This window comes from Collinsella acetigenes (assembly GCF_012844445.1).
In the GTDB taxonomy this organism is placed as follows: Bacteria; Actinomycetota; Coriobacteriia; order Coriobacteriales; family Coriobacteriaceae; genus Collinsella; species Collinsella acetigenes.
On record NZ_JABBCP010000005.1, the window covers coordinates 57,672 to 115,342 of the forward strand.

Genomic DNA, 57,671 nt, shown 5'->3' on the forward strand with positions numbered 1-57,671 from the left:
CTGTGACTTTTGCACATAGAGCTAAATTCGAGCAAAGTACTCGGATTAACGCTTGACTAAAAACGGTATCATCTTATCGTTATTCCGAGAGAATTCCTAGGGTTTAAACCCTGTCGCGATTGAGAGGATGCGCACAATGCCCGATACCGCACTTCTTCATGTGGAGAACCTTACCGCCTCCGTTGAGGAAAAAACCATTCTTCATCAGGTGAACCTTGATGTCCCGGCAGGTGAGACGCACGTGCTCATGGGCCCCAACGGCGCCGGCAAGTCCACTCTTGGCCACCTCGTCATGGGCGACCCCGTCTACACCGTCAACGATGGCCGCATCTTCTTTGACGGCGAGGACGTCACCGACCTCACCACCGACAAGCGCTCGCGCGCCGGCCTATTCCTTTCCTTCCAGGCACCGGTCGAAATTCCCGGCGTGCCCCTCTCCAGCTTCCTGCGCGCCAGCATCGCCGGCCGCCCCGGCCTGGAGATGAAGGGCAAGGAGTTTCGCCGTCGCGTGAAAGAACTTGCCGCCGAGCTCGATATGGACACCGCCTATCTCAACCGTGAGCTGGGCGTAGGTTTTTCGGGCGGCGAAAAGAAAAAGGTCGAGATGCTGCAGCTGCTGCTCTTGCAGCCCAAACTCGCCATCCTCGACGAGACCGACTCCGGCTTGGACGTCGACGCTCTCTCCGTGGTCTCCCGCGGCATGGACGCCTATCGCAAGTCCTGCAACGGATCCATGCTCATCATCACGCACAACACGCGCATCCTCGAGCACCTCTCCGTCGACCGCGTCCATGTGATGGTCAAGGGCCATGTCGTACGCACCGACGACGCCTCGCTCATCCCCTGGATTGACGAGAACGGCTTCGAGTCCTTTGAACGCGAGGCCGCAAACGCCGCCGCAAACGCCCAGTAAGGAGCATCAGGCATGGCAAAGAACCGCACCGAGGTAGCGGATATCGACCGCAGCCTCTATGACTTTACCTACGGCGAGGAGGGCTTCGAGCGCCTTGCCGCCGGCATCACCCCCGACATCGTGCGCGAGATCTCGTCCAAAAAGAACGAGCCCGAATGGATGCTCGAGCTGCGCCTCAAGTCCCTCGACATCTTCAATCGCTTTCCCAACCCCACCTGGGGACCGGGCATCGACGGTCTTGATATGGACAACATCGTCACCTATGTGAAGCCCAACACCGATCAAAAGCACGATTGGGACTCCGTGCCCGACGACATCAAGAACACCTTCGAGCGCCTGGGCATTCCCGAGGCGGAGCGCAGCTATCTGGCAGGCGTCGGCGCACAATATGACTCGGAGCTCGTGTACCACAACATGCAGGACACCGCGAGCAAAATGGGCATCGTGTACTCCGGCATCGAAGAGGCGCTGCACGACCCCCAGTGGGAGCCCATCATCCGCGAGAACTTTATGACGGTCATCCCTCCCACCGATCACAAATTCGCAGCTCTGCACGGCGCTGTCTGGTCGGGCGGCTCGTTTGTCTATGTGCCCGCCGGTACCAAGCTGGACTTCCCGCTGCAAAGCTACTTCCGCCTAAACGCTAAGGGAGCCGGCCAGTTCGAGCATACGCTCATCATCGTCGAGGACGATGCCGATCTTCACTTTATCGAAGGCTGCTCGGCGCCCAAGTACAACGTGGCAAACCTTCACGCCGGTGCGGTAGAGCTCATCGTGGGCAAGCGCGCGCACCTGCGCTACTCGACTATCGAAAACTGGTCGAAGAACATGTACAACCTCAACACCAAGCGCGCGCGTGTGGATGAGGACGGCGAGATCGAGTGGATCTCGGGCTCGTTTGGCAGTCATGTGGGCTACCTGTACCCCATGAGCGTGCTCAACGGCGCCCGCGCGCGTTCGAGCTTCACCGGCATCACGTTTGCCGGCGCGGGTCAAAATCTCGATACTGGCTGCAAGGTAGTTCTCAACGCGCCCGACACGACAGCTTCCGTCGAGACCAAGGGCATCTCCAAGTCGGGCGGCGTGCAGACCTTCCGCAGCTCCATCGTAGCGACCCCGCGCGCCGAGGGCGCCAAGGCTACCGTGAGCTGCCAGTCGCTCATGCTCGACGCCGAGAGCCGCTCGGACACCATCCCTGCAATGGACATCCGCGCCAAAAACGTCGATGTGGGACATGAGGCGACCATCGGACGTATTGGCGACGACAAGATCTTCTACCTCATGAGCCGTGGCATTTCCGAGGAAGAAGCACGCACGATGATCGTCAACGGCTTTGCCAACCCCGTGAGCAAGGAATTGCCGCTCGAATACGCGGTAGAGATGAACAACCTGATCAAGCTCGAGATGGAAGGAGCGATCGGATAGATGAAGATCGAGAATCTCAACGCAATGCCCGCTCCGACCTGGAGCTGGCTCAAGATGAACTCAACCTCCCTGGAGATCGACCCCGAGTTTGCCCCTGCGGGCGCTGCAGCCGTCGAAGTCGAGGGGGCAGACGCCTGCAGGGGCAACGACGGCGATCTCGAAGCTGCCCTGAAACTCGCCGATAGTCGTTTTCCCGCACGCCGCGTGGCGGCGCCGGGCGATGCCTCCGACCGCGAGCGCGTCGATGCAGGCAACCTTGACCAACTTGACGTCCCTGCGCTTTCTGCGTATCAGACGCAAGCCGTGCATCTTGAGGAGAAATGCGGTCCCGCCGAGTCATTCTCGCACGGCTGTGGCAGCGAGACGGCAAACTACCTAAGGTCCGTCGCCCAGACGCCCGTAGTGCTCAAGCTCGCACCGTATCAAAAAGAGTGCGTCACGGTTCGCATCAACGGTGCAGACGGCGCCATCTCCGCCGCAGATATTCAGGTCATCGCCGGCGAGCACGCCGAGCTCGACCTCATCGTCGCACTCGACTCCCCTGTCATCGGTACTGGCATTGTGGGCTCGCTGCTCTCTGTCGTCGCCGCCGAACAGGCACGCGTGAACGTCACCTGCGTGCAGACGCTCGACGACTCTTGGACAGCGCTTGACGCTTCGGGCTTCTTCCTCGACGAGGGCGCCCGCGTACACGTGCAGCATACGGTGCTCGGAGCTGGCAAGAGCGTTACCGGGCTTGCCAGCGAGCTGTGGGGAGACACCTCGAAGATCTCTGTCGATACCGATTACCTGGCTGCTCGCGATCAGTTGCGCGACTTCAACTACTCGATTCGTCAGCTGGGCCGCAAGACCGAGTCGAACATGGACGCCAACGGCGTCCTCACCGGCGCCTCCAAGAAGGTTCTGCGCGGAACGATCGACCTTGTCCACGGCTGTCGCGGATCGGAAGGCACCGAGCGCGAGAGCGTTCTTTTGGCCAATAAGGGTGTCGACAACAAGACCGTCCCCGTCATCCTGTGCGACGAGGACGACGTCGCCGGCAACCACGGTGCCACCATCGGACACGTGCGCGACGAGCAACTGTTCTACATGGCCTGCCGCGGTATCTCGGCAGAAGAAGCGGAGCAGCTATTCATTACCGCCAAGCTCGAAAATGCCGTCATCACCGCTCCGGACGAGCGCATTCGCGCCGGCATCGTACGCCTGGGCAACAAGCTCGTTAGCAACTTTGAAGAGGAGATCGCCTAGCATGGCCGTCGATATCCACGCCAACCCGTATAAACAAGATTTTCCACTTCTGGCAAACCATCCCGAGATCGCGTTTTTAGACAGCGCCGCCACCGCGCAGCGCCCCGCCTGTGTGCTTGACGCGTCCCGACATTTCTATGAGACGATGAACGCCAACCCGCTGCGCGGACTCTACTCGCTTTCCGTCGAGGCAACCGAGGCGATTGCGAAGGTGCGGGCACAAATCGCCGCCTTGATTGGCGCCGTCGACGATGCGGGCAATCCTCTTGCAAACGACGTTGTGTTCACGCGCAATACGAGCGAATCGCTTAACCTTGTTGCCAAGAGCTTTGCGCCCACGGTCCTTAAAGCTGGCGATGAGGTTGTCATCAGCATCATGGAGCATCACTCCAACCTCATTCCCTGGCAGCAAGCTTGCCGCAAAGTCGGTGCCACGCTGGTCTACCTGCGTCCCGATGACCAAGGGGTCATCACCGATGACGAAATCGCCGCAAAGATCGGGCCCGCTACCAAGATTGTCGCCATCGGCGAGGTCTCAAACGTCTTGGGCGTGCGCAACCCGGTAGAGAAAATCGCCGCTGCAGCACATGCCAATGGCGCCTACGTAGTGGTAGACGGTGCGCAATCGACGCCGCATATGGCAGTCGACGTGCGCGAGCTCGGCGCCGATTTCTTTGCCTTTAGCGCCCATAAGGCGCTTGGCCCCATGGGCATCGGCGTCCTTTGGGGTAAGCACGAGCTGCTCGATCAGATGCCGCCCATGCTTACCGGTGGCGAGATGATCGATTCCGTCACCGAGCAAGACGCCGTCTGGGCCCCTGTTCCCGAGAAGTTCGAAGCCGGCACACAAGACGCTGCAAGCATCTATGCGACCGGCGTGGCGCTTGATTACCTTGCAAACACCGTTGGCTATGAAGCCGTGCAGGGTCGCGAGCAGGCACTCGTCGCCTATCTCATGCAGCAGCTTGCCAAACTCGACTATGTTGACATCATCGGCCCGGATGATCCCGCGCTTCACCATGGCGTCGTAAGTTTCAACGTGCGAGGCATTCATCCACATGACGTAGCAAGCATCATGGACATGTCAGGCGTGTGTATCCGCGCAGGGCATCACTGCGCCCAGCCGCTCCTCACGTGGCTTGGCGTCGAGAATCTTGCCTGCTGCCGCGCAAGCGTCGCATTCTACAATGACGCTGCGGATATCGACGCTTTTGTCGCCGGTATCAAGCAAGTTTGGTCCACCTTCAACGGCTAGGCCTCAAACGAACACGACGCGACGCACACGACTCAAGGAGCATGTACCTCATGGGCAACCTCTATACTTCGACCACCTTCATGGAACACAACTCGCATCCCGACTATAAGTACGAGATGGACTCCCCCACTCTTACTCACGACGGCATCAACCCCAGCTGCGGCGACGAACTCACGCTGCAGCTGCGCGTGGAGAACGACGTGATCAAGGAGGCGTCTTTTGTGGGCCACGGCTGCGCTATCAGCCAAGCCTCGGCCGACATCATGGCCGACCTCATCACCGGCGAAACGGTTGAGGAGGCAAAGCGCCTAGCCGGCCTGTTCCTCTCCATGATCCGCGGCGATGAGCTCACCGAAGAAGACTATGAAGACCTTGATGAAGCTGCTCAGCTCAAGGACATCTCCCACATGCCCGCGCGCGTGAAATGCGCGGAGCTCGCCTGGCGCACACTCGACGGCATGCTTGATAAACAATAGGTTCATGCCCCGCGCGTCCGCCGTACGAGCGCTACAATAGTGCTCGTATTAACCAGAGAAGACGTAGGATGCCCCGGTCGCCTTCGCGCGGTCGGGGCATCTCTTTGAGCAATATAGGGAACGCTCATGACACCAATGACTTATCTCGCTATCGGTTTTGCCGCCGTGATGTTCGGCATCGACAAATCGCTTGCCTCTGGCGCAGGATTACTCTCGGTCGCAACCCTCACCGCGGTGATGCCCGCCCATCAGGCATCCGGTCTTACGTTGCTGATGGCCATCTGCGCCGATTGGAGCGCCATTTGGGCATATCGCGGCAATGTGTCGGTTAAATCCCTCGTGCGCTTGATTCCCTTTGTAATCGTAGGTATATGTGGCGGCATTGCGTTTCTATATGTTGCCGATAACGCCGCCATGCGCCGCACGATCGGCATCATCCTCGCCGTATTTGTGGGCATGTACTTTTTGAATCTTATCCGAAAGCGCCTTAGCAGCAATCCTGAAGCATCGTCAGAAAAGACGCCTCGGGAGGACACCGGCGTCTCCGATGCAGAGCGCGGCGGAAAGGCAGCGGCGTTCTCATGGCTTAAACGCATTGTTTGCGGCATCCTTGCCGGCTTCACCACCATGGTCGCCAACGCGGCAGGCCCTGTTACCGCCATCTTCTTTTTGTCCGAAAACCTGCCTGTTATTCGCTTTCTGGGCACCACTGCCTGGTTCTACCTCATTGTGAATCTGATCAAGCTGCCCATCTCCATTCATCTAGGCATGATCACGTGGGCGGGCTTTCTTTCCATGGCGTGGACCATCCCATTGATCATCATCACCGTGATGATCGGCCGCGCTATCGCAAGCCATGTGAGCCAGGAAGTCTTTACCAAGCTCATCTACGTGCTCTCCGTCTTTGCAGTCATCAAGCTGCTCATCTAATACGAAACACAGGCTGAGGTGGCCGGTACGGCTCGCCTCCCAAATGCAGAGCAAAGCGTCAGCGGCCCTTGGAGCGGATACTCCCAGGGCCGCTGCATAAAAACGGGTAATATGCACTGTTTTTTGCATAAATAATTACACCCATAAAACAAGAGTACATAAACCGCAGAGGCCACACTCCAAAATGGCAAAAAAGTTAAAAATTGCGCGATGTAATTGTTCGTCCTCAGTCGCCAGAACAGGAAAAAGAGGCCAGTGGGGCCTTCTGAACGCCGTTCAGAAGGCGCTAGCAAACGGTATAGCGCTTACCAGGCTTTATACATGTCAAACTAGAAGGCTTCAATCGCGCAAATGCTAACTTTTTTGCCAAATAGAAAGCCGGCAACTGAGCCAAACGGCCATTTGCCGCGGCGACATCATGTAACGATAGCGAACCATATGTACAAACGCCCGAAGTTAGAGCACAAAATCGACTACGAAAATAGAAACCGAACAGCCCAAAAGCGGGCAACGATTTCCTTCCCTATAATATCGGTAGCCAATTCAAAACGACTCCCCCATCCAGGAGGCTGCACATGCCAGACAGCGCCACGGTCGCAGAGACTCGCGACACCAAGCTCGAGATCATCATGGGGCGCCCCGCACTCGACAAGCTCGCTGCATCCACTGTCCTCGTGTTGGGCTGCGGCGGTGTGGGCTCTAACTGCATCGAAGCGCTCGCTCGCGGCGGCGTAGGACACTTCATCATCCTCGATAAAGACATCGTCGCCCCCAGTAACATCAATCGCCAGGCAATCGCATTCCATAGCACCATAGGGCGCCAAAAGGTCGACGTGATGGAGGCGATGATTCACGACATCAACCCTGCGGCCACAGTTATCAAACGCACCGATTACATTCTTTCCGAAAACACCGAGGAGTTTTTTAACAGTGTGCTTGAACAGGCAGGCGGCAAGATCGACTATGTGGTCGACGCCATCGACACCATCTCGGCCAAGCTCTCAATCGCACTCTACGCCCAGGAACACGATTTGCGCCTGCTAAGCTCCATGGGAGGAGGAAACAAGCTTCATCCCGAATGCCTGCACTTCTCCGATATCTTCAAGACCGTTCGCGACCCCATGAGCCGCATCATGCGTAAAGAATGCAAGAAGCGCGGAATCAAATCGCTCTGGGTGCTATCAAGCTGCGAGGAATCGGTACGCACGCGTCCACGCGACACAGCGGACATCCATGAACGCTCCGAGCTTGGCACCGCAAGCTTCATGCCTCCCATCATGGGGCAGATGATTGCCGGTGAAGTTATTCGCCGCATCTCGGGCGTCGGCTGCGAGCGAGTGCGCCCCGATGGCGCCGTCATCGGATAACGGCAATGCAACTTTTTGACATGCACTGCCATCTAGAACTGATGGCAAACGGAGAAGGCGTGGCCCAGCAGGCAAAATCCTGTGAGCTCACGCTTCTGGACACCGGAGTACTCCCGTCTGAATTTACGGCGGAACAACACCGTCATGCGTCCAACGACTCCGTACATGTCGCTTGCGGACTTCATCCCTGGTGGATCACCAATACGCTACAAGATACCGAATTCGAGCAGCTTATCAAACAGGCTCGTAACTACCCCCTGATCGGCGAGGTGGGCCTTGACTTCTCAAATGCCCACGCACAATACGCTGCACGTCAGATTCGGGTATTCGAACGTCTCGTATCAGCCTGTTCTGCCAACAAGGTCGAAGGTCGTCTTCTTTCAATCCATGCCGTACGGTCGGCGTCAAACGTACTCGACATTTTGGAAGCCAACGATACCTGTCAGAAAGCCAATGTCATCTTCCATTGGTTTTCCGGCACGAGCGAAGACCTCACACGAGCACGCAGGCTCGGGTGCTATTTCTCAATCAATGAGCACATGCTTCAAAGCCGTCGAGGGCGCGCCTATGCCACACAGATAGAAGAGGAACGCCTCCTACTTGAAACAGACTTCCCCCTCAAACCAGGTAGCATGTGCACGGCACGACAGATATGCACTTCTCTCAACACGACCCTCGAAAAGCTTGCGCAGCTACGCAAAACAGACGCCGAGGCACTGGGCGGGCCCATCGCCCAAACGAGTAAGAGGCTCCTTGCCAGCGCAACCGCCTAGCAACAAAACGGCCGCACGCTAACACGCTAGACGCTCGCCTATGTTCAATACATCGGAAATCTGATCGATAATGACATCGGCCTCGGCTTGACTAAAACCAAAACGGTCCTCGCGCTTGGCGATTACCGTCAGCCCGGCTCGACAACCCGCCTCGATACCATAGAGCGAATCTTCCACGCAGCAGCACTCCTGCGCATCCAGCCCTAAGGCCCCAAGTGCATGCAGATAAATCTCGGGATTGGGCTTACTCTCACAAAACTGTTCGCCCGAGACGATCGTCTCGAATGAACGGCGCAGGCCACACTCATCAAGCGCCTGATTGATGCTCTCCAACGGCGACGACGACGCAAGCGCGCAGCGAACTCCATGGGCCTCAAGAGCATCAAGGGCCTGCGGCACACCAGGATTTAAAAGCTCCCGATAGTCCATACTGCGCGTCGCGGCCCAATCGTAATAGACTTTTCGCACGCGCCCGGCATCAATCTGGCCATGTCCTGCGCGCTGCCACCACGCTTGAATGGTCGCGAAGAAGTTCTGCGACGAATTGCCCACCATGTGTCGGCGCTCTTCCTCCGTCACGCCCAGGTCAAACGCGTCGCTAAAGACAGCGAGCTCGTGATAGTAATACCACTCGGAGTCAAACAGCACGCCATCCATATCGAAGATAACGGCGCGAAAGGGCACGTTGAAGACCATGCCTTATCCCTTTCCATAAAAATGGGGCCCAGGAAACGCGCCCTGAGCCCCAAATCGCAACATGCGTCTAGGCGCGATGCTCGTGATAGAACGCGATAAGCGCCTGCGTGCTCGCATCCTGCTCGGCAAGAGCCTCGTCGTCATGGAAAGCGACGGTGATCTCGCGAGCGAGCTGCTTACCAAGCTCGACACCCCACTGGTCAAAGGAGTCAACGCCCCATACCGTGCCCTCGACGAACACGATGTACTCATAGAGCGCCACGAAGGCACCCAGCGAATGCGGCGTTAGGGCCGTGCCCAAAATAGACGTGGACGGTTTGTTGCCGGCAAAGCAGCGGGCGGGGACGATCGGTTCGGGCGTACCCTCGGCACGCACTTCGTCGGCCGTCTTGCCAAAAGCCAGGGCTTTGGTCTGAGCGAGGAAGTTACCCAGCAGCAGCTCGTGAGTATCCTGGTCGCCGTCCTTCAAAGGGTTCTCGGTATTCACGAAGGCGATGAAATCGGCAGGGATCATGCGCGTGCCCTGGTGAATCAGCTGATAGAAGGAGTGCTGGCCGTTCGTACCCGGCTCGCCCCAGAAAATCTCGCCGGTATCGCAAGAAACGGGGCTTCCATCCCAACGCACGCTCTTGCCGTTGGACTCCATGGTGAGCTGCTGAAGATAGGCCGGGAAACGGTGCATATACTGGTTATAGGGCAGCACGGCATGCGTCTCGGTGCGCCAGAAATTGGAGTACCAGACGTTGATCATACCCATGAGGACGGGGACGTTGTTCTCGAGCGGGGTCTCCTTAAAGTAGACGTCCACGTCATGGAATCCGCGGAGGAACTCCTCGAAGACTTCGCGTCCAAAAGCAACGATAAGCGACAAGCCCACCGCAGAGTCGACAGAGTAGCGGCCGCCGACCCAATTCCAAAAGCCAAAAGCGTTTTCGGGGTCGATGCCAAACTCTTCAACACGGTCGAGTGCGGTAGAAACGGCGACAAAGTGCTTCTTGATGGCATCGGCGCAGCTGGCATCCGAGCCGTCGATAGCGCCCTTGCGCTCAAGCCCCTCAAGCATCCAAGCCTTTGCCTCACGAGCGTTAGTAAGCGTTTCGAGGGTCGTAAAGGTCTTGGAGACAACGATCATAAGCGTAGTCTCGGGATCGAGGGGACGCAGCTTCTCGGCGATATCATTGGGGTCGATATTCGACACGTACGTGCAGTCGATACCGGCATTTGCAAAGGGCTTGAGGCCCTCGTAGACCATAACCGGGCCAAGGTCGGAGCCGCCAATACCAATGGAAACCACGTGCTCGATCTTCTTGCCCGTCACGCCGGTCCAAACGCCGCTGCGCACTTTGTCGGCAAAGGCATACATGCGATTGAGAACGTCGTGAACGTCGCCCACGACATCTTGCCCATCGACCATAAGCGAGCCGCGGTCGGACTTGGGAGCGCGCAGGGCGGAATGAAGCACCGCACGATCCTCGGTCGTGTTCACATGCTCGCCAGCAAGCATCGCATCGCGACGCTCCTCGACGTGCACGGCACGAGCCAAATCGAGCAAAAGCTTAAGCGTCTTCTCGGTGATGAGATTTTTGGAAAAATCGAAGTGCAGCTCGCCCATATCGTGCGAGAACTTGGAAACACGATCGGGATCGTCGGCAAATGCCTTCTTCAACGTGAAATTCGCAGCAATCTCTTTTTGGTGGTCGACAAGCGCCGCCCACTCCGGGGTCTGCGTTGCATCAACAGGAGCAGAAACAACAGGCATAAAATCCTCCTTTTGCGAGCCGGGCTGCGCCCTTGCCACAAAACCGACGTCGCGGCGCTCGCACGTAATAAGACGATGCCCTCATTTTAATGCAACGCACACCCAAGTGTTGCAACGCGTGCCAGAGACTTTGATAACGCTATGCTGCAACGTCTGCAGTTCGTGAACGACCGGCGAGCGCAACGAGAAGGCTATGGGCTTCCCCTCTGGTAAGATGCTCGATTACCTGCGAGTTTCCCGTCTCAAGGGCTTCTTTCACCAAACCGGTGCCTTCGACGGCATCCTCCAGGTCTTTTCCCGTTGCCCCAAGCTCCGCAAGCGAGCGAGGCAGCTGCAACGCACCAAGATAATTGCCCAGGCACTCGATAGCCGCACGCGCATCTTCAAGCTCGTTTCCGCACGAGGAAAGCCCCCACACACGCCGTCCCAACCGAGCAAGGCGTGCAGCGTCACGCTCCATAACCAAGTTCAAAACCGGCGGCAGCACAACAGAGAGGCACGATCCCAGCGGCTTTTTTAAGCGCGCAGAGAGCACGAGCGCAATCTCTCGACTCACGGGATGCGGAACGCGACCCGGCATGCACATATTGTTATGCGCCATGCAGGAAGCCCACATCAGATCGGCACGCGCCTGTACGTCGGCAGGATCCGACAAGACAAGCGGCGTCTCCTCGACGATCGCGCCCATCAGCCCTTCGATCAATCGATCGCTCACACCCGTTGCCTGGGAATCTTCAAGGTACAACCCAAATAGATAGGCTAGCGTCTCACAGATGCCGCAAGAGACCTGATACGCAGGAAGCGTTTCGGTCAGAGCAGGATTGAGCACCGAAAACGAAGGAATCAAAACGTTGGAGGTCGCCTCTGCAACTCCCCTGCCCTCTTCAAGCTGCAGCATAGCCGTAGCAGACGCCTCCGATCCCGAAGCTGCCGTCGTGAGCACGCAGCCAATGGGAAGCGCATCGTCGAGCACGGCCTCGCCGCAAAAGAAATCGAGCACATCGCCGCGATAGCGCACGCCTGCAGCAATCGCCTTGGCAACATCGATTACGCTGCCGCCACCAATCGCCAAAATAAAGTCGACCCGTTCATCGCGCGCCAAATCGATACCCTCTCGCACCAGCTCAAGCTGAGACGCCGGTTGCACCCCCGAAAGCACCGCATACTCCAAAAGCGCCCTATCGAGCGAGGTCCGAACACGGGCGAAAAGACCCGAGCGACGCGCAGACCCTTCGCCTAAAACGATAAGCGCCTTCGTGCCCGAAAAACGACTCACCAAACGGCCGACCTCAAGCTCGGCATCTTCGCCAAACTCAAAATGCGTGGGTAGGCAATAACTGAAACGATCCATGAGCATAAACCCTTCTTCGCCGCAGCCACTAACAATCATTACCTGCTGAGTATGCAGGCAAGAAGGGCTGATGCAGGGATAATCAAAGAGGGTTAACGCAGGAGCACACAAGCATTAATCGACAAGAAACGCTCTCGAAACGATGAATTTCTCCCTACCTCGGACGGGCTATTCTCCAAGCTGCTCGGAGGCTTCGAACCACGACGTCTCTAGGTCATCGAGCTCATCTTGCTTCTCGTCGATCTTTTTTTGCTGGGCCTCGAGCGCCGCGTAATCGGTGGGGTCGACATCGGCCATACCTGCCTGCAGTTTTTCGAGCTCGGCGCGGCGCGCCTCCATCTTGCGCTCAAGCGAGGATACCTCACGACGCAAGCGCTGACGCTCTGCGTTGGAAAGACCCGAGGCCGCCTGAGACGGAGAGGCGGAACACTCCTGCGTGCGCGATGCAGGGGTTTCAGACGCAGCAGCACTCGCCTCGTTTACAAGTTTGAGATACTGATCGACACCGCCGGGAACATGGCGCAGGTGCCCGTCGATTAACGCAAACTGGGAATCGGTCACGCGCTCCATCAAGAAGCGATCATGCGTCACGAGGATAAGCGTGCCGGGCCAACCGTCCAGCAGATCCTCCACGATCGCAAGCATATCGGTGTCGAGGTCGTTGCCCGGCTCGTCCAACATGAGCACGTTGGGCTCGTCAAGAATCGTGAGGAGCAGGGAGAGGCGACGACGCTGGCCACCCGAGAGGTCCTTGATACGACTCCAGAGCTGCTTGGTTGTGAACCCTAGGCGCTCGCAGAGCTTCTCGGGGCTCGTCTCCTTGCCATCAACGATATAGACGCGCTTGTACGTGGAAAGAACCTCGCGAATGGTCTCGTCCATATGAGGGTCGAGTTCCTCAAGCTGCTGGGAAAGCACACCGAAGCGCACGGTCTGACCGATTTTCACACGCCCCAAAAGCGGAGCGATCTTGCCCTGAATCACGTTGAGAAGCGTCGACTTTCCCGCACCGTTCTCGCCCAAAAGACCAAAGCGGTCGCCGGCGCCGATAAGCCAGGTCACATCATTGAGAACAGGACGCGAAGCGGCACCACCCTCCGAATCGGCCGTATCGTAGCCTGCCGTCACATCGAGCACGTCGATGACTTGCTTGCCTAGACGCGACACCGCCAGGCGTTTAAGCTCCAGCTCATCGCGCACGGGAGGAACATCGGCGATAAGTTCGCGAGCCGCATCGACGCGAAATTTTGGCTTGGTGCTGCGCGCCTGGGCCCCGCGCGATAGCCACGCGAGCTCCTTGCGGGCCATGTTGCGACGACGCTCCTCGGTCACGCGCGCCATGCGGTCGCGCTCGACGCGCTGCAGAATATAGGCGGAATAGCCGCCCTCGAAGGGATCGACGCAACCGTCATGGACCTCCCACATCGAGGTGCAGACCTCGTCCAGGAACCAACGATCGTGCGTGACCACCAAAAGAGCGCCGACACCCGCTTGCCAGCGGCTTTTAAGATGCTCGGCGAGCCAATTGATAGTTCGCATATCCAAGTGGTTTGTGGGCTCATCGAGCATCAGCACGTCATAGTCGCCAATAAGCAGGCGAGCAAGGTCCACGCGACGCCTCTGACCGCCCGAAAGCTCCCCCACGGCTCCTTCCCAAGGGACATCTGCAATCAGGCCATCCAAAATGCTGCGTACCACAGGCGATGCCGCCCACTCGTATTCGGGCAAATCGCCCACCACAGCGTGATGCACGGTATCGGTATCGCAAAGTGCATCGCGCTGGCCGAGCACGCCCACACGGAGGTCGCGACGATGCGTGACCCTGCCCTCATCGGGCTCGGTAATTCCGGCAAGCACCGAAAGGAGCGTAGACTTGCCGTCACCGTTCTTGCCAACGATGCCGATTCGGTCGCCTTCCGCCACGCCCAGCGTCACATCTTTAAGAATGACCTTGGTGGGATATTCGAGTGAAACCGCGTCACAGCCAAGAAGAGCCGCCATAGAAATACCGCCTAACGTACATGTTCAGTCAAGTACCCATGCTAGCACGCGACTCCGTCCACGCATAAGAAAAGGGCACCGCGACCGAAAGGGCGATCGCAGTGCCCCTGTGCAAAGCGCCGCACCGGTGGCGCACACGATAGAAACGCGCGCCGTCTCCGGCGGGCCAGCGGAACATATTCCGACTAGGAGAACATGCCCGTGAGGTAATCGTTAAGACGAGCGTCGTTTGGGCGCTGGAAAATCTGCTCGGTCTCGCCGTACTCGACCATATCGCCCATGTAAAAGAAGGCGGTGCGATTCGACACGCGGCTCGCCTGCTCCATGTTGTGCGTAACGATGACGATGGCACGGCCCTTCACCACATTGCGCATAAGGTCCTCGATGGCCAAGGTCGAGATGGGATCGAGCGCCGAGCACGGCTCGTCAAACAAGATCACATCGGGATGCATGGCAAGGGTGCGCGCGATGCACAGGCGCTGCTGCTGGCCACCGGATAAGGCAAAGGCGCTTTTGTCGAGCTTGTCTTTAACCTCATCCCACAAGGCCGCCCCGCGCAGACTCTCCTCGACCATCTGATCAAGGACGTCCTTGCCCCGCACGCCGTGACGACGAGGGGCAAACGTGATGTTGTCGTAGATGGACATATGAAACGGATTGGGCTGCTGGAACACCATGCCAATGGATTTGCGCAGCTCATAGAGGTTCTCGCTTGGAGTATTGATGTTGTGTCCGCGATACTCGATCTCGCCATCGACGCGACAGCCTCGAATCTCGCGATTCATAAGGTTAAGACTGCGCAGGAAGGTTGATTTGCCGCAGCCGGAAGGCCCGATGAGGGCCGTGATCTCGTCTTTATGGAACGCTAGCGAGGTGTCGTGCAATGCATGGTGATTGCCGTAATAGACGTTTACGTCCTTGGTCTCGAGCACCACCTCGTCGGAGATGGCGAAGCCCGACACGCGGTTGCGCTTCTCACTCGAGCTCACGCTCGTCATAAAATCGGCGCTTGTGGAGTCGGTCTCCACCGCAGAAGTCTCTACGCTCATTCGGCCGTCATCCTCCTTGCAAGGGCCTTGCCGACGATGCGTGCGGCAACGTTGAATAAAAGCACGCAGATCATCAATAGAGCAGCGGTGCCCCAAACGATAGTTTGAGCCTCGGGGCTTCCCTCGCCGTAAATCTTGTAGATGTGCACCGCAAGCGACTCGGCCGGCCTAAAGACATTCCAAGCGCAGGTAGGGCTTGCGAAGTTAAGCGTGAAGAAATTAAGACGCACCGGCGAGCTCATACCAGAGGTGAACAGCAAAGCAGCGGCCTCGCCAAACACGCGACCAGCCGAAAGCACCACGCCCGTAACGATGGCCGGCATAGCCACGGGAATCAAGACGTGCACCGTGGTCTCCCAACGCGTGAGGCCCATGGCAAGACATGCATCGCGCTGAGAAGCGGGAACGTCTTCTAGCGCCTGTTGGATCACGCGCACGAGGATAGGGATGTTGAACATGGTGAGTGCGACGGCGCCGGATAGAATCGAGTATTTCCAGCCAAAGTTCACGCTAAAGACCAGAAAGCCAAACATGCCCACGACGATTGACGGCAGTGACGAAAGGGTCTCGATAGCCGTCGATGCAATGCTTGTGATGGGGCCGTCGGGCGCATATTCGACCAAAAACACAGCACCGCCCAAGCTGATGGGAAGCGAGATGACAAGCGTCAGAATCAGCAGGTAAAACGAGTCAAATAGCTGATACGCCACACCGCCTTGAGTACCATTGGCACGCGAGGCCTCGGTAAGAAAACCGGGCTTGAAAAGCGTTTCGATACCCTGGCTCAAAATGAAGAGCACCATCGACACGACGATGACCATCACAAGGCCCACGATGAGCGTGAGCACGCCGGTCGCGACCTTGTCGTTACGCTGTGAGCGCTCAAGATAGGCGTCTTGTGCCTGAGTTGCCGACTTAGCCACGAGCCTTCGCCCCCTTACGACCGATGAGATGGATAATCAAGATGAAGACGAGCGACATGCCCATGAGCAACAGACCGAGCGCCCACAGGATATCGTCCTGTGCGGAACCTTCTGCATAGACCGCCATGCTGGTGGTGAGCGTGGTGGTGATGGTAGACGCGGCATCGAGCAGACCGGCGGGCATCTTCTCGATACCACCGATCACCATGCGTACGGCAAGCGTCTCGCCAAAGGCGCGCGTCATGCCCAAGATTACAGCGGTCATAAGCGAGGGAAGAGCGCTTTTGAGCACAACGCGCCAAATAGTCTGCCAACGCGTGTAACCAAGTGCCAAAGATCCCTGGCGATAGCCGTCCGGCACGGCACGCAACGCATCAATGGAGAGCGTGGTCACCGTCGGCAGAATCATAACTGCCAAAACGATAGAACCGGGAAGGATACCCAAACCGGTCGAGACCCCAAAGATCGCTTTGCATGCCCCCACGACAACATGAAAGCCAATAAGACCGAACACGACCGACGGGATACCCGTCAAAAGCTCAATCAAAGGTTGAAAAACCTTTGAGCCAAAACGCGGACGAATCTCGACAGCAAAAATCGCCGAGCCCAGCGAGATGGGCAGCGCGATGATCGTGGAGAGGATCGTCACAGAAAACGACGTGACGATCAGGGGAAGAGCTCCGGTATAGGGCATACCGTTTTGATCCGTGTTCGAGAGATCCCATTTGGTTCCCCCAAAGAACCCGGCAATGTTGACGCCATCCTTGAAAAAGGCGGAAAGACCCTTCTGGGCGACCATGATGATCAGGGCCAACACAACAAGTGTCACGAGCACGACGCACGCGCCCGTGACACCCAAACCCACTTTTTCAAGGTTGCGTTTTGGCATCTGCTTTGCCATTACGCACCTTTCGTTGTAGCAACAGTCAGCAGGGAATAGATCGGAAGGCAGCGCCGTTATTTCTCGGTCACCTTGCCGGAAGCGTCCTTGACAACCTTCATCTCGGAAACGGGAATGAAGCCCTGCTGCTCAACGAGCTCCTTCTGGACATCATCGGAAAGCATGAAGTCCAGGAAGGCAGTGGTAGCCTCATCGGCGTCCTTGGCGCAGTACATATGCTCGGTTGCCCAGATGGGGAACTTGTTATCGTAGACGTTCTCGCTCTTGGGCTCGACGCCCTCGACCTTGACAGCGTTGAACTTGGAGTCGTCGTAGTGAGAGAAGTCGAGGTAGGAAATGGCATTATCGGTGCTGGAAAGCTGAGTCTGGACATCACCGGACTTGTCGAGCTCGGCATCGCCCTTGAACTCGTTGGCCTCAGAACGAAAGACAGCAGCCTCAAAGGTGGCACGAGTACCAGAACCGGCCTTACGGTTGAGCACGACGATAGTAGCGTCGTCACCACCGACCTCTTTCCAGTTGGTAATGGTGCCGGAGAAGATGCCCTTCAGCTGCTCGAGGGAAAGGTCGTCAACCTTCACGTTCTTAGAAACCACAGGGCCCATGCCCACAACGGCGACCTCGTGATCGACAAGGTTCTTGACATCGTCCTTCTCGAGCTTGGTCTCGGCGAAGACATCGGAGTTACCAATAGTCACGGTGCCGGCGGCAACAGCGGTCAGGCCCTTGCCCGAGCCGTTACCAGAACCGGAGATGATGACATCGGGGTACTTGTCCATGAACTTCTCGGCAGCGGCCTCAACGAGCGCCTGGAACGAAGAAGCGCCGTCGTACGTCACCTCACCCGCGATATCCTTGGCAGCAGCAGAGCCAGCAGCGGAGCCCTTGGCAGCGGAAGCGGCAGAGTTGCCGCAACCAGCAAGGCCAAGACCGGCCATGGCGGCAATACCGCCAGCAAGACCCAGAAACTGACGACGAGAGCAAGAATAGTCGAACATGGTTCTCCTTTCGCGAACATACCCGTTCGCACATCAACGCAGATGGCGTTTAGATCATCGTCGTGCCCTTTACTCGACGAGTAGATCTGGTTGCACCGCGCGGCTCCCCGCATGGGAACAGATGCCGAGGCCCTTGCGAGAAACCGTCCGGTGCAACCCCACCTGCTAAATCCTTGATGAGAACTTTAGGCGCACGCCAACGCGTTTTTTTGCTCAACGCCACCTCATTACGCGCACGTGACTAAACATTACGCAGCTCTCGTACGTCATTTACGCGCTCTTTACAAAAGGATCGTTTGGTTAATTTCGTGCGAAGAACACCCTGATCTTCCCCGCCGGAAATTCAGGGCAAAAAAATGCCCCGGCAGCAAAGCCACCGGGGCACCAGAAAGGAAAATCCGCGTTCTGTTTACAGATCGAGCTCCATCAGACGGAAAATCGCCAGGATGTAGATCTTAAGCGCCTGCTTGAGCTGCGCCTCGCTTGCGCCCTCATTGGGCCCATGCATGAGACCGGCCCACTCGGGCAAGACCAGGCCATGGGTCTCGGCGCCAAAGGAAACGGCGCTTTTGAACTTACGCGCATAGGTGCCGCCACCCATGGAAAACGGAGTGGCGTTTTCACCCGTCACATCGTTATACGTATCGATAAGCGTCTTGACCGCCGGGCTATCCGCGGGGATATAGAAAGCCTCGACCGCATGGTCGACATTCAGCGTCGCGCCAAAGCGCTCTGCCACCGCGCGGCAGGTATCCTCAAGCTCGGTCAGGTTCACGCAGTTGGGCAGGCGAACGTCGATGGTCTGCAGGATGCGACCCTCCTTGACCTCGATGGTGCCGCCGTTGAGCGTAAGAGGTCCAAAAGCATCGTTCGAGGCGGCAATACCCAAAGCGGAGCCCGTGGTATCGGCATGAATGATCGAGAGCAGCTCGAGCGCCTGCGCCTCGTCACCCTTGCAGATGCCCGTTTCCTTGAGATAGCCAAGTACGAGCGCGATGGCATTGAGCGTACCCTCGGGCATGGAGGCATGCCCACCGATGCCCTGAGCCGTAATGCGGGCGCGACCGTCGCCCACGGGCTCAATCGTCAGACGATCGGCATTGGCCACGGGGGCAGGAAGCTCAGAGGCATCGACGGCAACCTCGCAGATGGACTGAGACGGCACGGCGTTGGTGGCCTCGGCACCGCTCCAGGACAAAATCTTGCCATCGGCAATCACACCGCTGGTAAAGGTAGCGCCAAACTGGCCCTTCTCCGCATTGCAAACCGGGAACTCCGCATCCGGGGTAAACAGGAACGCCGGGTCCTCATGAGTCGACAGGTAATGAGGCACATCCTTCATGCCCGTCTCCTCATCGCAGCCCAAAAGCGCACGGAACGTGTACCTGGGAGTCACGCCCTCGCGAAGAAGAAATGCGCCAGCGTACAGGCCAAGAACGGCAGGGCCTTTGTCGTCGATAACGCCGCGGCCCAAAAGCCAACCGTCGCGGCGCACCATGGTAAACGGATCGGTGTTCCAGCCGGGGCCGGCAGGGACCACATCGACGTGCGCGATCGTGGCGATCTGGCGCTCCGACTCGCCGGGAATATCCGCCATGCCCATATAGCCCTCGTCATCGGAGGTCTGATAACCAAGCTTCGCGGCGATGCCCAGTGCACAGTCGAGAGCGGCGCGCGAGTCCTTACCAAACGGAGCGCCCGGCTCGTTTGCACCTTCAATCGCCACAGAAGGCACTGCCACCAGGGCGGCAATATCGTCGAGGACGTTGCCCCATACCTCGTCGACGTACTCGTCAACGCGCTTCTCGAGTTCTTTATCCATCATGCAGCTCCAATCCAAGCCGTGTACAACCATACGTATCAAAATAGGCGAACCACTTTAAAGCTCAACACCCAAAGCCCAAGCGAGCTGCGCAACATCATGCGCCACGAAATCTGCTCCGGCTCGCTCATGCTCTCCCTCGTCGGCAGCGCCGGTATAGATACCAATGCAGGGAATCCCCTGCTCATGCGCACCATGAACATCATGGAATCGGTCGCCCACCATCACAGAATCATCGATAGCGGCACCAAGCTGTGCCATAGCATCACGAATGGATTCCGCCTTGGTATCACGACCCGGCTCCAGCCTACCCACAATGGCATCAAAGGGAGGAAGGTCAAGGAAATCGATCATTTGGTGCGCCGTTGTCTCGAGACGCGACGTCGCGACGGCAACCTGTCTCCCCTGCCCCCGGAGGGCAACAATCAGCTCGCGCATGCCGGGAAAGACCGGGTAATAATCGGGCGACATATCCTTATCGAAAATCCGACGGTACACCGCGGTGATACGCATGCCTTCTTCAAGAGGCTGATGACAAAGATCGGCAAAGCCATTGAAGAGCGGTGGACCGATCAGGGAATGCAAATCGCCCTCGGCCTCTCGAGAATAGCCGCACTCGACTAGGGCCTCGCGCGCACAACGCATAATATACGTGCCGGTATCGGCAATTGTGCCGTCAAAATCCAGCAGGACCGCCGTACGGTCGGCAAAAGGAGCCGCCGTGTATTGACCCATCACCGAAACCACCAATCGATCGAATCCAAACGGTGCCCATCATAGCATGCGCCGTAAACCGTGCACAGGCGTACATCGGCACGCGGACGGTATGGGCGATAACAAAACGACCCCCGGCAGAAATACACCGGGGGTCGTTATCACGTTCTATGAAAAGAAGCGCTACTCCGCGTCAGCTTCAGCCTCGGCCTCAGCCTCGTCATCCTTCTTCTCGTTGGGAAGCGGGGTGACGTCGATCTCGAAGCCCAGGGTCTCAGCAGCAGACTTCATGGAGAGGGAGATACGACGACGGTCGAGGTCGATCTCCATAACCTTGACCTGCACCTTGTCGCCCACATGGGTGACCTGAGAAGGCTGGTCGACATGCTTGTTGGCCATCTCGGAGATGTGCACCAGGCCCTCGATGCCCTCGCCGAGGTCGACGAAAGCGCCGAACGGCACGAGCTTGGTGACGGAGCCCTCGACGATAGCGCCCACGGGGTACTTCTTGACGAGTGCACGCCAAGGATCCTCGGTGGTCTGCTTGAGACCGAGGGAGATGCGCTCGCGGTTCAGGTCGACGTCGAGCACCTCGACCTCAACCTCCTGGCCGACCTTGACGACCTCGGAGGGATGGTTAACGTGGTTCCAAGAGAGCTCGGAGATGTGAATCAGGCCGTCGATGCCGCCGAGGTCCACAAATGCACCGAAGTCCACGATGGAGGAAACAGTGCCCTTGAGACGCATGCCGCTCTTGAGCTTGGAGAGGATCTCGGAACGCTCGGCCTTGCGGGACTCCTCGAGCACCACGCGGCGGGAGAGAACGACGTTGTTGCGGTTGCGATCCATCTCGATAACACGAGCCTCGATGGAGGTGTGCAGGTAAGAGGTAAGATCCTTCACGCGGCGCAGATCCACGAGGGAAGCGGGCAGGAAGCCACGCAGGCCGATGTCGAGGATAAGACCGCCCTTGACGACCTCGATGACCTCGCCCTCGACGTTCTCGCCGGAGTTGAACTTCTCCTCGATGCGGTTCCAAGCGCGCTCGTACTCAGCACGACGCTTGGAGAGGACCATGCGGCCCTCCTTGTCCTCTTTCTGGACAACCTGGGCCTCAACGGTATCGCCAAGAGCGACGATATCTGCAGGGTTGATATCCTTGCGGATGGAAAGCTCGCGAACGGGAATAACGCCCTCGGACTTGGAGTGAAGGTCTACCAGGACCTCATCGCGACCGATGGAAGCGACCGTACCGGTGACAAGGTCGCCCTCGTCAAAGGTGGGAAGGTCGTTCAGGCTCTTCTCCATCTCGTCGTCCGCACCCTCATCCAGCGAAAAAACGGACGTGTTCTGAATCTCACTCAAAGGTGGACCCCTTTCGAACTTACGGGGCCCCGATTGCAAGCCTGCAGATGTGCGGTAGGAACGGACAAAGAAGCCATCCGGCGCGCGCACCGTTTGGATATATCTCGGGGGCCAACAGATACTGACGTGACGCTTATGCAATCACGATGGTATAGGTTACGGTGAATCGGCTTCGATTTCAAGCGCGAACTGCCATTTTTTGGGCGTGTGGAGACTTTTCCGCAATACCTCTAATATGGGCGGTAGCAAGTTGTCGATGAGCGGTCAGCGGTCTATTTTCTCCACCCAGCGTCCCTAGCACTCGACTTGAGTCTTGCCGATCATGATGTTGAGGATCTCCACGTCGGCGTCCTTCATGCCCACACGGCCCACGTAGCCCATACTGGCGATCGTCTGCTCAACCGTATCCTGAATCAGGCCCTCTCCCGCACGGAACCCACGACCCTGCATGGCCATATCGTGGCCGAGGATCGCCGCATCCACTGCAGCCGAAATCTTGGCAGCGCAGCTCGCCTTGGCGCCGTCGCACACGATGCCGCCAACATTGCCCAGCGTATTGGAAACGGTGGCACCGATCTGCTCGCGCGTACCGCCGCACAGCCAGGTGATGGCAGCGCCCGCACCGCAGGCGGCACAGATGGCACCGCAAAAAGCGGAAAGCGCGCCAATATAACTTTTAACGTGCACGGCAATGAGGTCGGACAGCATGACGGCACGCACCAGACGTTCATGGTCGCAGCGCAAGAACTCGGCATATTCCATAACGGGGAGCGCGCAGGTGATGCCCTGATTGCCCGATCTGCATACGATAACCACCGGCAGCGCGCAGCCATTCATGCGAGCGTCTGAGCCGGCAGCAGCACGTGCGCGGGCACGGCAGGCGACATCGGCCGCACGAGCTCCCAATAGGGTGCGACCGACCTCGGCTCCCCAGGAGTGAGCCAGGCCCTCGGCACTGATGGCACCATTGAGTTCGATCTGGCGCTCAACCGCTTCGCGTGCAGCGTCGATATCGCCGTTCTCAATGAAGTCGATGATGGACTCGACGGTCATGGGCGCCTCGGCGCTATCGGCGGCGCGCTTCGCCACCACGCGCTCGGCGCAAGCCGCGCACTCCCCCGCCGACTTGCCGCACACTGGGATGCCGTCCAACGTATGGCATGTCACATTGGTGTGATGGTCGATAATCTCGACGACGGCAACATGGCTCCCGTACGTTGCAGTCACCTTGATATACAAATTGGGAACGCCCTCGACCAGCGAAACATTGCAGTACGAGGGGTCGACCAGCAGTTCATTCGCACGGGCACGTGCAGCGTCATCCACGCTTTCCAGCACCTCGAGGGCGCTCTTTGCGTCACCACCCACAGCGCCCAAGACGGCTGCCGCCTCGATACCGCGCATCCCGCCTGAGTTGGGTACCGTCACGCTCTTCACGTTTTTAATGATATTGCCAGAGCAAGCAACGTCCATGTGCTCGGGCTCGCCACATAAGGTCTGGCTCGCCAGCGCTGCGGCGTATGCGACGGCAATCGGCTCGGTACAGCCAAGCGCGCAGACAAGTTCACGATTAAGGGTCTCGCAATATGCGGCATCACGGATAGGATCGGTGGGCATGGCAATCTCCTTAATTCGCACCCCGCAACAAGGTGGCGAATAAACGAATATCTCTTTTAACCATTAGCATTTGATAGCAACAAGGACAAAATCGCAAGTCGCCTTCCGACAGGCGGCAAAGCACCGCCATGAAAAACGCCGTGGATGCAATTCCACGGCGCCCATGCCACACGCTAACAGCTCTGAGGAGCCAAAGCTGATTAGCCAAAGAAACGCTTGATCTCGATCTCGCCGTTCTCAACACAGTCGGAACCATGGATCACGTTAGCGTCGACGTCGACGGCAAAGTCGCCGCGGATGGTGCCAGGAGCAGCGTCGAGTGGATTAGTAGCGCCCATAAGGGTGCGCATCTTAGCCACAGCAGAAGGGCCAGAAACAATCATCTTAACAACAGGACCGCTGGTCATAAAGTCGCAAAGGCCACCAAAGAACGGCTTGTCTGCCAAATGGGCGTAGTGCTCCTCGACCGTCGGACGGTCAAGGGTGGTCATCTCCATGCGTTCGATGACAAGACCACTGCGCTCGATACGCGTGACGATCTCGCCAATCTTGCGATCGCGCACGGCATCGGGCTTGATCATGATAAACGTCTTCTCGATAGCCATAGTTGTAGCCTTTCAAGTAGGTTCGTACGTGCCCACGTCCGTTGGGGCACCCGCTCGGGATTGCATCGCTGCAGAGTTCCATTCGAAACAGCAAGTAGCAACTTACTGGGATCTCCGTATATGTAACCCCCTGCCTTCGAAGCGCGATTAGCCTACCATCAGCACAACGTTCGCAAGCAATGAAGCGAGTGAAGAGTCGTTTAACGCCCGCGAGTGGGCTATTTCACGCCGTTGCGCACCACTCCCACAAGAGTTCTCCGCAACTTAGAGCCATGAGCTCAACTTGACGAAGCGCAGCCGGAAACGAATCCACCGAGACATCAGGGCAACTCGTCCGTATATCAAAAGAGAAAGAGGCGCCTGCGCGATTGCGCAAACGCCTCATGAGAACCTACAAACGCTTTGGTTATTAAAGCGAACGCTCCTAGTTTGCCCCATGCCCCATCTCGACTACAGGAGTCAGCTCGGAAAGCCTGGCGCTATCGAGAGAAAGCTGCTCTTGGGCGGAAGAGAGCTGCTCGGCCACGGCCGCGGGTGCCGTACCGCCTTCGGTGGTACGCGCCGCCACGATCGATGGAATGTCAAGCGCCTCGGTAATATCGCGCTCGAACAGAGGGCTTGCCTCCTGGAATACCTCGAAGGGAAGGTCCTCAAGGTTGCAGCCGCGCTTCTCGCACGTGAGCACAAGATGGCCCACGACGGCATGCGCCTCGCGAAACGGCAGACCTCGCTTGGCCAGGTAATCGGCGACATCGGTTGCGGCAAGGTGGCCCACGCTGCACTCGCGGCGCATAGCGTCCTCGTTGACCGTCCAGGTTTCGATCATGCCGGCCATGACTGAAAGGCATTGCATGAGCGTATGCGCCGTATCGAGGGCGCCCTCCTTGTCCTCCTGCAAGTCCTTGTTGTAGGCAAGGGGAAGGCCCTTCATGGTCACGAGCAGCTGCGCAAGGTTGCCATACACGCGGCCGCTCTTGCCACGGATAAGCTCGGCAAAATCGGGGTTCTTTTTCTGCGGCATAATGGACGAGCCCGTGGAATAGCTATCAGAAAGCGTGATGAAACCAAATTCGGACGTAGACCACAAGACGATCTCTTCGGACAAGCGTGAGAGGTGCATGGCCATCACAGAGCCCGCGTAATGAAGATCGAGCAGGAAGTCGCGATCGGAGACGGCATCGAGCGAATTGGGAATCACGCGTGAAAAGCCAAGCTCGGCAGCGGTCATCTGACGGTCAAGCGGATAGGTGGTACCAGCAAGAGCGGCAGCCCCCAAAGGCGAGGCATCGGCAGCATCGAACGCGGCAACGAGACGCTGGAAGTCACGGGTAAACATCCAGGCGTAGGCAAGCAGGTGATGGGAGAAAAGCACGGGCTGCGCATGCTGCAGGTGCGTGTAGCCAGGCAGAATCACATCGGAGTACTTTTGCGCCGCGGCAATTAGGACCTGACGGAGATGAAGATTTGCCTCCATAAGCTCCTTGGCCAAAGCCTTGCACCCAAGGCGTGTATCGGTTGCAACCTGGTCATTGCGCGAACGGCCAGTATGCAGACGCTTTCCCGCCTCGCCGATACGACGCGTAAGCTCGGACTCAATGGACATGTGAATGTCCTCGTCGTTGATATCGAACGTGAATTTACCAGCATCGATATCGGCGCCGATCCCATCGAGTCCAGAGCAAATCGACTCAGCATCGGCTTGGCTAATGATGCCCTGAGCTGCAAGCATTTTGGCATGAGCCTTGGAACCCGCGATATCTTGACGGTACAGATGCTTGTCGACGGGCAACGACGCGCCAAACTCCTGCGTGACCTGCGCTACGCCTGCCTCAAAACGGCCTCCCCACAACGCCATGGGAAACCTCCTCAAATCGATTTCAAACAGCTTTAGTGTATAGAAAAAAGCGACGTCGCAGCTCATTGGCTGCGGCGCCGCGAATAAAGTGCATTGCTGCCGGCACCCGAGCTTTTATGCGATACCGGAACCGGGGCCCTGGACCTTGGACCAAGTCTTGAGCGACAGCGTATCGAGATAGATGAAACCAGCGGCGCTCTTCTCGTCAAACGTGGTGTCGCGGTCGTAGGTTGCCAGACCGTAATCATAGAGCGAGTACGGAGACTTGCGGCCCACGATGGTGAGATTGCCCTTGAAGAACTTGAGTCGCACGGTGCCGGTCACAAACTTCTGGGTCTCGTCCATAAAGGCATCGAGCGCGGCCTTGAGGGGGCTAAACCACTTGCCGTTGTAGACAGTCGTAGCCCACTGCTGCTCAAGCGCAAACTTAGCACGCAGCACGTCACCCTCGACGGTCAGGTCCTCAAGCGCCTTGTGAGCCTGCAGGAGTGTGAGTGCAGCCGGGACCTCATAGCACTCGCGAGACTTCAGGCCCACGAGACGATCCTCGACGAGATCGAGACGGCCAAAGCCGTTGTCGCCAGCAATCTTGTTGAGCTTGATGATGAGCTCAGAAAGCTTCATCTGCTCACCATCGATGGATACGGGCTTGCCGGCCTCGAAGCCGATCTCCACATAGGTGGGAGTATCGGGAGTGTTCTCGGGGCTCTTGGTCATCGTCCAAGCGTCGTCGAGCGGCTCGTTCCAGGGGTCCTCCATGTGACCGCACTCGATGGCACGGCCCCACAGGTTATCGTCGATGGAATAGGGGTTGTCGTTAGCACCCTCGGGAACAGGGATACCATGCTCGTGAGCATAGGCAACCTCGTCCGGACGGCACTTGAGGTCCCACTCGCGCACAGGAGCGATGACCTTGAGGTCGGGATCGAGAGCCAGTACGCCTGCCTCGAAACGAACCTGGTCGTTACCCTTGCCCGTGCAGCCATGAGCAACGTACGTGGCACCATACTCGTGGGCAACCTCAACGAGCTTGGCGGCGAGCAGCGGGCGCGAAAGGGCGCTCAGCAGCGGATATTTGTTTTCATACATGGAGTTAGCAGCGATGGCATGAGTGAGATACTCATCGGAGAACTCATCGCGAAGGTCGAGCACCTTGCAGTCGAGAACGCCAAGGCTCAGAGCCTTTTGACGCTTCTTCTCAAGATCGGTCTCCTCCTGGCCGACGTTTCCGCACACGCAGATAACGTCGAGGTTCTTCTCGGTCTGCAGCCATTTGACGCAGACGGAGGTGTCGAGACCGCCGGAATAAGCCAGTACTACCTTTTCCTTGCTCATGTTTGCTTCCTTTCACCCTTGATAGCTATTGGAGCAACGAATATGTCCGCGAGCCGTTCGAAGACTCGCGGTACTTGTTATAGCAGCTTCTCCGCCTTTTCTGCACGCGATATGAATAAATTCGCGCAAAAACGCATCCTCCCCGTATCTACAAAACGCTCTACCTGCCGCGCCCGTGAAACCATCCCCTCAGTGATGAACATCACGTAACACGGCAGAAACAATGTCAAAGCGTCTTGGCTATACTGAGCTCAGCCAAATCGAGGAAAAGGAAACCCATGCTGCCGGATTATCTCCAGGACCCCCGCCTCGGCGACATCAAGCTGCTCGCCGTCGATATGGACAAAACGCTCCTCACCGACGACCGAGGATTTCCCGAGGGTCTTTTCGAGCGTCTCGATGCGCTTTACGAGGCCGGCGTGGTCTTTTGCCCCGCAAGCGGACGGCCGGCGCCCAAGCTGCAGGAGATGTTCTCCGGGCATGCACATAAGCTCGCCTTCTGCTCCGACAACGGGGCTTGCGCTCTCTGGCACGACGAATACGTCTTTCGCGACCTCCTCGACCACGACCTCTACCGCGAGGTGCTCAACTTTGCGGCGCAGCGCGGCAACTGCGCCTGCGTACTTTGCGCCTTTAACCATGTCTATATGCTCAAGCGTGACCGCGAGTACGCGGGCGAGGTGGGCGTTTATTACGAAGACATCATCTTTGTCGATTCCTTTGACGAGGTCGACGCTGACGCCAACAAAATCAGCTTGTTCTTCCCTGAGTGGGATGCCGAGCCCGCCTACGCCGATGTGTACGGGCCCACATTTGGCGACCGACTGTATATCACCAATGCGGGCCGCGAGTGGATCGACTTCATGAATCTTGGGGTCGATAAGGGCTCGGGCGTGGCGCATCTGTGCGCACAGCTCGGCATCGACGAGGCGGACGCTGCAGCCGTGGGCGATACCTATAACGACATCCCCATGCTCGAGCGCGTGGGCCACAGCTTTATCGTTGCAAACGCGGAGGCACACATGGAAGAGCATGCCTCCTGGCGCGTTCCCAGCAACAACGACGCCGGCGTCCTCGCCCTTATCGATGCGATCCTCGCCGCCAAGGGCGACCGCGCGTAAAGGGCCATCAAAAGCTGCCACGATACCGAAGGACCCGCCCTTCCGCTCTCCAATATGCGAAAACCCGCGCACAAACGTTCACTTTTTCCTCATTTCGAGCAAAAGCAGACGTTTGTGCGCGGGTTTTATCTTGACCACCGCGAGTAGACATAAAGCCGGGGGGGGCGAAAGCCGATGCCTCCGCCCCCCCCTGGCCCGCCCTTCCATAGCAGCCTTTTTACTTGGCGTCGGCCCAGGTGATACCCGTGGATGCCTCGGCGATAAGCGGAACGCGCAGCTCAACGACGTTTTCCATCTCCTCGCGCACCATCAACGTGAGGCGTTCGACCTCTGCCTCGGGACACTCGAAGTCAAGTTCGTCGTGAACCTGCAAGATCATACGAGCAGCAAAACCCTCCGCCTCCAGGCGACGCGCCACACGAATCATGGCGATCTTGATGATGTCCGCGGCGCTTCCCTGCATGGGATGATTCATGGCCGTGCGCTCACCAAAACCGCGCTGGATGGGATTCTTCATCTTGAGCTCGGGGGTATGGCGGCGACGGCCGAACATAGTCTCGGCATAACCCGTCTGCTTAGCCTGCTCCACCACGCGATCCAAGAACACGCGCACGCCCGGATAGGCCTCGTAATAGCGATCGATCATCTCACGGGCCTCGGACATCGGAATATCGAGCGTCTGAGAAAGCCCGTAGGCCTGCTGGCCATACACGATGCCAAAGTTAACGGCTTTGGCGCGGCTACGCAGCTGCGGCGTCACCTGATCGACCGGCACGCCAAACACGCGCGAAGCGGTCTCGGCGTGGAAATCCTCACCCTCGTTGAAAGCGCGCACCAGGTGCTCATCGCCTGAGAGATGTGCCAAGAGGCGCAGCTCAATCTGGCTGTAGTCGACTGCAAGGAAGACCGATCCCTCGCCCGCCGAAAACGCCGTCTTGACGGTACGGCCCAACTCGGAGCGCGTCGGGATGTTTTGCAGGTTGGGATTAGACGAGGACAGGCGACCCGTCGCCGTGATGGTCTGGTTGTACGTGGTGTGCACGCGGCCGTCCCCCTGGCGCAGCGGGCCCAACGTATCCAGATAGGTCGACTTGATCTTGGTCATCTCGCGATATTTGAGAATCAGACGCACGATCTCGTGGTCGCGAGCAAGCTCCTCGAGTTTCTTGGCGTTGGTGGAGTAGTAGCCACGCTGGGTCTTCTTCAGGCCCTTGGTAGGCAGGCCCATCACGTCGAACAGGATATGGCTGAGCTGCATAGGACTCGAGATGTTGAACGTATCGTCACCCGCAAGTGAGCGGATCTTGCACGCCAGTTCATCGATCTGACCTTCGAGGCCCTCCGATAGCGCATGCAGGCGTTCGGGGTCGACAAGCATACCCGTGCGTTCCATGGAAGCAAGCACCGGCACAAGAGGCATCTCAATTTCGGAAAAAACACGCGTCGCGCCCTCGCGCTCAAGGGCATTCTCGAGCGGCTCGCGAATCGCCAGGGCAAGCGCGGCGGTGCGCGCCGCACGAGCGGGGGCATCATCCGCGGCTCCCTCCTCTCCGCGTGCGGGCGCAAGCGAAACCTGCAGATAGCGATCGGCAAGATAGGCGTCATCAAAGGCATCGCGCGAGGAATCGAGCAGGTAGGCGGCAACGACGGTGTCGAACAGCCGCGCCGAATCGAGCGTCAGTGGGTCGAGTTGCTCGGCTTCGCTCGAATCGACCGGAGAAAGCTCGTGAATGAGTCCCTTGATATCAGACGAGACCACGCGGCCTTCACGCAACAGGCGAGAAAGCACGCCTGCAACCAAGCCACGGGAGAAATCGAACCCCGGAATATCTTCTACGGCGCCGCCCAGCTGCTGCTCAAAGCCAAATAGGCAACGTCCTGTCGCCACCCAAAGGATGTGCGTCATACCAAAAAGAGCGCCCTCCTCGCGATCGTCATCGAGCACGGCCGCAACCCATTCCCCTGCCTCGAGCGCACGGGAAAGCTCATCTGCGGCATCCGCGAGGGTGCCTCGGTCCGACCCCGTCACCATGACCGGCTTCGACATCTCAAATGCAGCAGAAGCAGGCCCCTCCCCGCCGTCGATCAGCGCAAGAAAGCGATTTTGCATCGCCATGATACCGAGCTCGCCCAAGGCATCGTTTACCGCCTGGGCGTCGAACGCAGGAAACGCCTCGTTCTCAAAATCGTACGCAACGGGGGCATCGGTACGAATCGTAGCCACCTTGCGCGAGAGCAGGGCGTCATCGATATGCGCTCGGAGGTTCTCGCCCATCTTGCCCTTAACCTCGTCGGCATGGGCGATCACCTCGTCGAGACTGCCGTACTGCGCGATGAGTGCACTCGCCTTCTTGGGACCGATGCCCGGCACGCCGGGGATGTTATCGGAGCTATCGCCCTTGAGTCCATAAAAATCGGGCACGAGGGCAGGAGTGATTCCGTGATAGAGGTCGTCTACGCTCTCCGGTGTCATGATGGCCACGTCCGAGAGGCCTTTGCGCGTAGACACCACGTTGATGTGCTCGGTAACCAGCTGGTACATGTCGCGGTCGCCCGTGACCAGGTACATATCGCATCCAGCTTCCTCGCCCGCGCGGGCAAGGGTTCCTAAGATGTCGTCGCCTTCCCAGCCCTCCGACTCCAAGATGGGGATGTTGAGCGTGGTGAGCAGCTGCTTGATCATAGGGAACTGCGCGTGCAGATCAGGATCCATCGGAGGACGTTGGGCCTTGTACTGTGGCAGCATCTCCATGCGCACGCGAGGGCGGCCCTTGTCAAAGGCAACCGCGATAGCATCGGGCCTAAACTCGTCGACCATCTTGAGAAACATATTCAAAAAGCCGAAGACCGCGTTCGTCGGACGGCCATCGGGAGCGTTCATCGTGGGCGGTACCGCGTGGAACGCACGATGCATGAGCGAATTGCCGTCCACCACGGCAACGGTCTTACGTGAATTATCTTGGATTGGCATGAGCGAGCCTTTCGTTTACCGGTTTCTCCCCACCAGTGTACACGCTTAAAGGAGGCACCCGTGATACCATGACGGACGGATACAAGACCACACGCATCGAAAGGATGGACATGGAACGCCCCTGCGCATGGAAAAAGTACACCCCCGAGCAGCTCATCGAACTCGAAAAGGTCTGCTCCGGCTACAAAGAATTCATCAGTGCGAACAAGACCGAGCGCCTCTGCGTTCGCACCGGCGCTGCGCTCGCCGAGCAGGCCGGCTATGTTGAGCTTGGCCAGGCGGTTGCCGCAGGCAAGACGCTCAAGCCCGGCGACAAAGTCTATGCCGTAAACCACGGCAAGACCCTCATGCTCATGCAGATCGGCAAGCGCCCGCTGCAGGAGGGATTCAACATCCTGGGCGCGCACGTGGACAGCCCGCGTCTCGACCTCAAGCAAAACCCCGCCTTCGAGGCAGGCGATATGGCGTACCTCGACACGCACTACTACGGCGGCGTGAAGGCCTACCACTGGGTCGCCTCCCCTCTCGCCCTCGTGGGCGTCGTTGCCAAAAAGGACGGCAGCGTTATCGATATCAACATCGGCGACGGCGCGGATGACCCCGTGTTCACCATCTCCGATCTACTCATCCACCTTTCCGGTGAGCTCATGTCCAAGCCCGCCAAGGACGTTGTCGATGCCGAGTTGCTCGACGTCATCGTGGGCGGTCGTCCCGTGATGATCGACGAGGCCGACAAGGACTCCGAGGCCGACGAGAAAGATCCGGTCAAGCAGCTCTTCCTCAACCTGCTCTCCGAGCGCTACGGCATCGACGAGGAAGATTTCCTCTCCGCCGAGATCGAGGTCGTGCCTGCCGGTCCTGCCCGTGACATGGGCCTCGATCGCTCGATGATCTTGGGCTACGGCCAGGACGATCGCGTCTGCTCCTACCCGAGCTTGCTCGCCCAGATTGAGGTTGAGGCTCCCGAGCGCACGAGCATCTGCCTGCTCGTGGACAAAGAGGAGATCGGCTCCGTAGGCGCCAGTGGCATGACCAGCCGCTTCTTTGAGAACACCGTCGCCGAGGTCATGGCACTCGCAGGCGAGGAGAGCTCCCTTGCCCTGCGTCGCGCGCTGGCCAACTCGCGTATGCTCTCTTCTGACGTCTCTGCCGGCTTCGACCCGAGTTACGCCTCCAAGTTCGAGACCAAGAACGCCGCTTATATGGGTCGCGGCCTGTGCTTTAACAAGTATACGGGCTCTCGCGGCAAGAGTGGCTCCAACGACGCCGACGCCGAGTACATGGCACTTGTCCGTGACATCATGGACGAGGCCGGCGTGAACTTCCAGACCTGCGAGCTCGGCCGCGTCAATGTGGGTGGCGGCGGCACCATCGCCTTCATCATGGCCAAATACGGTATGAATGTCATCGACTCCGGCGTGCCCGTTCTCTCGATGCATGCCCTGTGGGAGGTTGCCAACAAGGCCGATATCTACGAGGCGTATCGCGGCTACAAGGCATTCCTCGAGCGCGCATAACCTCACGCCCCAGCTCAATCGCCCCTTTTGCATGGCGGTGTCGACATATTGGTCGGCACCGCTATTTTCAATTCGGGACAAGGGGCGCAGTAGATGCGATGATCCGTTTTCAACGAGGAGGCCCCATGCTGCAAGCCATCATCTCTCCCGCCAAACAAATGCAAACGGCACAAGACGCATTTGAGCCACAAGGAATTCCGCCGTTTCCGCGCGAGACGGAACGTCTCCATAGCGCATTGCTGGATATCGAGCGAATCGAGGGCGCCCATGGCCTACAAAACCTTTGGAGCGTAAGCGACCGCTTACTCGTCAGCTGTCTGGATGCACTGCGTGCCTTTACGCCCGTGACCGATGTCGACAATCTATGCATCCCGGACATCGCCCGACATGCGTCCCCGGCTATCATGAGCTACCACGGTATCCAGTATCAAAGCATGGCGCCCTCTGTTATGCGAGCATCGGAACTTAGATGGCTACAAAGCCACCTGTGGATTCTCTCTGGCCTTTACGGATGTGTGCGCCCCTTCGATGCGGTAATGCCCTACCGACTGGAGATGGGCGCCAAACTCGTCGTCGACGATAAACGCGACCTCTATGCCTTTTGGGGCGATAGACTCGCGCACGCCATCGCATCGAACGGCAACGCTACCGCAGTCGTAAATCTTGCGAGCGTAGAGTACGCTCGAGCGGTGCTTCCCCACATTGATTCCGAAGCGACCGTTATCACCTGCATCTTCGGTGAAGAGCTACGTCATGGCAAACCCGTCCAACGAGCAAACGCCAGTAAGAAAGCACGCGGTTCAATGGTTCGCTGGATGGCAGAGCATGCCGTCGAAGACGTCCGCCAGCTCCCCGCCTTCGACATCGGTTACCGCTATGCACCAGCGCTTTCGAGCGAAGATACCCTGATCTTTCTTAATAACGCCGCTTCTTTTTAGGCGCGCAGCCTCTGCCTCCGCCGGGTGAAGCAACGCCCGGCGCGGAGTATACTGTGCACAGGCCCGCATCACAGCAGAAGGCCAAACAAACACGGGGAGCTTGCGGGAACGGCAGGCTGAGATTGGGCGCGCCCGCCGAGGACCCGCAGAACCTGACATGGGTAATGCCAACGAAGGGAGACATCGTTCATGACCGAACTCCAAGCCGATAAGCTCGTCACGCAAATGGACTATGCGCGCGCAGGACAGATCACCCCGCAGATGAAAGAGGTTGCCGAGCGAGAGCATCGCGAGCCCGAATACATCCGCGAGCGCGTGGCAGATGGCCGCATCGCCATACCCGCAAATATCGTCCACATCAAAAAGGGCATGCGTGCCTTTGGCGTAGGCGAAGGCCTTTCCACCAAGGTGAACGTAAACCTTGGCATCTCCGGCGACAAGGCAGACGCCGCCGAGGAGTGGAAGAAAGTGAAAATTGCCGAGGACCTGGGCGCCGATGCCATCATGGACCTCTCCAACTCGGGCAAGACGCGCAAGTTTCGCCAGCAGCTCATCGACGAGACCCCGCTTATGGTGGGTACCGTTCCCATGTACGACGCTATCGGATATATGGAAAAGCCGCTCGTCAAGCTCACCAAAGACGACCTGCTGGCAACCGTGCGGGCGCATGCCGAGGACGGCGTGGACTTCGTGACCATCCACGCAGGCATCAACCGCTCCGTTATCAAGACCTTCAAGGAGACCGGCCGCCTCATGAATATCGTGAGCCGCGGAGGGTCGCTGCTTTTTGGCTGGATGGAAGTCACCGGCAGCGAGAACCCCTTCTACGAGTTTTACGACGAGGTCCTCGACATCTGCCACGAGTACGACGTCACCATCAGCTTGGGCGATTCCTGCCGTCCGGGGTGCCTCTACGATGCCAACGACGCCACCGAGACCGCCGAGATCATCGAGCTGGGCAAGCTCGCCGTCCGCGCCTGGAAGCGCGGCGTGCAGGTGATGATCGAGGGGCCGGGCCACATGGCTATCGACGAGATAGCTGCCAACATGAAGATGGAAAAGCGCCTGTGCCATAACGCCCCCTTCTACGTGCTGGGGCCGCTCGTCACCGATATCGGCGTAGGCTACGACCATATCACCGCTGCCATTGGCGGTGCCATCAGCGCGAGCGCGGGCGCAGACTTCCTGTGCTACGTCACCCCCTCCGAGCATCTGTGCCTGCCCGATGCGCAGGATGTACGCGACGGCTTGATTGCCACCAAAATCGCGGCGCATGCAGCAGACATCGCCAAGAAGGTCCCCCATGCTCGCGATGAAGACGACCGCATGGGCCAAGCGCGCCGCAAGCTCGACTGGGAAGAGATGTGGAAGCACGCCCTTGACCCCGAACGCGCCCGCGATCGCTACGAGAGCTCACCCGCCGCAACCGAAGGAACCTGCACCATGTGTGGCAAGATGTGCGCCGTGCGCACCGTCAACAAAGTGTTTGAGGGAACAACGATCGACCTCGGCATGGATGACGAGTAATCTCTCCTCTTTTTTTCGATTCTCATCGGGCCCATAGCGTTCTTCACCCGGCGCCGTGGGCCCGCTTTCACATTGCGAGGCGTTCACATGGGCACATCGACATTGCCAGCCGTCCTGACCATTGCAGGCTCCGATTCGAGCGGAGGGGCAGGCATCCAAGCAGACGTCAAGACCATCGCCGCGCACGGCCTGTTTGCCGAATGCGCCATCACGGCGATTACCGCTCAAAACACCTGCGGTGTGCGCAGTATCCAAAACATCGACCCCGCCGTCGTGGCCGACCAGATCGACATGGTATTTGAGGATATCCGGCCCGCAGCGGTAAAGATTGGCATGGTTTCGTCGTCGGCGATCATCGAGAAGATCGCCGAGCGTTTGAAGCGCTGGGGGGCGCAAAACATCGTTGTCGACCCCGTTATGGTGGCAACGAGCGGTGCCCGCCTTATCGATGCGGGGGCACAAGAGGCGCTCACCTTGCAGCTCTTCCCTCTCGCCACGCTCATCACTCCCAATATCCCGGAAGCCGAACTCCTTGCAGACACACCCATCAAAGACGAAAAGTCCCAGGAGCAAGCCGCCCGTCTCCTCGTACAGCAATACGGATGCGCAATGCTGGTAAAGGGGGGCCATCGCGTTAACGAAGCAAGCGACGTGCTGGCATACGAAACGAGCGATGGGCTCCAAACGACTTGGTTCACCCATCCGCGCGTCGACAACCCCAACACCCATGGCACCGGATGCACGCTCTCCTCGGCTATCGCCTGCGGGCTCGCCCAAAATCTGTCGCTCGTCGACGCCGTAGAAGCGGCGAAGCGCTATCTCACCGGCGCCCTTGAGGCTCAGCTCGACCTTGGCCAGGGCTCCGGCCCCCTTGACCACATGTGGCGCTATCGCCGAGGATATTGCTAGAGCCTCGCAAGATCCCCTGATATAAGATCTCAAAAAACCCGGGGCAGCATCGCCTGAAACCGTTCGAGGGTGGGGCACATGAGCTTTTCGTTTTACATCTACACCATCCTTATCATGGGCGTGGCGCTAGTAACCAGCTCAGTCGCGCTTGTGGTCTGGCTCATGACGCGCCGTCGCGATGCGATTATCTCGGCTATCGGCTTTCTCGCCTACATGCTCGACCTCTCGGTCATCTTTTTTGACGAGTACAACCGCATGAAGTACGACTATGCCGTAAGCTTTGAGATGCCGCTGCAGCACCCCGGGACGCGCTGCTTGCTGGGCATCGTGATCATCGGATGTCTCTTCGCCTGGACAATCCTGCGCCTGCGCGACAAACTGACGATTAAGCGGCTGGCAATCGTGCTCGTTCCGCTTGCGATAGTACAGTTTCTTCTGGTTCCCCGCCCGAGTCTTGCAAGCACGATGCAGCAGTATCTCTTCTGGCTCAGCCGCGATCTTTGCAATATCGCCTGCCTTGGCTATGTGTACTGGCGCTATCGGCACATGACAAACAAAGCCGAACGGCTTGACCTGGAACGAAGCAAAACTTTTTTCAAAATCGCCTGCGTCCTCGCCGTCTTAGTTATAGTCGAGGACACCTACATGATCTTGCTCTGCCGGCCCGACATGAGCAATCCTTTGGTCGGCACCTTCCTGTGGTACCTAAGCGAGCGCAACATTTCGGAAAACGTGTTGATGATCGTTGCGGCAGCACAGCTTTTCAAGCAATTCGCCCATATGCTGAGAATCTATGCCAAGCACCCGCGTGCCGACGAAGACGTTGCCACCGAGCGACGCGACTCGCAAGAAGACCTTGCGTCCCGTATTGTGATTTTCTCCGATAGAAACAGCCTATCCAACCGCGAGCAGGAGGTACTGTCCCTCGTGCTGCGCGGACTGGACGCTCAAAACATCGCGAGCGAGCTGGTGATTAGCCCCGGCACCGTCAAGGCGCATCTGCACCGCATCTACGTTAAGTCGAACGTAAAGACCCGCGATGAGCTAATCGAAGCCTTCTGGCGATCTTAACGCGTCTTCCGCCAAAAAGTGAAACGCCCGTTTTGCAGCCCACTCAAAGGCTTGCAAAACGGGCGTCTTTTTGACAACAGCCCCCGCCCTGCCCGCTCACGGTAATGAAACAGCAATAAACCTGAACAATAAAATACCTGGTAAACAATGTAAACCCGCTTAACCTCACCATCTATCGCGCTCTATCTTGGCGAGGCCGGCAAGGCATGCGTAAATGACCTTAAGGCAGCAGGCAGCGTACGAGCCGGGCGCCCGTCAAGCGCACGAGACGCACCGCACCGGGAGCTACGCGCCGAGCAAACGCATGCGCGGATCGCCGCGATTCATGCATAGTCCAGAAACGTCTGAGGAGGCACTTATGGACAAAGCAGAGGTAGTCATTCGAAGCAATGCCGTCTTCACCGGAACCGGCCTCGCGCCCTTCAAAGGCGGTGTGGCCGTTAAGGGAGACAAAATCGTCGCGTGCGGCGAGGACAAGTATCTCGATACTTTCATTGGCCCCGATACCGAAATTCGCGATTTTGGCGACAAGCTCGTCATGCCGGGCCTCATCGACTCGCACACGCACTTCGCGCAGGGCGCCTTCATGACCGACCCCGATTTCGCGGTCAACCTTATCGACTGCACAAGCTTCGAGCAGGCAATGGAGCGTGTTCGCTCCTTTGCCGACAGCCATCTCGACAACGAGTGGATAGTAGGCTGCCAGATTATCCAATTCCAATGGGAAATTCCCGAGATGCCCACCGCGGCAATGATCGACCAGTACGTGAGTGACCGCCCGGTATTTCTACAGCAAGTCGACCTTCACACCTTTAGCGCCAACAGCTGCGCCATCAACAAGGTGGGCGTCACGCGCGACACACCCGACCCCGCAGGCGGCAAGATTCTCAAAGATGCAGACGGCAACCTTACCGGCGTGTTCTCCAACAACGCCGGCGCCATCTTCATGGACGAGGTATACAACCCGGCGATGGACATCGTCGAAGCTTCGTTTAGCAAGACTGCCAAGCGTGCCAACGCCCTGGGCATCACCACCGTCGGTATGGTTAACCCTACTTTCGTGAGCATGGACAACCCCTACGCTGTCCTCGCCGACCTCAACGCGCGCGGTGACCTCCCCCTGCGCGTTTTCCTGTACACCGACTTGTTTGAGAACGAGCGTCTGGAACTCCACGAGATCCAGGAGAAGTACAACTTCCCCGACACGCAAGTTGAATGGCATGGATTCAAACAGTTCCTCGACGGCGTGTGCTCCGACCACACCGCCTGGATGCTCGAGCCCTACTCGAACGCCCCCGAGACGTGCGGCGAGCCCGCCGAGGACCCCGAGCGCATCCGCGCCGCCATCCTCAAGGCTACCCAATGGGGTGTGGACACGCGCATCCACACCATTGGCGACCGTTCCGTGCACTTTGTGCTCGATTGCTTTAAAGAAGGAGAGCGCCTCCATGGCAAAGGCGAGTGTCGCCACTCCATGGAACACAATGAGACCGTCCAGCCCGAGGACCTGCCCCGCTACGCCGAGCTGGGCGTAAGCGCCGGTATGCAGCCGTGGCATATGCTGCTCGATATGCCCGATCGCGCCAAAGACGACGCGGTGGGCCCCGAGCGCGCGGCACTCTCCTGGCCACTCCACAGCCTGCTGGCAAGCGGCGCTTGCGTGCACCTGGGATCCGACTTCCCTGTCGTAGGCCTCGAGCCCATGGAGGAAATCTATGGCGCCGTCTTCCGCATGCTTGAAGACGGCTCAAACCCAGAAGGCTGGTTCCCCGAGGAGCGCATCACGATGGGCGACGCCCTGCGCGCCTACACCTACGGCAGCGCTTATGCCATGCATGCCGAAGACCGCATCGGCACTCTCTCCTGCGGCAAACAGGCTGACATCTGCGTGCTCGACCGAAACCTCTTTGATTGCGCGCCGGAAGAGGTGCTCGAAGCAACCTCGGCGTTCACGATGATCGCCGGCAAAGTTGTTTTCGAAGCATAGACCCCATCATATTTTGACTCTCAAGGAAAGGAGAGAACAATGGCAGAAGAATTGATCGCCAACGAGGAGGATCGCGAACTCGCGTCAAAACCGATTCCAAGCCTGGTACGCCGCTACACGATCGTGACCGGTCAGGGAATGCTCGCCCAGATCATCATGGTTGTCCTCGAGGGACTTGTCATGGGCTGGGGCCTGGGTGCCCACGGCCTGGCATGCGTCTCGATCATCATGTCCGCCGAGTTCCTCAATCTGGCCTTTGGCAACCTCTTTGGCACGGGTGTTCCCGCCATCGTGGGCAACCTTTTGGGCGCCGGCGACGTCAAGGGCGCCAGCAAGGCCTTTAGCCAGGGCTTCTGGCTCACCTCGATCGTCTCTATCATCCTCGCGGTGATCATGGCGGTCTTCACCGAGCCCATCTGCGCGTTCTTTGGCGCAACTCCCGACATCATGGCCGACACGGTCTTAGGCGTTCGCACCTTCTCCATCCTGCTGCCCTTCACGGTCGTGGGACAGATGGTCACCGCTGTCATGCGCGTTGACGAGAAGGTACAGGTCCAGGCTAACCTCATGACGGTCTCCGCCATCATCGCCATCGTCTGGCTCGCCCTCTCGACCTTCATCTTCAAGCTCGGCACCATGGGCGCCGGTATCTACTACGGCCTGTCCATCGGCATCTGGGCCATCGGCGCCTTCTGGTTCATTGGTGGCAAGAAGTCTCAGCTCCAGATCAAGCTTGCCGACCTCAAGCTCGACATGGCCATCTGCGGTCAGATCTTCAAGATCGGCTTCCCGTTCTTCCTGGTCCAGGCAGCCACGTTCATTTTCAACACTGTTGCGAACACACTGCTCGGCACCCTCGGCGGCGAACTCGGCTCGCTCTATATCGCTGCCTTCGCCGTCATCAACGGCTATATCCTCTACATCGTCATGATGATCGCCCAGTGCTTCTCCTATGGCCTGCAGCCCATCGCCGCCTTCAACGCCGGCGCCAAGGCCTGGGATCGCCTCAAGCAATCGCTCTCCTGCGCCATCAAGTACCAGATTATCGTTCTTCTCGTCGTGTCGATTGTGATCTGGCTCGCAGCAACCCCCGTCTGTGCCTTCTTTGCCGGAAGCGACGCCGACCTCGTGGAAGTTGGCGCCAGCGCCACGCGCATCATCATTATCGCCGTATGCCTGGGCTATCTTGCCATGACCGTATCCATCTACTTCCAGTCGGTCGAAAAGGTCGTGCTCTCCACCTTCTGCAGTCTGCTTCGCTACGTAATCTGCTCCGTGCCGCTCATGTACCTCCTGGGCAACATGATGGGCGTCCAGGGTATCTGGATCGCTCTCGTGGTAGCCGATGCCATCACGGGAATCATCTCCATCGCCCTCGCTCTGAACGAGCAGAAGCGCCTGAACAAGCTTCTCGCCTAGCGACACCGACAACAATAGCCCCACCCATACAAAAGAGGCGTCCTCTCGCAGGAGGATGCCTCTTTTTGCAACGGTTTTAACCATGGCCGCAATGAGCGACGGCGGCTAGCGAACCGCCATTTCCTGCAACTTGACTGCCACGGCAAGCCCCAGAGCATGATGGCCGGCAGCATCCAAGTGAACACCGTCGAAGTCACCGACCTTTGTCACCTTCCCCGCATCGAGAAAGTCGCACCCCTCAAGCTCTGCCACCCCGGCATATGCGTCCGCGAGCCGCTTTGACAGCGCGACGCCACGGGCGTCAAACTCGGCCAGCAGCCCGCATGTCGCCGCATCTGTCAAAGACGGAGGGGACACGAGCAAAATCTGCGGACAGGGCGCGCATGACGGCCACGGAAATTCCCGGACCGCCTCGGCGAGCACCGCCATACCGCGAGCGACGTCTGCAAGTCCAAGGCTATACACGGGCTTAAGGTCATTCGTGCCCAACATGATGACAACCACATCGAGGGGAAGGTGCGATTTAAGCAGGGTGGGCAAAAGCGCCCCGCCAGAAAGATGGGTGGTCAGGCGGTACGGATCTTCATGGACCGTCGTGCGACCGTTGAGTCCTTCCTCAATCACATGCCAGCTCGAGCCCAACTCGTGCGCGGCCACGCCGCACCAGCGAACATCGGCCGGGAAGCGCTCACCTGTGCCGGCAGCGCGAGATTCGGGATCGAATCCGTACGTGTTGCTATCACCAAAAAACAGTACGTTACGCATAGCGCCTCCCGCCTCTCCGCGCAAAACATGACAAAACAAACCTGTGGACTTTTGTCGTGCTTATTTTAGGTATGCGCGCCAATCGTCGTCATCATCGTCTTTATGGGCTTGAGCCTGAGCCGCCTCTTCGCGCGCGCGAACATCCTCATACGAGGTCTCATTTTTGGCCGGGAAGGTCTCAAACGCATGGGCCAGGCGCTCGTGGTTTTGGCCGAAGCGCTCGCGCTTGACGGCAAAAATCACCGTGGTCGCCACGTGCTCACCGCTCGCCAGCTCCTCGCGAAGCATCTCGGCCACAACGGAGGCATCCCAACCGCTCGCACCGCAGCCGGGCGCGCCCAGGACAAGCTTCTCATGGCCCAAGTTGTCGGCTACCGCCAGGGCAAAACGGATGCGCTCACGCATGGCATCAGTCAGCTGCTCGTCGCTCATGTTGTACTCAGAGCGCGCGCGGCGCGCGTTGGGCGCCGCAAGAACGACGACGTCTGCATAGGCGTGAAGACGATCGCGGGTAAAACGAACGGCGGGAACCACCAGAGCGCGATCGCGATAAAGCTCACAGTTGATGTTGCGGCGGCGGTTTTCACCATACCAGTCGCGTTGCTGGGAAAGGACGTTATAGAGAAACGAGTGCTCGCACAAAGACTGCTCGAAACCCATGAAGCCCTTATCGAATCCGCCCGCGGGATTGGTATACGAACCAAAATCGAGGACCGTCAGGTCGCAGAACTGGGCGCGGCCGCGGCCGTTTTCCAGAATTGCCGCGCAGGCGTCGGCATCGAGAACACGGACCTCGGGCAGACGAGGCCGCTCGCCTTTCGTTGCCTCTTTTGCCACCGAAGCGGGCACGCCGTCGATGCGCTGACACCGCGCGCAGGCGCGATCGATCTCGGCCGCAAGACGTTCGCCAACCTGGCGGGTGTAGACCTCGCGCTCGCGAGCGCGCTGCTCACGCCTTCCGTCACGCGGAGCCCCATCCCTGCGGCCCGCTCGATTACGTCCGTTCGTGTTGGTGCTTGCCATGCTCGTCTTCCTTTCGCCTTTGCCGCCAAGGGGCGCATGATATCGAACTTTGCCCATGATAGCGCGTAGGCGTCGCAAAAGGAGAGCGAATCTGGCGTGATGGTGATGAGCGCCGTGCGCTGCGCGTATCCAGGTATATGGGGTATCATGATATGACCTGTGCAGATAATCGCCCCACCCGCTCCATTATCCGCACGCATCTGACCATCTACCAGACGGGCGTATTACTTTTCGCATGGAACGATTCCTTCCATATATCGCCGTGGCAGCCACGGCGTTCGTTGTGACCTTTGTCTGCACGCCTGCAGCAAAGCGCTTGGCCATACGTCTCGACGCCGTCGACTACCCATCCAAACGACGCATCAACACGCAGCCGACGCCTCGCCTCGGTGGACTCGCCGTTTTCCTCGGCCTCCTGGTCGCAATGGTCGTTGCCGTCTTTGGCGGCACGCACCTCGGATGGCCGTCTGTCCTGGTATCGCACCCCAGCCTCGCCGTCGATTATCATCTGCTTGCGGTCGCCGTCCTGCTCATGGTGGCAACGGGTACCGCAGACGATATTGTCCAGCTCTCCCCAAAGGCTAAATTCGCAGGCCAGATCATCGCCGCGAGCGTTGCCGTTGCGGGAGGCCTGGTGATTCACCAGATCGTCAACCCCTTTGCTGGCGACACCTACATTGAACTCGGCTGGATCGCTTACCCCATTACCGTCATCTACCTGGTCGCCTTTACCAATATCATCAATCTCATCGATGGCCTGGACGGACTCGCCTCCGGTATCTCCTGCATCGCCGCGCTCTCGATGTTCTCCTTTGCCATCCTCGCCGGCAGGCATGATGCAGCAGCGTTTTCCCTCGCGCTCGCTGGCTCTTGCCTCGCATTCCTGCGCTATAACTTCAACCCCGCATCGATTTTTCTTGGCGACTCGGGTTCGCTGCTGCTGGGATTCTCGCTAGGCATCATCTCGCTGCTCAACGTTTCGCGCACCGCCGCCGTCACCTCCCTGCTCATCCCGTTGATCGTAGCAGGCGTGCCCATCATCGACACGTTCTCTGCAATCATCAGGCGTACGCGTGCGCACGTGAGCATCGGCCAGGCCGACAAGGGGCATATTCACCATCGCCTGATCCAAGAGGGCTACAACCAGAAGCAAGCCGTGTTGCTCATCTACGCGTGGTGTATCTTGCTCTCGCTGGGCGCCGCGGCCATCAATCAGGTAGGCGTCATTTGGCGCGTCCTCATCTTCTTGGCACTTTTAGCATGCTCTGCCGCCTTCGCAATACATCTGCATCTCTTCGAACCCGTTTTGCGCCATCACTACAACGCAGACACCCATGAAGACGAAATAGTCACCCCCGACGACCCCGCATTCGCTGACGAGGAAGCTACCGCAGAAGCCAAGCATCCCCGGCATCAAAAGAAGCATAGAAACCGTAACGACCGCCACACCGATAACCGATAGGAGATCATTCGCATGCCCAACGAGAACAGCTACGAGGTTGCCCTCAAGAAATCTGACGCTATTCGCGCCGATCTTGACGTGAACCCGCAAAACTACACCATGCTCACCGGAGACCGCCCCACCGGCCGTCTGCACCTTGGCCATTACTTCGGCACCCTCAAGGGCCGCGTCGAGCTTCAAAACAAAGGCTGCCGCACCAACGTGCTCATCGCCGACTATCAGGTGATCACCGACCGCGACACCACCGACCAAATCCAAGACAACGTCTACAACATGGTCATGGATTACCTTGCCTGCGGCATCGATCCCGACAAGACCATGATCTATGCGCATTCTGCAGTGCCAGCGGCAAATCAGCTCATGCTTCCGTTCCTCTCGCTCGTCTCCGAGGCGGAGCTCCTGCGCAACCCCACTGTCAAGGCCGAGCAAGAGGCCAGCGGCCACGAGCTCACGGGCCTGCTCCTCACCTATCCCGTGCACCAGGCCTGCGACATCCTCTTCTGCAAGGGCAACGTGGTTCCCGTCGGTCGCGACCAGCTGCCGCACATCGAGCTCACGCGCACCATCGCCCGACGCTTTAACAACCGCTTCTGCAAGAACTGCGACCCGGTCTTCCCTGAGGTCGATGCCCTTCTCTCCGACGTGCCCCTGCTTTCCGGCCTTGACGGTCGCAAAATGAGCAAGAGCTACGGCAACGCCATCAACATCTCCATGACGGCAGAGGAGACCGCCAAGCGCATCAAGAAGAGCCAGACCGACTCCGAGCGCATGATTACGTTTAATCCCGAGAACCGCCCCGGCGTATCGGGTCTTCTCTCCACGGCCGCCATCTGCACCGGCAGGTCCGAGGTCGAGATTGCAGAAGAAATCGGCATGGGCGGATCTGGCCAGCTCAAGAAATACGTCACGGAAGCCGTCAACAGCTATTTCGAGCCGATTCGCGAACGCCGTCATCGCTTTGAGGACGACCTTGACTACGTGAAGGACGTCCTTGCCGAGGGCAACCGCCGCGCCAACGAGATCGCCGAGGCAACGCTTGCCGAGGTGGCCGAGGCGATGGGAATGGTCTACTAATGTCACACTACAAGCTCGTTGCGAGCGACATGGACGAAACGTTCCTTCACGACAGCTGCATCATCCCCGAAGGCAATAAGGCCGCCCTCGCTCGCATGCGTGAGCTGGGTGTGCTTTTCGTCCCCTGCTCTGGGCGCGCGTACAACTCGATTGCAGCGAACCTCGACACACTCGACCCCGAGCTTCTGGGCGAAACCTACATCGTTTCCTATAATGGCGGCTTCATCAATCGCTACGGCGACCCCAAGCCGCTATGCACCTGTGGTCTTTCCCGTGAAGCCGCGGACACGATCTACCGCCGCGGACGCGAGCTTGGACTGTGCGTCCACGTTTGCTTTGACGACGGCACCTACAATGTCTTTGATCCACCGGCTTCTGAGCGTGATTTCCTGGCTAGCTATCCGTCGATTCGCTATCAAACCTGCGAGGGTCACCCCGACCTTTCGTTCCTCGAGGCAAGGCCCATCGTCAAGGTGCTCTACATGAGCGATGACTTTGATGCGCTGCGTGAACTGGGAGCTACGTTGGGTGATTTTGCCGAAGACCTCGGAACGGCCATCACGTTCTCCTCCAATCGATACATGGAGTTCATGCCCCAGGGCGTAACCAAAGCAACGGGCTTGGCAAAGCTTGCCGAGATTCTGGGCATTGACCTCGACCAGATCATCGGCTTTGGCGATTCGGCTAACGATATCGCCATGCTCGACGCTGCAGGCCTGGGCGTCGGCGTCGCAAACGCCACCGACGACGCGCGTGAACATTGTGACGTCGTGCTCGATTCAACCTGTTTTGACGGAGCGCTGCCCGAGCTCGTCGAGCGCTTTTTGGAGCCCTAGTCCCACAACCCATCACAAACGCATTCCGTACTCACGAAAACGACCCGTCACCTGATTCCAGATGGCGGGTCGCCTTCGAAGTACACCGTTGATCGCACAGAGGGGAGGGATGCAATCAAACTGCGACGAAACGATCGAATATCGCCTGTGACCTGTTTCGTCGTTGAGTTAACTATAGTAAACTCAACGAGCTCTTCCCTTCTGAATCTCTGCCTTCATACTCCCTCCATAAGTTAGCCTTGGGTAACCTTTGATTCGTCCATGAACAGCGGGGCACCCAGGCACGTGAAAAGCGCGAGCCAAATCAAAGCGGCGCAGAAACCTCCTAAAACGTCGGAGGCATAGTGTACCCCCAGGTAGATACGACTGATGCCGATCATCAAGATGATGAAGCCAAACGCAATCGTGAACAGGTTGCGTTGGCGACGGTCCTTTTCGTACCGCCAAATAAGCCAAACAATCAGACCGTAAAACGCCATAGCCGCCATAGAGTGACCCGAAGGAAAACTAAAGCCGGTCTCGACCGCAAGCCTAAAACCCTCGGGACGAGGACGCTGAACAAGCGATTTAATAAAAACGTTGAGGCTCGCAACAAGCACCAGGTTCACCGCGCAACACCATCCCGGCCGCCTACCGGGCGCAAAGGCCGCAATGGCAAGGGTCATAACGACCAGCACGACCGGTGTCGCTAGGGCAGAAAAGCCCTCCATCACCGGAGTAAGCGCATCGCTGCGCAAGCGCTCAACGATAAGGCCATATGCCAAGGAGTCAAGGCGCATGATTTCACCCTCGAGGACCTCGTCAAACAAGTAGAGAAAGACTGCAAGACATAAAGCGCAAACGATAACACGCCAATTGGCGCGAACAAGCCTCTTGAGGCGTCGGAAAACCCCAGCTGCGTTCACGTCGCTCTTGCTCGACGTCTGATTCATGACCATCCTTTCCAAGAAGCATGCGCGCGCATGGCATGCAATACAACCACATAATGCGATGTATTGTTCCCCATCGCAGGGGCAAGCTCAGCGCAATCGGGCAAGCCACACATGCTGCACGTAAAACGGCCGGCAAAACGGGCGCAGTATCGATCGCACCGAACCCCAGCAGCGGCGCTATTTGCGAGACTCCTTTCGTTCATCGCGCAGCCGCGCGCGGTCCATTGCCGCCTCGGCAGCCGAAAAACGGCATCCGCAGTAGTTTTGACGATACATCCCCAATTCGCGCGAGCGAAGTGTCGCCTGAGGGTACCAGGGTCGAAAATCGCGTATCACCGGCGTAAGGCCCTGAGACCCAGCAAGGCGAACAAGAACGTCGTTGCATGTCTCAAACAGCTGATAGGGAGACACCGCTAGCGTCGTGGCAACATGGGTAAACCCCTCGCGCTTCGCCACACGACACGCCTCGGCCAGGCGAAGGCCATAGCAGGCCCGGCATCGACGCTCGCGATCTCGCGCACCGATCGGCGCGACTGCTCGCTCCCATGCGGCGCTGTCCTCGTCAGCCTCGATAAGCACGATTCCTTCTGCCGAGCACCAGCGGCGAAGCTCCGCCAATCGACGCTCATGTTCCTGCTTGGGCTGGATATTGGGATTGGTCCAGCAGATCGTGGGCGCAAACCCCTCTTCCATCAAAAGACGGACCGGCTCCAGGGAACACGGAGCGCAGCACGCATGCAGCAAGAGCGGTGTCACCGGTCTGCTATTCGCAATCATTTCCCTCACCCTTCTCCTCGCCATAAAAGCGAACGCCCCAGGCTTCGTCTTCGCACCAGCGTATCCGGGGGTTGGAAACAATGGCGCGCGCATAAAACCAGTCGCCGGTGCACCCAGAAAGATGGAGCACGCAAACCACCCAGGAAGCAAGAGTGCATCCAGAAAGAACACCTAAGGCGACGATGATCCCCGTCACCATGACGGTCGGCGCAAGCACGATGACAAGGTAGCGCCTCCTTGAATAAACAATGCCCTCAGCGCAGGCATATATCATGGCAACGTCAAGATTCCAGCCAAAGGTGACACGCGAACCAACAGGACCGAGCACCTTGAAAAACAGGGCATGGACGCACTCATGGAGCGCAAAGGACACGAGCGTCGCCACCGCAATGCCGGCAAGCAGAAGCGCTACGCTACATGCGCCTCCGGCAATGGCGGCAGGCAGCTCGCAAGGGATGCCGCAAAGAAAAAGAACAGCCCCTCCAAGTGTCCCCGCCAGCAGCACCGCATAAGACACCCGACAGATGGACTGCAGGAACGTGGAATCCTCAAACGTATGTATGTTACCGATTTCGTGCATGCCATCCAGCATACACGCATTTTAAGCACGGTCGCGCCGCATGTGCGATAATGCTACGGATACCGAAGAGCAGCAAAACCCGCCTTGCGGGAACGCATTGATAGGAGCCTTATGGCCACAACGTATGATATGGAATCCCGTCCCGCCTGGCCGCGCCGTGCCATCGTCACCGCCGGCGAGCCCTATGGCAACAAGGGCCTGCACTTTGGCCACGTGGGAGGCGTCTTTGTGCCCGCCGATTTCTTCGCGCGCTTCTTGCGCGATCGATTGGGGCGCGAGAACGTGATCTTCACCTCGGGCACCGACTGCTACGGCTCCCCCATCATGGAGAGCTACCGTAAACTTCGCGAAAACGAAGGCTACGACAAGAGCATCAGCGAATACGTCGAGTCAAATCACAGTCGTCAGGCAGCGACTCTCAACAACTACGGCATCAGCTGCGATATCTATGGCGGCTCGGGACTCGAGCCCGCAGCTCCCATCCATGAGCAGGTAACCGCCGAGGTCATCAACCGCCTGCATGAGCGCGGCGTAATCTCGAAGCGCAGCACCCTGCAGTTCTTCGACACAAGCGCAAACACCTTCCTCAACGGCCGCCAGGTCATCGGCCGCTGCCCCATCCAAGGCTGCAAGTCCGAGAAGGCCTACGCTGACGAGTGCGACCTGGGTCATCAGTTTGAACCCGAGGAGCTCATTGCACCAAAAAGCCAGCTCACGGGTGAGGTACCCGAGCTCCGCCCGGTCGACAATCTCTATTTCGACCTGCCTGCCTACCTCGACTTCATGAAGGATTACACCGCCGAGCTCGCGCGCGATTCACAGGTTCGCTCCGTTGTATCCAAGACCATGGAGGAGTGGCTGCTTCCCGCACAGCTCTATATTCAAAATAAATTCCGCGAGGCATTCGAGGCCATCGAATCCGAGCTGCCCGAGCACACCATCGTGGAGCCCGAGGGCAACAAGAGCTCCTTCACCGTGGTCTTCCCCAGCTGGAAAGAGCGCGACGAGGCCCATGCGGTCTTGGGACGCGGAGGCGTTCGCTTCCGCTCCGGCAAGGCGCTTGTGCCCTTCCGCATCACCGGCAACATCACCTGGGGCGTTCCCGTTCCCGAAATCGACGGCGTGCACGACGTCACCTGTTGGTGCTGGCCGGAAAGCCTCTGGGCGCCCATCAGCTATACGCGTGCCGTTCTCGCCCGCGATGCCAAGCGCCTGGGCATCACCGAGGGCGTGGCAGCACAGGATGCAGCCCTCATGGGCGAGCCCTCGGCCGATTCCACACAGGTGCCCGAACCTCCATATGCACACGGGTCTCTCGACTGGCATGACTGGTGGTGCTCCGACGACGCTGCCATCTACCAGTTCATTGGCCAGGACAATATCTACTTCTACTGCATCGCACAGACCGCCATGTGGAAAGCGCTCGACTGGAATCTGCATCAGTCGACGGTAAGCGCCAACTACCACCTGCTCTACATGGGCAAAAAGGCAAGCTCTTCCTCGCAGACGCCTCCCCCGCCGGCAGACGACCTGCTCAACCACTATACGTGCGAGCAGATGCGCGCCCACTGGCTGTCGCTTGGCCTCTCCGAGAAGCCCGTCAGCTTTAGCCCCAAGGCGTACGACACGCGCGTGAGCGGAAAAGACAAGGACGGCAACGAGATTCGCGCATGCGACGACAAGCGCGTAATCGACCCCGCCCTCAAAGAGGGTGCGCTTCTCACCGGCGTGTTCAACCGCCTTGCCCGCTCCTGCTTCTACGGTGTCGCTGTAAAGGAAGGCGACGAGGCAAGCTACCGCACTGGCTGCATCCCCGCAGGCGAGCCCAGCGCCGAGGTCATGGAAGCCTCACAGCAGGCCGCCCTCGCCTTCGAGCAGTACATGTACAAGTTCGAGACGCACCACGCCCTCTCGGTATGTGACGAGTATCTCCGCGCTGCGAACAAGCGTTGGTCCGATGCCTCCAAGGCCGCAAAGAACGCCGAGGACGACAACGCCATGACGCAGGCTCTCGTCAATGCCTTCCACGAGCTACGCGTAGCGACCATCCTCATGCATGGCATTGTTCCCGCCGGCTGCGAGCTCATCTGCGAATACTTCAACATCGACCCCGTTGCTTTCTTTAGCTGGGATCACATCTTCGAGTCTACCGATTGCTTCATCGAGAGCCTGGGCGAAGAAGCCGGCAAGCACGCCGTCAAGCCGCTCCCGCCGCGCTTTGACTTCTTTGCCAAGCATCCGAGCCAGTACTAAGACGTCGGCGTTTGGCGTGTCCCAAACAGTTTCGCTTTGATTGAAGACCCTGCCTGTGCAGGGTCTTCTTTTCTGAGAGCCCGAATCAACCAAGACGCCCTGCTGGGATGCCCCCACGCTTTCGCTCGGTCAAGTCCTGACTCGCACGAAGAGCACATTTAGTGCTCTTCGGCTCGTGCGGAATCTACGAAAACGGGGGCCTCCCAGCAGGGCTGTCTCAATGTTGCAGAATCTCAGGCGCTCTATACCAAAAAGACCAGCCTCGCACTAGCAGGAGCTCGGGTCGAATCGGGCCGGCTTGGGCGTCACCAATCCAATAGCCCCATCTGCATCCGCCAGGCTCACGCAATAGATCGTAGGATCGTCGTAGGTGTTGTAGTAATACATCCCTGTCGACGCCTCAAAGCAGGCCGTATAGATAGTCTTCTCAAACTGACCGTCAGCCATGGCGGCAGCGCCCTCGACCATCGATACATTTCCCAGCGTATGGAACATGCGGGCGATGTTGCCCACCGAACCGTCTTTTGTCGGGTAGTTCGCATTGAGGAAGGCCGTCTTGACAAAACGCGAGGGCGAATAGCAGTCGCCCGGGATGCCGCGCATGCCCGCGCCGGCACCAAAGGGCTTGAGTTCGGCCTTACCCCACACGGCCGCCTGTGGAAAACCGTTATTGGCAGTGATGTAGGTGCGGAGGTTTTCCATATGCCAATCGAACGCGGGCTGATTGGCAAGAACATCAACCGGGTCGTTATGAACATGCAGACCGTCTGTCATCTGCTCGACCACGATGCTGCGGTTTGCATCACCGATAATCCAGTGCAGATACGAAACGCCCAAACCCTCGCCTGCCGGCTTTCCCACGATCACCGTGTTCGCAAGCGCCGCCTCAACTTCGTCGACCGTTGAGAAGTTCGCCGTCACCCAAAAGGGAAACTCATACGCGCAAACGTTCGTGGCACCGTTCTTGGGCGCGGAAGGAAACTTAGCATACCCAGGAAAATTAAGACCTGCAACAGCAAGGCCCGCATCGTTTCCGCAATCAAAGAACATGGGATAGCCCTGATAGTCGATGCACATGCCAATCACGGCATGGTCTGCAGGCGCGTCATCCAAAAACGTATAGGGCACGCTTGAGCCCTTTGACCAAACGCGTGGGCGTTCACCATATCCAAACGCCCAGTCGAGATTTCTGCCCAGATACATATTCCCCTGGGCATCGGTAAACCTAACGGCAGTACACATACTTCACCCTCATCTCCAAAGCGCATCGAGCTGCTATTTCTCCTACTATGCATACCCATGTGGTGAGCAACCCTGCTTCAAAACGCCGGATGTCCTCATATCTTCCAGATACAAAGCGCCCAAGTGCTGCTATCGCATTTTCCCGTGACTATTGCGCCATATCTCACGGCCAAGGCCCAATGCAAGGATCAATGCCGAAAGATAGCCGATAAAGCCAATGACCGGAATACCAAAAACCACCGGCTCGATTTTTGCATAGTAGACCACCGACGAACCGATAAATAGGCCAGCGATAACGATAGCCATGGACATGCGGTCGACGATGCTGCCAAGATGGCGCAAGACAGCCTCGGAGCCCAGCAGCTGAGCGTTGATCTTCAGCTGGCCTCGTGTGAGCATGCGCGATGCAAGGCCAAGATACTCGGCTGCCTCGAGTTGGCCCTTTGCCGCCCGATAGGCATCGTGCGCCAAATCCTGAGCAGTCTCCTGTATACGCCTGTAACTGCTTTTCTCGTTCTTGATATGCGTCGAGATAATCTGAACCATATTGACATTGGGCATATACTCGGTCAGCAAGCCCTCAAGCGTCACCATGCCGCGAGCGAACATCGTAACCACGCTGGGGAGTTCGACATTGTTCTTGCGTGCAAGGCTCACCAACGAGGTGAGAAACTCTCCGATATCCAAATCCTTAAGGTCGAGGCCGGCAAAATCGGCCACGATGAAATCAAGGTCCGACAAGAATGCGGTGTGGTCGAGCGAGGCGGAATCGCCACGCGTGACCGCAAATCGCATCAGCGAATCCTTGAGCTTGGGAACATCGCCCTCGGCAACGGCAAAGATCATGTCTTTCACGATACCGCGATCATGACTCGACATGCGCCCAACCATGCCCAAGTCTATAAAGTAGATGACACCGTCTTTAAGAATGATGTTGCCTGCATGAGGATCGGCATGGAAAAAGCCATCGTCGAGCACCTGCGTGGAATAGTCCTCCACAATTTGCCCGCCTATCTTCTCCAGGTCGTAACCCTCCGCGCACAAACGATCGGGATCGCCAATCGAGATGCCATCGATATAATCCATCACCACAACATGCTCAGTGCAGAACTTCAAATATGAGCGCGGGCATGAGATACCGCGCGTGTTCTTGTGATAGGCGTAAAAATCGTCGAGGTTGCGCGCCTCCATAAGGAAGTTCGTCTCCTCGCGGAAGGATTGCCACAGCTCTTCGACCACGCCCTTGAGGTCCACGAACTGATCGGTTTTCACAAACTTAGAGGCATGACGGACAATCGAGCGCATGATGTCGATATCTTGAGCCATAACCTGCTGCGCGCCGGGTCGCTGTACCTTGACGGCAACATCCTCGCCCGTTGCCAGGCGCGCGCGATGCACTTGGGCAAGCGATGCGCTACCCAAGGGGTTCGGGTCGATCGCATCAAAAATAGTGCCGAGCTCCTGACCATACTCAGCCTCAAGGCACTCTAGGACCACTTGATAGGGAACCGGGTCCACATCGGAGCGCAAGCGGCGCAGCTCATCGCAAAATGGCTGGGGCAAAATCTCAGAACGGTTGGCAAGAATCTGCCCCATCTTGACAAACATGGGGCCAAGCTCTTCGATCAGGCAACGCAGGCGAACCGGCGTGAGGTTGTTCCACACCTGGTACTTGCGCACTAATCGGATAATCTCGGCGATACGCTGGCGTCGACCGGCGGCAGAGAGCTGATACTCCTCCGTGGGAGCCATGACCTCCGGCTCCTGTGGAAAGACATCGGCAGCGCGCGAGTGACGCTTTCCATCACGCGTCCGCGCTTCCATTTCTTCCATCACCGCGGCGACGTCGGCGTCGACATCATGCGTATGGATTTCGTTCACGTTGGAGGCCATATGCGGCTACTCGTCCTGGCCCTCTGCCTGATTCGTCTCATCTGCCCCTGCATCGGCGGACTCGACCTCGACCTTGACCGTCACCGTCGCATCGTCGACCGAATCAACCAGATCACGCACGTGAGCCAAAAACTCGGTACGCTCAGCTTTGGTAAGGAAACGAACACGCGCCAAGATGAGCTCGTCGAGCACGCGCTCAGCCGCTGACTCGCCCTTTGCGCCCAAACGCTCGGTCACATCGGAGAACGTGCCGCCCGCCTGTTCGAAGATGTCAGACATGGAGCGCGCGAAGTCGGGCGCCGTTGCATCGGAGCGAACCTGTTCCCCCTTGGCATTCAGCGTGTCGAGCACCTCTTTGCCCTTCTCGGCCGTAAGTGCCGCAGCGCCAAAGCCAATGTTGACCATACCGTGGACAAGCTCTTCGAATTTAGTAACCATCAGTTGCCTCCTCGAAACAGAGCAACGCTTTGCTGTACATACCATTGCTCCCCTTGTACCCCATTAAACGGCGCCATAACAGCGCTCTCGTTTCTGTTAGTTATCCGACATCGCAAAGTGATTTTTCATGGCAAGGCTCGTGGTATAGAGCACCTTTGAAAGAAGGGCATCGGTTTGCTCTCGCAGATAATCTGCCATGCGCAGATTTGCCGCTGCAAGGACCGCTTGGACATCTCCCTCGGGGCAGCAGGCCAAGGCCTCATCGGTCTCGTGAATCAGCTTATGCCCAAAAGCGCCAACCTTCTCGCGATAGCGATCGATAGCGTTTTCGTTATCACGAAAACGAGCATCGGCAAGGGCCGCAATCAGACGATTTGCCCAATAGAAGCTATCGGTCGAAACACGTGCTGTCGTGTTTGCCAGATACTCAGGCGCTTCGCGCACATTGGTGAAAAACGGCACGAGGGCATTGAACGGATTGGAGCCAAATGACATCCACTGAACGCCGCGATGGCTCTGGGGAACGTAGGGGCGGATCTGCAAGACGGCAAGCTGGCAGTTCCTGTTGATACCGATAGGACGATACATCGAACGCGTCTTGTCGGTACCAAGCGTGCCATAGGGGTCATACGGCGTTCCCTGATAATGGGCGGCCAGAACGTAGCGGATGTCTTCAATCGTCACCTTACGCTCCGGAATCCGGCTCCAGGGGATATCGTCGGACTCGGGTGTGAACACCGCCTCATCGCCGTCCCAGCAATCGCTGGGGTTCAAGCAGCGTTGCATATACCATGCGCGCGGCGTGTTGTAAACGTGGTCGGAATCGCTGTGCGAACCAAATGCCTCGCGCGGGTTGAAGATATCTTCTTCCTCCCCTTCCTCACGAAGCGTCAAATCTAAATGATGCATATTCATCCAAGCGCGAAGGTCCGCACTCGCCATATGTTCCAGCTGTTGTCCCTCGGCATCTGCAAGATCAAAGGAATCGATACCGAGCTGATTCGGCATCGTCACATAGGCGTCATCCGGTACACGCTTCGCGATCCAATGATGGCCGCCAACCGTCTCGAGCCACCAAATTTCATCAACATCCGAGATTGCAATGCCATTCATCTCGTACGTTCCGTACGTCTCGAGCAGCCTTCCAAGCCTACGCACGCCATCGCGGGCAGACGTAGCGTAAGGCAGCACCAGCGTCGTAATGTCTTCTTCGCCGATACCACCCGGCACCTCGGAAATATAGCCCTCCTCGCCCTCTGTACCGCACGCGGGAACCAGCTCGACCAAAGGATCGGCACCGAGCACGCGCTCATTCGAAGTGATGGTCTCGGTCGCGCTCAGGGCAACATTGGCATCGTTGATGCCAGCCTCGGCCCAAATTCCGTCCTCACGAAGCGCATCGGGGACTGCCGTGTATCGCATGGGCTCCTCGTCAAGCTCGATAGCCAGATGCGAGATAACGCTTTTGTAGTGACGGGGCTGCTGCTTGGGTTCGACAACAATCATCTGTTTTGGCGTGAACTTGCCGTTGCTTGCATCTTCATTGCGCGCAACAATCGTCGAGCCATCATAGCTCGCTCGCTTACCAACTAAAATCGTCGTACAAGGCATTAAATCCTCCTTCTTGCCGGCAGAGCCAGCAGGTGCGTTTGCCCTATCGAGTGTCTAGTGTAAACCTCCGGAAAACCTTTGTAACTTCATTTGTTACCAATTGAGTTTTATGAAATTCACTGCATCGCACTGGAGTATTATGACGCTCAACGTGCAGCTTGCGCGCAGTATTGCCCCTATGGGCGCAGAAAGAAAGGTCACTCATGGCAACCGGTACGCTTAAAAAATCGTTCTTCCGCGAGAAGGGCTATGGTTTCATCGCTCCCGACGAGGCCCAGCAGGACAGCGCGAAATCCGATATTTTTGTTCACTTTAGCGCTATCCAGATGGACGGCTTCAAGACCCTCGATGAGGGAGATCGCGTTGAGTACGAGGTTGGCCCTGGCAAAAAGCCCGGCGAGACCCAGGCCATCAACGTCCGCAAAATCGGCTAAAGCAGGGTCACCCTGTATAGCATCTGCCAACACAGGCAGTCCCATACAAAAAGCCCAGGCGTCTGCCTGGGCTTTTTGTATGCATTAAAGTACAAGTGCGGGGCTACTGCATTGTGCGGACAACATGCCCGCAAGCTTCTTCCGCAGCACAGATCACATGGCGCGCAAGTATCGCCGTCGTCACCGCGCCAACCCCTCCAGGAACGGGCGTCACGGCATCGACAAGAGGTTCGACAGCCTCAAAATCAACATCGCCCACAAGTTTTTTGGCCTGTGCATCCCAGTTGATCCCCACATCGATAATAATTTGGCCCGAGCGCACCGCATCCGCCCCCAGCGTGCAGGCATGGCCCGCAGCGGCAACGACAACATCCGCTCGACGGCACACATCGGCCAAATCCCTTGTGTGCGTATGGCAAGCAGTTACCGTGGCATTGCGCGCAAGAAGCATGGAAGCAACCGGCTTGCCAATCACCAGCGAACGGCCGACCACGACAACGTTCGCACCATCAAGGTCGATTCCGTAGTGATCCAATATCGCCAGCACCGCCTCGGCAGTGCAGGGCGCATAACCAGCACCAAGACCACTCAGCGTCGACAGCAACGACGCGGATGTCATGCTATCAACATCCTTTTTTGGCAAAAGCGCTGCCGCGACCATGTCTTCTTTGAGATGCGCCGGAAGAGGGCGGAACATCAAGCATCCATGAATAGAGGGGTCTTCATTGACCTCGGCGACGACGCGCAACAGCTCTTCTTGAGAAACGTCTGCAGGCAAAAGGAAACGACGACAAGAAATGCCAACTTTTTCACAGCGCTTAAGGGCCCCACGCTCATAGGAAAGGTCATCCTCACGCTCACCCACGCGCACGATAGCCAGCGTAGGCACGACCCCCAGCGATTCCAATTTTCGCTCACGCTCGACCAACTCAGCGGTAATCGCCTTTGCAACAGACGCGCCCTTAAGCAATGCGGCCATATCAGCTCCGTTTCCTTGCGGCGTCAGCCGCACGTTTGGCAAGACCATCCGCCCGCGGCAACCAGGTATCGAGTAATGCGTCGCACTCGCGCTCGAGCTCCTCGGCACGCTCGCGATCCTTCATGGACGTCGTGTTCGCAAAAAGCGTTAGGCTTGCGCCCTGCAACGCAGCGCGGCAAAACACAGCGCCGCAGGCAACGTCTGAAAGAAGTTGACGGGAGCCCTTATCGGCCATTTCCTCAAGCAGGGCAAGCACGCGCGAACAGGCGACCATAATGCGGTAAGGAGGCAAGGCAGCCTCGTGGAGAGCATCCTGAATCACCTCGGAACGATGCGGGTTGCCTCGCTCCATTCCATATGCCGCAGAGACAAGGCCGTAAGCTCGCACATCTTCCTCCACCAACTCAAGCAGCTCAAAGCCAATCCGACCCGAAGCTGCGATAGCATGACGAAGGTCATCCTCAACCTCGGCAAAACGGGGATTGCTGGCACCATAGCGCGCGACCATGGAGCACAGAGAAGCGCCCAGAGCCC

The 57,671-nt window shown here is 58.1% G+C and carries 48 protein-coding genes (1 of these 48 only partly in view); 21 read left to right on the plus strand and 27 right to left on the minus strand.

The window, feature by feature from the left end:
- Window positions 1–136: 136 nt before the first annotated feature.
- The 8 genes from sufC to HF320_RS06875 all read left to right on the plus strand — a co-directional run bounded on the left by sufC (window position 137) and on the right by HF320_RS06875 (window position 8,387).
- Window positions 137–913 (plus strand): Fe-S cluster assembly ATPase SufC, encoded by a 777-nt coding sequence (gene sufC, locus HF320_RS06840; protein ID WP_022386412.1) that lies wholly within the window; start codon window positions 137–139, stop codon window positions 911–913.
- Window positions 914–925: 12 nt separating this feature from the next.
- Window positions 926–2,338, plus strand: coding sequence for a Fe-S cluster assembly protein SufB (sufB, locus tag HF320_RS06845; protein WP_169277657.1), 1,413 nt, complete (start codon window positions 926–928; stop codon window positions 2,336–2,338).
- A complete protein-coding gene (locus tag HF320_RS06850) occupies window positions 2,339–3,586 on the plus strand; it encodes a SufB/SufD family protein (RefSeq protein WP_169277658.1) in 1,248 nt (415 codons plus the stop codon).
- A gap of 1 nt (window position 3,587) precedes the next feature.
- Window positions 3,588–4,841, plus strand: a complete 1,254-nt coding sequence (locus HF320_RS06855) for an aminotransferase class V-fold PLP-dependent enzyme (RefSeq protein ID WP_169277659.1) — start codon at window positions 3,588–3,590, stop codon at window positions 4,839–4,841.
- Window positions 4,842–4,891: 50 nt separating this feature from the next.
- Complete coding sequence (gene sufU / locus HF320_RS06860; protein ID WP_169277660.1) at window positions 4,892–5,317, plus strand: Fe-S cluster assembly sulfur transfer protein SufU; 426 nt, start codon at window positions 4,892–4,894, stop codon at window positions 5,315–5,317.
- Between the two features lie 126 nt (window positions 5,318–5,443).
- A complete protein-coding gene (locus HF320_RS06865) occupies window positions 5,444–6,247 on the plus strand; it encodes a sulfite exporter TauE/SafE family protein (RefSeq protein ID WP_169277661.1) in 804 nt (267 codons plus the stop codon).
- Between the two features lie 575 nt (window positions 6,248–6,822).
- Complete coding sequence (locus HF320_RS06870) at window positions 6,823–7,614, plus strand: tRNA threonylcarbamoyladenosine dehydratase (protein ID WP_169277662.1); 792 nt, start codon at window positions 6,823–6,825, stop codon at window positions 7,612–7,614.
- Between the two features lie 5 nt (window positions 7,615–7,619).
- Window positions 7,620–8,387 carry a TatD family hydrolase gene (locus tag HF320_RS06875; RefSeq protein ID WP_169277663.1) on the plus strand — a complete coding sequence of 256 codons (768 nt, stop codon included), beginning with the start codon at window positions 7,620–7,622 and terminating at the stop codon, window positions 8,385–8,387.
- Between the two features lie 18 nt (window positions 8,388–8,405).
- On the opposite strand, the gene HF320_RS06880 is transcribed toward HF320_RS06875, so the two are convergent.
- From HF320_RS06880 to HF320_RS06950, 15 genes are all read right to left on the minus strand, one after another.
- Window positions 8,406–9,083, minus strand: coding sequence for an HAD family hydrolase (locus HF320_RS06880; protein WP_169277664.1), 678 nt, complete (start codon window positions 9,081–9,083; stop codon window positions 8,406–8,408).
- Between the two features lie 67 nt (window positions 9,084–9,150).
- On the minus strand, window positions 9,151–10,842 hold the full coding sequence (gene pgi / locus HF320_RS06885) for a glucose-6-phosphate isomerase (RefSeq protein WP_169277665.1): 1,692 nt from the start codon (window positions 10,840–10,842) through the stop codon (window positions 9,151–9,153).
- A 139-nt stretch (window positions 10,843–10,981) separates the two neighbouring features.
- Window positions 10,982–12,193 (minus strand): iron-containing alcohol dehydrogenase, encoded by a 1,212-nt coding sequence (locus HF320_RS06890; RefSeq protein WP_169277666.1) that lies wholly within the window; start codon window positions 12,191–12,193, stop codon window positions 10,982–10,984.
- Window positions 12,194–12,361: 168 nt separating this feature from the next.
- A complete protein-coding gene (locus HF320_RS06895) occupies window positions 12,362–14,194 on the minus strand; it encodes an ABC-F family ATP-binding cassette domain-containing protein (protein WP_169277667.1) in 1,833 nt (610 codons plus the stop codon).
- Window positions 14,195–14,379: 185 nt separating this feature from the next.
- Window positions 14,380–15,243 (minus strand): phosphate ABC transporter ATP-binding protein PstB, encoded by an 864-nt coding sequence (gene pstB / locus HF320_RS06900; protein WP_256376362.1) that lies wholly within the window; start codon window positions 15,241–15,243, stop codon window positions 14,380–14,382.
- Window positions 15,240–16,166 (minus strand): phosphate ABC transporter permease PstA, encoded by a 927-nt coding sequence (pstA, locus tag HF320_RS06905; RefSeq protein WP_349290716.1) that lies wholly within the window; start codon window positions 16,164–16,166, stop codon window positions 15,240–15,242. Before pstA ends, pstB begins: the two co-directional genes overlap by 4 nt.
- Entirely contained in the window at window positions 16,159–17,067 is a 909-nt protein-coding gene (gene pstC, locus HF320_RS06910; RefSeq protein WP_169277668.1) for a phosphate ABC transporter permease subunit PstC, read from the minus strand. Before pstC ends, pstA begins: the two co-directional genes overlap by 8 nt.
- A 56-nt stretch (window positions 17,068–17,123) precedes the next feature.
- Entirely contained in the window at window positions 17,124–18,065 is a 942-nt protein-coding gene (locus HF320_RS06915) for a phosphate ABC transporter substrate-binding protein (protein ID WP_169277669.1), read from the minus strand.
- Window positions 18,066–18,474: 409 nt separating this feature from the next.
- Window positions 18,475–19,890: a Sapep family Mn(2+)-dependent dipeptidase gene (locus HF320_RS06920; protein WP_349290717.1), complete on the minus strand. Its 1,416-nt coding sequence runs from the start codon at window positions 19,888–19,890 to the stop codon at window positions 18,475–18,477.
- A gap of 54 nt (window positions 19,891–19,944) precedes the next feature.
- A complete protein-coding gene (locus HF320_RS06925) occupies window positions 19,945–20,622 on the minus strand; it encodes an HAD hydrolase-like protein (RefSeq protein ID WP_169277670.1) in 678 nt (225 codons plus the stop codon).
- 162 nt (window positions 20,623–20,784) lie between these two features.
- Window positions 20,785–21,966, minus strand: a complete 1,182-nt coding sequence (gene rpsA, locus HF320_RS06930; protein WP_169277671.1) for a 30S ribosomal protein S1 — start codon at window positions 21,964–21,966, stop codon at window positions 20,785–20,787.
- Between the two features lie 294 nt (window positions 21,967–22,260).
- Entirely contained in the window at window positions 22,261–23,583 is a 1,323-nt protein-coding gene (locus HF320_RS06935) for an L-cysteine desulfidase family protein (protein WP_169277672.1), read from the minus strand.
- Window positions 23,584–23,783: 200 nt separating this feature from the next.
- Window positions 23,784–24,188 (minus strand): nucleoside-diphosphate kinase, encoded by a 405-nt coding sequence (gene ndk / locus HF320_RS06940; protein WP_040220935.1) that lies wholly within the window; start codon window positions 24,186–24,188, stop codon window positions 23,784–23,786.
- A 424-nt stretch (window positions 24,189–24,612) separates the two neighbouring features.
- On the minus strand, window positions 24,613–26,043 hold the full coding sequence (gene argH / locus HF320_RS06945) for an argininosuccinate lyase (RefSeq protein ID WP_169277673.1): 1,431 nt from the start codon (window positions 26,041–26,043) through the stop codon (window positions 24,613–24,615).
- A 114-nt stretch (window positions 26,044–26,157) separates the two neighbouring features.
- Window positions 26,158–27,378, minus strand: a complete 1,221-nt coding sequence (locus HF320_RS06950) for an argininosuccinate synthase (protein WP_022386451.1) — start codon at window positions 27,376–27,378, stop codon at window positions 26,158–26,160.
- 278 nt (window positions 27,379–27,656) lie between these two features.
- Here HF320_RS06950 and HF320_RS06955 point away from each other — a divergent pair, with 278 nt between their 5' ends.
- On the plus strand, window positions 27,657–28,499 hold the full coding sequence (locus tag HF320_RS06955; protein WP_169277674.1) for a Cof-type HAD-IIB family hydrolase: 843 nt from the start codon (window positions 27,657–27,659) through the stop codon (window positions 28,497–28,499).
- 217 nt (window positions 28,500–28,716) lie between these two features.
- Here HF320_RS06955 and polA read toward each other — a convergent pair whose 3' ends face one another.
- Window positions 28,717–31,470, minus strand: coding sequence for a DNA polymerase I (polA, locus tag HF320_RS06960; RefSeq protein WP_169277675.1), 2,754 nt, complete (start codon window positions 31,468–31,470; stop codon window positions 28,717–28,719).
- Window positions 31,471–31,580: 110 nt separating this feature from the next.
- Between polA and HF320_RS06965 the strand changes: the two genes are divergently transcribed.
- The 7 genes from HF320_RS06965 to HF320_RS06995 all read left to right on the plus strand — a co-directional run bounded on the left by HF320_RS06965 (window position 31,581) and on the right by HF320_RS06995 (window position 40,838).
- The gene (locus tag HF320_RS06965) at window positions 31,581–32,987 is read left to right on the plus strand and encodes an aminopeptidase (protein ID WP_169277711.1); all 1,407 of its coding nucleotides are present in this window, start codon (window positions 31,581–31,583) and stop codon (window positions 32,985–32,987) included.
- Between the two features lie 125 nt (window positions 32,988–33,112).
- Window positions 33,113–33,925, plus strand: a complete 813-nt coding sequence (locus HF320_RS06970) for a YaaA family protein (RefSeq protein WP_169277676.1) — start codon at window positions 33,113–33,115, stop codon at window positions 33,923–33,925.
- A gap of 189 nt (window positions 33,926–34,114) precedes the next feature.
- Window positions 34,115–35,452, plus strand: coding sequence for a phosphomethylpyrimidine synthase ThiC (gene thiC, locus HF320_RS06975; protein WP_169277677.1), 1,338 nt, complete (start codon window positions 34,115–34,117; stop codon window positions 35,450–35,452).
- Window positions 35,453–35,539: 87 nt separating this feature from the next.
- Window positions 35,540–36,361, plus strand: coding sequence for a bifunctional hydroxymethylpyrimidine kinase/phosphomethylpyrimidine kinase (gene thiD, locus HF320_RS06980; protein ID WP_169277678.1), 822 nt, complete (start codon window positions 35,540–35,542; stop codon window positions 36,359–36,361).
- A gap of 78 nt (window positions 36,362–36,439) precedes the next feature.
- Complete coding sequence (locus HF320_RS06985; RefSeq protein WP_169277679.1) at window positions 36,440–37,432, plus strand: helix-turn-helix domain-containing protein; 993 nt, start codon at window positions 36,440–36,442, stop codon at window positions 37,430–37,432.
- A 358-nt stretch (window positions 37,433–37,790) separates the two neighbouring features.
- Window positions 37,791–39,419 (plus strand): amidohydrolase, encoded by a 1,629-nt coding sequence (locus HF320_RS06990; protein WP_169277680.1) that lies wholly within the window; start codon window positions 37,791–37,793, stop codon window positions 39,417–39,419.
- A gap of 39 nt (window positions 39,420–39,458) precedes the next feature.
- Window positions 39,459–40,838 (plus strand): MATE family efflux transporter, encoded by a 1,380-nt coding sequence (locus HF320_RS06995; RefSeq protein WP_169277681.1) that lies wholly within the window; start codon window positions 39,459–39,461, stop codon window positions 40,836–40,838.
- Window positions 40,839–40,943: 105 nt separating this feature from the next.
- Here HF320_RS06995 and HF320_RS07000 read toward each other — a convergent pair whose 3' ends face one another.
- Both HF320_RS07000 and HF320_RS07005 read right to left on the minus strand, forming a co-directional pair.
- Window positions 40,944–41,603, minus strand: a complete 660-nt coding sequence (locus HF320_RS07000; protein ID WP_169277682.1) for an SGNH/GDSL hydrolase family protein — start codon at window positions 41,601–41,603, stop codon at window positions 40,944–40,946.
- 60 nt (window positions 41,604–41,663) lie between these two features.
- The gene (locus HF320_RS07005) at window positions 41,664–42,626 is read right to left on the minus strand and encodes a TIGR02452 family protein (RefSeq protein ID WP_169277683.1); all 963 of its coding nucleotides are present in this window, start codon (window positions 42,624–42,626) and stop codon (window positions 41,664–41,666) included.
- A gap of 235 nt (window positions 42,627–42,861) precedes the next feature.
- On the opposite strand from HF320_RS07005, the gene HF320_RS07010 reads away from it, so the two are divergent.
- Genes HF320_RS07010 through HF320_RS07020 form a run of 3 tightly spaced genes read left to right on the plus strand, consistent with a single transcriptional unit; the run spans window position 42,862 to window position 45,998 of the window.
- Window positions 42,862–44,088, plus strand: a complete 1,227-nt coding sequence (locus tag HF320_RS07010; protein ID WP_169277684.1) for a glycosyltransferase family 4 protein — start codon at window positions 42,862–42,864, stop codon at window positions 44,086–44,088.
- A 12-nt stretch (window positions 44,089–44,100) separates the two neighbouring features.
- A complete protein-coding gene (gene trpS, locus HF320_RS07015) occupies window positions 44,101–45,162 on the plus strand; it encodes a tryptophan--tRNA ligase (protein WP_169277685.1) in 1,062 nt (353 codons plus the stop codon).
- Window positions 45,162–45,998, plus strand: a complete 837-nt coding sequence (locus HF320_RS07020) for an HAD-IIB family hydrolase (RefSeq protein WP_248276659.1) — start codon at window positions 45,162–45,164, stop codon at window positions 45,996–45,998. Before trpS ends, HF320_RS07020 begins: the two co-directional genes overlap by 1 nt.
- Window positions 45,999–46,231: 233 nt before the next feature.
- Here HF320_RS07020 and HF320_RS07025 read toward each other — a convergent pair whose 3' ends face one another.
- From HF320_RS07025 to HF320_RS07035, 3 genes are all read right to left on the minus strand, one after another.
- Window positions 46,232–46,930, minus strand: coding sequence for a phosphatase PAP2 family protein (locus HF320_RS07025; protein WP_169277686.1), 699 nt, complete (start codon window positions 46,928–46,930; stop codon window positions 46,232–46,234).
- 177 nt (window positions 46,931–47,107) lie between these two features.
- Window positions 47,108–47,707 (minus strand): epoxyqueuosine reductase QueH, encoded by a 600-nt coding sequence (locus tag HF320_RS07030; protein WP_211159009.1) that lies wholly within the window; start codon window positions 47,705–47,707, stop codon window positions 47,108–47,110.
- A complete protein-coding gene (locus HF320_RS07035; protein WP_169277687.1) occupies window positions 47,694–48,287 on the minus strand; it encodes a DUF3267 domain-containing protein in 594 nt (197 codons plus the stop codon). Before HF320_RS07035 ends, HF320_RS07030 begins: the two co-directional genes overlap by 14 nt.
- A gap of 111 nt (window positions 48,288–48,398) precedes the next feature.
- Between HF320_RS07035 and HF320_RS07040 the strand changes: the two genes are divergently transcribed.
- Window positions 48,399–50,540 (plus strand): class I tRNA ligase family protein, encoded by a 2,142-nt coding sequence (locus HF320_RS07040; RefSeq protein WP_169277688.1) that lies wholly within the window; start codon window positions 48,399–48,401, stop codon window positions 50,538–50,540.
- Between the two features lie 267 nt (window positions 50,541–50,807).
- Here the strand turns inward: HF320_RS07040 and bsh are convergent, their stop codons facing one another.
- From bsh to HF320_RS07060, 4 genes are all read right to left on the minus strand, one after another.
- On the minus strand, window positions 50,808–51,782 hold the full coding sequence (bsh, locus tag HF320_RS07045) for a choloylglycine hydrolase (RefSeq protein WP_169277689.1): 975 nt from the start codon (window positions 51,780–51,782) through the stop codon (window positions 50,808–50,810).
- Window positions 51,783–51,911: 129 nt separating this feature from the next.
- Window positions 51,912–53,615, minus strand: a complete 1,704-nt coding sequence (locus HF320_RS07050) for an ABC1 kinase family protein (RefSeq protein WP_248276666.1) — start codon at window positions 53,613–53,615, stop codon at window positions 51,912–51,914.
- Window positions 53,616–53,681: 66 nt separating this feature from the next.
- Entirely contained in the window at window positions 53,682–54,113 is a 432-nt protein-coding gene (locus HF320_RS07055; RefSeq protein ID WP_169277691.1) for a hypothetical protein, read from the minus strand.
- A 96-nt stretch (window positions 54,114–54,209) separates the two neighbouring features.
- Window positions 54,210–55,724 carry a C69 family dipeptidase gene (locus HF320_RS07060; protein WP_169277692.1) on the minus strand — a complete coding sequence of 505 codons (1,515 nt, stop codon included), beginning with the start codon at window positions 55,722–55,724 and terminating at the stop codon, window positions 54,210–54,212.
- 203 nt (window positions 55,725–55,927) lie between these two features.
- Here HF320_RS07060 and HF320_RS07065 point away from each other — a divergent pair, with 203 nt between their 5' ends.
- Window positions 55,928–56,158 carry a cold-shock protein gene (locus HF320_RS07065; RefSeq protein ID WP_022386428.1) on the plus strand — a complete coding sequence of 77 codons (231 nt, stop codon included), beginning with the start codon at window positions 55,928–55,930 and terminating at the stop codon, window positions 56,156–56,158.
- A gap of 103 nt (window positions 56,159–56,261) precedes the next feature.
- Here the strand turns inward: HF320_RS07065 and HF320_RS07070 are convergent, their stop codons facing one another.
- Entirely contained in the window at window positions 56,262–57,137 is an 876-nt protein-coding gene (locus tag HF320_RS07070) for a bifunctional 5,10-methylenetetrahydrofolate dehydrogenase/5,10-methenyltetrahydrofolate cyclohydrolase (protein ID WP_169277693.1), read from the minus strand.
- 1 nt (window position 57,138) lies between these two features.
- Window positions 57,139–57,671, minus strand: the 3' portion of a protein-coding gene (locus HF320_RS07075) for a cyclodeaminase/cyclohydrolase family protein (RefSeq protein WP_248276660.1). It continues 88 nt past the right edge of the window; 533 of the gene's 621 nt are visible here — the last part of the coding sequence; its start codon lies beyond the right edge, outside the window; the stop codon is at window positions 57,139–57,141.

Bases quoted from the DNA above. Each gene is read 5' to 3' on its own strand.
- sufC (WP_022386412.1), top strand. From the start codon at position 137: ATGCCCGATACCGCACTTCTTCATGTGGAGAACCTTACCGCCTCCGTT.
- sufB (WP_169277657.1), top strand. From the start codon at position 926: ATGGCAAAGAACCGCACCGAGGTAGCGGATATCGACCGCAGCCTCTAT.
- HF320_RS06850 (WP_169277658.1), top strand. From the start codon at position 2,339: ATGAAGATCGAGAATCTCAACGCAATGCCCGCTCCGACCTGGAGCTGG.
- HF320_RS06855 (WP_169277659.1), top strand. From the start codon at position 3,588: ATGGCCGTCGATATCCACGCCAACCCGTATAAACAAGATTTTCCACTT.
- sufU (WP_169277660.1), top strand. From the start codon at position 4,892: ATGGGCAACCTCTATACTTCGACCACCTTCATGGAACACAACTCGCAT.
- HF320_RS06865 (WP_169277661.1), top strand. From the start codon at position 5,444: ATGACACCAATGACTTATCTCGCTATCGGTTTTGCCGCCGTGATGTTC.
- HF320_RS06870 (WP_169277662.1), top strand. From the start codon at position 6,823: ATGCCAGACAGCGCCACGGTCGCAGAGACTCGCGACACCAAGCTCGAG.
- HF320_RS06875 (WP_169277663.1), top strand. From the start codon at position 7,620: ATGCAACTTTTTGACATGCACTGCCATCTAGAACTGATGGCAAACGGA.
- HF320_RS06880 (WP_169277664.1), bottom strand. From the start codon at position 9,083: ATGGTCTTCAACGTGCCCTTTCGCGCCGTTATCTTCGATATGGATGGC.
- pgi (WP_169277665.1), bottom strand. From the start codon at position 10,842: ATGCCTGTTGTTTCTGCTCCTGTTGATGCAACGCAGACCCCGGAGTGG.
- HF320_RS06890 (WP_169277666.1), bottom strand. From the start codon at position 12,193: ATGGATCGTTTCAGTTATTGCCTACCCACGCATTTTGAGTTTGGCGAA.
- HF320_RS06895 (WP_169277667.1), bottom strand. From the start codon at position 14,194: ATGGCGGCTCTTCTTGGCTGTGACGCGGTTTCACTCGAATATCCCACC.
- pstB (WP_256376362.1), bottom strand. From the start codon at position 15,243: ATGAGCGTAGAGACTTCTGCGGTGGAGACCGACTCCACAAGCGCCGAT.
- pstC (WP_169277668.1), bottom strand. From the start codon at position 17,067: ATGGCAAAGCAGATGCCAAAACGCAACCTTGAAAAAGTGGGTTTGGGT.
- HF320_RS06915 (WP_169277669.1), bottom strand. From the start codon at position 18,065: ATGTTCGACTATTCTTGCTCTCGTCGTCAGTTTCTGGGTCTTGCTGGC.
- HF320_RS06920 (WP_349290717.1), bottom strand. From the start codon at position 19,890: ATGATGGATAAAGAACTCGAGAAGCGCGTTGACGAGTACGTCGACGAG.
- HF320_RS06925 (WP_169277670.1), bottom strand. From the start codon at position 20,622: ATGGGTCAATACACGGCGGCTCCTTTTGCCGACCGTACGGCGGTCCTG.
- HF320_RS06935 (WP_169277672.1), bottom strand. From the start codon at position 23,583: ATGCCCACCGATCCTATCCGTGATGCCGCATATTGCGAGACCCTTAAT.
- ndk (WP_040220935.1), bottom strand. From the start codon at position 24,188: ATGGCTATCGAGAAGACGTTTATCATGATCAAGCCCGATGCCGTGCGC.
- argH (WP_169277673.1), bottom strand. From the start codon at position 26,043: ATGGCGTTGTGGGGAGGCCGTTTTGAGGCAGGCGTAGCGCAGGTCACG.
- HF320_RS06950 (WP_022386451.1), bottom strand. From the start codon at position 27,378: ATGAGCAAGGAAAAGGTAGTACTGGCTTATTCCGGCGGTCTCGACACC.
- HF320_RS06955 (WP_169277674.1), top strand. From the start codon at position 27,657: ATGCTGCCGGATTATCTCCAGGACCCCCGCCTCGGCGACATCAAGCTG.
- polA (WP_169277675.1), bottom strand. From the start codon at position 31,470: ATGCCAATCCAAGATAATTCACGTAAGACCGTTGCCGTGGTGGACGGC.
- HF320_RS06965 (WP_169277711.1), top strand. From the start codon at position 31,581: ATGGAACGCCCCTGCGCATGGAAAAAGTACACCCCCGAGCAGCTCATC.
- HF320_RS06970 (WP_169277676.1), top strand. From the start codon at position 33,113: ATGCTGCAAGCCATCATCTCTCCCGCCAAACAAATGCAAACGGCACAA.
- thiC (WP_169277677.1), top strand. From the start codon at position 34,115: ATGACCGAACTCCAAGCCGATAAGCTCGTCACGCAAATGGACTATGCG.
- thiD (WP_169277678.1), top strand. From the start codon at position 35,540: ATGGGCACATCGACATTGCCAGCCGTCCTGACCATTGCAGGCTCCGAT.
- HF320_RS06985 (WP_169277679.1), top strand. From the start codon at position 36,440: ATGAGCTTTTCGTTTTACATCTACACCATCCTTATCATGGGCGTGGCG.
- HF320_RS06990 (WP_169277680.1), top strand. From the start codon at position 37,791: ATGGACAAAGCAGAGGTAGTCATTCGAAGCAATGCCGTCTTCACCGGA.
- HF320_RS06995 (WP_169277681.1), top strand. From the start codon at position 39,459: ATGGCAGAAGAATTGATCGCCAACGAGGAGGATCGCGAACTCGCGTCA.
- HF320_RS07000 (WP_169277682.1), bottom strand. From the start codon at position 41,603: ATGCGTAACGTACTGTTTTTTGGTGATAGCAACACGTACGGATTCGAT.
- HF320_RS07005 (WP_169277683.1), bottom strand. From the start codon at position 42,626: ATGGCAAGCACCAACACGAACGGACGTAATCGAGCGGGCCGCAGGGAT.
- HF320_RS07010 (WP_169277684.1), top strand. From the start codon at position 42,862: ATGGAACGATTCCTTCCATATATCGCCGTGGCAGCCACGGCGTTCGTT.
- trpS (WP_169277685.1), top strand. From the start codon at position 44,101: ATGCCCAACGAGAACAGCTACGAGGTTGCCCTCAAGAAATCTGACGCT.
- HF320_RS07020 (WP_248276659.1), top strand. From the start codon at position 45,162: ATGTCACACTACAAGCTCGTTGCGAGCGACATGGACGAAACGTTCCTT.
- HF320_RS07025 (WP_169277686.1), bottom strand. From the start codon at position 46,930: ATGAATCAGACGTCGAGCAAGAGCGACGTGAACGCAGCTGGGGTTTTC.
- HF320_RS07030 (WP_211159009.1), bottom strand. From the start codon at position 47,707: ATGATTGCGAATAGCAGACCGGTGACACCGCTCTTGCTGCATGCGTGC.
- HF320_RS07035 (WP_169277687.1), bottom strand. From the start codon at position 48,287: ATGCACGAAATCGGTAACATACATACGTTTGAGGATTCCACGTTCCTG.
- HF320_RS07040 (WP_169277688.1), top strand. From the start codon at position 48,399: ATGGCCACAACGTATGATATGGAATCCCGTCCCGCCTGGCCGCGCCGT.
- bsh (WP_169277689.1), bottom strand. From the start codon at position 51,782: ATGTGTACTGCCGTTAGGTTTACCGATGCCCAGGGGAATATGTATCTG.
- HF320_RS07050 (WP_248276666.1), bottom strand. From the start codon at position 53,615: ATGGAAGAAATGGAAGCGCGGACGCGTGATGGAAAGCGTCACTCGCGC.
- HF320_RS07055 (WP_169277691.1), bottom strand. From the start codon at position 54,113: ATGGTTACTAAATTCGAAGAGCTTGTCCACGGTATGGTCAACATTGGC.
- HF320_RS07060 (WP_169277692.1), bottom strand. From the start codon at position 55,724: ATGCCTTGTACGACGATTTTAGTTGGTAAGCGAGCGAGCTATGATGGC.
- HF320_RS07065 (WP_022386428.1), top strand. From the start codon at position 55,928: ATGGCAACCGGTACGCTTAAAAAATCGTTCTTCCGCGAGAAGGGCTAT.
- HF320_RS07070 (WP_169277693.1), bottom strand. From the start codon at position 57,137: ATGGCCGCATTGCTTAAGGGCGCGTCTGTTGCAAAGGCGATTACCGCT.